At 46.8% G+C, this 56,322-nt stretch carries 65 protein-coding genes and 3 pseudogenes (1 of these 68 only partly in view); 12 read left to right on the forward strand and 56 right to left on the reverse strand.

From position 1 onward, the window contains the following. On the reverse strand, positions 1-1,143 hold a 1,143-nt coding region (locus GCA01S_RS10365), incomplete at its 3' end, for a transposase (protein ID WP_042409718.1). A 318-nt stretch (positions 1,144-1,461) separates the two neighbouring features. On the opposite strand from GCA01S_RS10365, the gene GCA01S_RS10370 reads away from it, so the two are divergent. Next, positions 1,462-1,647 carry a hypothetical protein gene (locus GCA01S_RS10370; RefSeq protein WP_017436716.1) on the forward strand — a complete coding sequence of 62 codons (186 nt, stop codon included), beginning with the start codon at positions 1,462-1,464 and terminating at the stop codon, positions 1,645-1,647. Continuing rightward, a complete protein-coding gene (locus tag GCA01S_RS10375) occupies positions 1,647-1,901 on the forward strand; it encodes a sigma-G-dependent sporulation-specific acid-soluble spore protein CsgA (RefSeq protein WP_017436715.1) in 255 nt (84 codons plus the stop codon). The genes GCA01S_RS10370 and GCA01S_RS10375 overlap by 1 nt, the downstream gene beginning before the upstream one ends. A gap of 241 nt (positions 1,902-2,142) precedes the next feature. On the opposite strand, the gene GCA01S_RS20965 is transcribed toward GCA01S_RS10375, so the two are convergent. Next, the gene (locus tag GCA01S_RS20965; protein WP_255212281.1) at positions 2,143-2,298 is read right to left on the reverse strand and encodes a hypothetical protein; all 156 of its coding nucleotides are present in this window, start codon (positions 2,296-2,298) and stop codon (positions 2,143-2,145) included. A 105-nt stretch (positions 2,299-2,403) separates the two neighbouring features. On the opposite strand from GCA01S_RS20965, the gene GCA01S_RS20970 reads away from it, so the two are divergent. The 3 genes and pseudogenes from GCA01S_RS20970 to GCA01S_RS20980 all read left to right on the forward strand — a co-directional run bounded on the left by GCA01S_RS20970 (position 2,404) and on the right by GCA01S_RS20980 (position 3,218). Beyond that, positions 2,404-2,835, forward strand: coding sequence for a transposase (locus GCA01S_RS20970; RefSeq protein WP_244380143.1), 432 nt, complete (start codon positions 2,404-2,406; stop codon positions 2,833-2,835). Positions 2,836-2,842: 7 nt separating this feature from the next. After that, on the forward strand, positions 2,843-2,968 hold the full coding sequence (locus GCA01S_RS20975; protein ID WP_255212282.1) for a hypothetical protein: 126 nt from the start codon (positions 2,843-2,845) through the stop codon (positions 2,966-2,968). Next, positions 2,965-3,218, forward strand: a pseudogene (locus GCA01S_RS20980) (zinc ribbon domain-containing protein). Before GCA01S_RS20975 ends, GCA01S_RS20980 begins: the two are co-directional and overlap by 4 nt. Before the next feature lie 223 nt (positions 3,219-3,441). Here GCA01S_RS20980 and GCA01S_RS10385 read toward each other — a convergent pair. Continuing rightward, entirely contained in the window at positions 3,442-3,789 is a 348-nt protein-coding gene (locus GCA01S_RS10385) for a YppG family protein (protein ID WP_017436714.1), read from the reverse strand. 165 nt (positions 3,790-3,954) lie between these two features. Here GCA01S_RS10385 and GCA01S_RS10390 point away from each other — a divergent pair, with 165 nt between their 5' ends. Next, positions 3,955-4,155: a YppF family protein gene (locus tag GCA01S_RS10390; protein ID WP_017436713.1), complete on the forward strand. Its 201-nt coding sequence runs from the start codon at positions 3,955-3,957 to the stop codon at positions 4,153-4,155. A 77-nt stretch (positions 4,156-4,232) separates the two neighbouring features. Then, entirely contained in the window at positions 4,233-4,403 is a 171-nt protein-coding gene (locus GCA01S_RS20565; RefSeq protein WP_017436712.1) for a hypothetical protein, read from the forward strand. A gap of 41 nt (positions 4,404-4,444) precedes the next feature. Here GCA01S_RS20565 and GCA01S_RS10395 read toward each other — a convergent pair whose 3' ends face one another. Next, positions 4,445-4,819 (reverse strand): YppE family protein, encoded by a 375-nt coding sequence (locus GCA01S_RS10395; RefSeq protein WP_042409720.1) that lies wholly within the window; start codon positions 4,817-4,819, stop codon positions 4,445-4,447. Positions 4,820-4,881: 62 nt separating this feature from the next. Further along, positions 4,882-5,130: a hypothetical protein gene (locus GCA01S_RS10400; RefSeq protein ID WP_042409721.1), complete on the reverse strand. Its 249-nt coding sequence runs from the start codon at positions 5,128-5,130 to the stop codon at positions 4,882-4,884. Between the two features lie 278 nt (positions 5,131-5,408). On the opposite strand from GCA01S_RS10400, the gene recU reads away from it, so the two are divergent. Both recU and GCA01S_RS10410 read left to right on the forward strand, forming a co-directional pair. Further along, positions 5,409-6,014, forward strand: coding sequence for a Holliday junction resolvase RecU (gene recU, locus GCA01S_RS10405; protein WP_017436709.1), 606 nt, complete (start codon positions 5,409-5,411; stop codon positions 6,012-6,014). Positions 6,015-6,053: 39 nt separating this feature from the next. After that, the gene (locus GCA01S_RS10410; RefSeq protein ID WP_042409722.1) at positions 6,054-8,846 is read left to right on the forward strand and encodes a PBP1A family penicillin-binding protein; all 2,793 of its coding nucleotides are present in this window, start codon (positions 6,054-6,056) and stop codon (positions 8,844-8,846) included. 25 nt (positions 8,847-8,871) lie between these two features. On the opposite strand, the gene GCA01S_RS10415 is transcribed toward GCA01S_RS10410, so the two are convergent. The 18 genes and pseudogenes from GCA01S_RS10415 to GCA01S_RS10495 form a co-directional block, all read right to left on the reverse strand. Continuing rightward, positions 8,872-9,384: a YpoC family protein gene (locus GCA01S_RS10415; protein WP_155835567.1), complete on the reverse strand. Its 513-nt coding sequence runs from the start codon at positions 9,382-9,384 to the stop codon at positions 8,872-8,874. After that, complete coding sequence (gene nth, locus GCA01S_RS10420; protein ID WP_017435835.1) at positions 9,359-10,030, reverse strand: endonuclease III; 672 nt, start codon at positions 10,028-10,030, stop codon at positions 9,359-9,361. Before nth ends, GCA01S_RS10415 begins: the two co-directional genes overlap by 26 nt. 50 nt (positions 10,031-10,080) lie before the next feature. Next, a complete protein-coding gene (locus GCA01S_RS10425) occupies positions 10,081-10,788 on the reverse strand; it encodes a DnaD domain-containing protein (RefSeq protein WP_042409728.1) in 708 nt (235 codons plus the stop codon). Positions 10,789-10,859: 71 nt separating this feature from the next. Then, positions 10,860-12,152, reverse strand: a complete 1,293-nt coding sequence (gene asnS / locus GCA01S_RS10430) for an asparagine--tRNA ligase (RefSeq protein ID WP_026078513.1) — start codon at positions 12,150-12,152, stop codon at positions 10,860-10,862. Between the two features lie 140 nt (positions 12,153-12,292). Next, positions 12,293-13,483: a pyridoxal phosphate-dependent aminotransferase gene (locus GCA01S_RS10435; protein ID WP_042409732.1), complete on the reverse strand. Its 1,191-nt coding sequence runs from the start codon at positions 13,481-13,483 to the stop codon at positions 12,293-12,295. A gap of 21 nt (positions 13,484-13,504) precedes the next feature. Further along, positions 13,505-13,981 (reverse strand): cell wall elongation regulator TseB-like domain-containing protein, encoded by a 477-nt coding sequence (locus tag GCA01S_RS10440; RefSeq protein WP_017435839.1) that lies wholly within the window; start codon positions 13,979-13,981, stop codon positions 13,505-13,507. 15 nt (positions 13,982-13,996) lie between these two features. Beyond that, positions 13,997-14,167: a YpmA family protein gene (locus GCA01S_RS19370; protein WP_017435840.1), complete on the reverse strand. Its 171-nt coding sequence runs from the start codon at positions 14,165-14,167 to the stop codon at positions 13,997-13,999. Positions 14,168-14,456: 289 nt separating this feature from the next. Next, positions 14,457-17,219: pseudogene (gene dinG / locus GCA01S_RS10445) on the reverse strand (ATP-dependent DNA helicase DinG). A gap of 82 nt (positions 17,220-17,301) precedes the next feature. Further along, the gene (panD, locus tag GCA01S_RS10450; protein ID WP_017435842.1) at positions 17,302-17,685 is read right to left on the reverse strand and encodes an aspartate 1-decarboxylase; all 384 of its coding nucleotides are present in this window, start codon (positions 17,683-17,685) and stop codon (positions 17,302-17,304) included. A 27-nt stretch (positions 17,686-17,712) separates the two neighbouring features. Further along, a complete protein-coding gene (gene panC, locus GCA01S_RS10455) occupies positions 17,713-18,561 on the reverse strand; it encodes a pantoate--beta-alanine ligase (protein WP_017435843.1) in 849 nt (282 codons plus the stop codon). Then, a complete protein-coding gene (panB, locus tag GCA01S_RS10460) occupies positions 18,558-19,397 on the reverse strand; it encodes a 3-methyl-2-oxobutanoate hydroxymethyltransferase (RefSeq protein ID WP_026078514.1) in 840 nt (279 codons plus the stop codon). Before panB ends, panC begins: the two co-directional genes overlap by 4 nt. 264 nt (positions 19,398-19,661) lie before the next feature. Next, complete coding sequence (locus tag GCA01S_RS10465) at positions 19,662-20,651, reverse strand: biotin--[acetyl-CoA-carboxylase] ligase (RefSeq protein WP_017435845.1); 990 nt, start codon at positions 20,649-20,651, stop codon at positions 19,662-19,664. Continuing rightward, positions 20,609-21,823, reverse strand: coding sequence for a CCA tRNA nucleotidyltransferase (locus tag GCA01S_RS10470; protein ID WP_017435846.1), 1,215 nt, complete (start codon positions 21,821-21,823; stop codon positions 20,609-20,611). Before GCA01S_RS10470 ends, GCA01S_RS10465 begins: the two co-directional genes overlap by 43 nt. Positions 21,824-21,827: 4 nt before the next feature. After that, positions 21,828-22,955 carry an N-acetyl-alpha-D-glucosaminyl L-malate synthase BshA gene (bshA, locus tag GCA01S_RS10475; protein ID WP_017435847.1) on the reverse strand — a complete coding sequence of 376 codons (1,128 nt, stop codon included), beginning with the start codon at positions 22,953-22,955 and terminating at the stop codon, positions 21,828-21,830. 2 nt (positions 22,956-22,957) lie between these two features. Beyond that, the gene (bshB1, locus tag GCA01S_RS10480) at positions 22,958-23,662 is read right to left on the reverse strand and encodes a bacillithiol biosynthesis deacetylase BshB1 (RefSeq protein ID WP_042409735.1); all 705 of its coding nucleotides are present in this window, start codon (positions 23,660-23,662) and stop codon (positions 22,958-22,960) included. Continuing rightward, positions 23,655-24,074: a methylglyoxal synthase gene (gene mgsA, locus GCA01S_RS10485; RefSeq protein WP_017435849.1), complete on the reverse strand. Its 420-nt coding sequence runs from the start codon at positions 24,072-24,074 to the stop codon at positions 23,655-23,657. The genes bshB1 and mgsA overlap by 8 nt, the downstream gene beginning before the upstream one ends. A gap of 54 nt (positions 24,075-24,128) precedes the next feature. Further along, complete coding sequence (gene dapB, locus GCA01S_RS10490; RefSeq protein ID WP_017435850.1) at positions 24,129-24,929, reverse strand: 4-hydroxy-tetrahydrodipicolinate reductase; 801 nt, start codon at positions 24,927-24,929, stop codon at positions 24,129-24,131. A 2-nt stretch (positions 24,930-24,931) separates the two neighbouring features. Then, positions 24,932-25,267, reverse strand: coding sequence for a nucleotide pyrophosphohydrolase (locus GCA01S_RS10495; protein ID WP_017435851.1), 336 nt, complete (start codon positions 25,265-25,267; stop codon positions 24,932-24,934). A gap of 142 nt (positions 25,268-25,409) precedes the next feature. Between GCA01S_RS10495 and GCA01S_RS10500 the strand changes: the two genes are divergently transcribed. Continuing rightward, positions 25,410-26,279, forward strand: a complete 870-nt coding sequence (locus GCA01S_RS10500; protein ID WP_017435852.1) for a YitT family protein — start codon at positions 25,410-25,412, stop codon at positions 26,277-26,279. A 20-nt stretch (positions 26,280-26,299) separates the two neighbouring features. Here GCA01S_RS10500 and ypjB read toward each other — a convergent pair whose 3' ends face one another. The 9 genes from ypjB to GCA01S_RS10545 all read right to left on the reverse strand — a co-directional run bounded on the left by ypjB (position 26,300) and on the right by GCA01S_RS10545 (position 33,278). After that, complete coding sequence (ypjB, locus tag GCA01S_RS10505) at positions 26,300-27,091, reverse strand: sporulation protein YpjB (protein ID WP_017435853.1); 792 nt, start codon at positions 27,089-27,091, stop codon at positions 26,300-26,302. Between the two features lie 58 nt (positions 27,092-27,149). Next, a complete protein-coding gene (lhaT, locus tag GCA01S_RS10510; RefSeq protein WP_042409737.1) occupies positions 27,150-27,743 on the reverse strand; it encodes a lipoprotein heptaprenylglyceryl N-acetyltransferase LhaT in 594 nt (197 codons plus the stop codon). A gap of 80 nt (positions 27,744-27,823) precedes the next feature. Next, the gene (locus GCA01S_RS10515) at positions 27,824-28,591 is read right to left on the reverse strand and encodes a menaquinol-cytochrome c reductase cytochrome b/c subunit (protein WP_017435855.1); all 768 of its coding nucleotides are present in this window, start codon (positions 28,589-28,591) and stop codon (positions 27,824-27,826) included. Between the two features lie 45 nt (positions 28,592-28,636). Continuing rightward, positions 28,637-29,311 (reverse strand): menaquinol-cytochrome c reductase cytochrome b subunit, encoded by a 675-nt coding sequence (gene qcrB / locus GCA01S_RS10520; RefSeq protein ID WP_017435856.1) that lies wholly within the window; start codon positions 29,309-29,311, stop codon positions 28,637-28,639. A 3-nt stretch (positions 29,312-29,314) separates the two neighbouring features. Further along, positions 29,315-29,821, reverse strand: coding sequence for a QcrA and Rieske domain-containing protein (locus GCA01S_RS10525; protein WP_042409740.1), 507 nt, complete (start codon positions 29,819-29,821; stop codon positions 29,315-29,317). 147 nt (positions 29,822-29,968) lie between these two features. After that, the gene (locus GCA01S_RS10530) at positions 29,969-30,424 is read right to left on the reverse strand and encodes a YpiF family protein (protein WP_042409742.1); all 456 of its coding nucleotides are present in this window, start codon (positions 30,422-30,424) and stop codon (positions 29,969-29,971) included. 87 nt (positions 30,425-30,511) lie between these two features. Then, entirely contained in the window at positions 30,512-31,048 is a 537-nt protein-coding gene (locus GCA01S_RS10535) for a ReoY family proteolytic degradation factor (protein ID WP_174407499.1), read from the reverse strand. Between the two features lie 54 nt (positions 31,049-31,102). Further along, entirely contained in the window at positions 31,103-32,359 is a 1,257-nt protein-coding gene (locus tag GCA01S_RS10540) for a tetratricopeptide repeat protein (protein ID WP_042409748.1), read from the reverse strand. A gap of 16 nt (positions 32,360-32,375) precedes the next feature. Continuing rightward, entirely contained in the window at positions 32,376-33,278 is a 903-nt protein-coding gene (locus GCA01S_RS10545; protein WP_042409751.1) for a hypothetical protein, read from the reverse strand. Positions 33,279-33,467: 189 nt separating this feature from the next. On the opposite strand from GCA01S_RS10545, the pseudogene GCA01S_RS19375 reads away from it, so the two are divergent. Together GCA01S_RS19375 and GCA01S_RS10550 are read left to right on the forward strand one after the other, a co-directional pair. Then, positions 33,468-33,545, forward strand: a pseudogene (locus GCA01S_RS19375) (IS200/IS605 family transposase); the annotation flags it as partial. A gap of 87 nt (positions 33,546-33,632) precedes the next feature. Next, the gene (locus tag GCA01S_RS10550; protein WP_052510035.1) at positions 33,633-34,532 is read left to right on the forward strand and encodes an RNA-guided endonuclease InsQ/TnpB family protein; all 900 of its coding nucleotides are present in this window, start codon (positions 33,633-33,635) and stop codon (positions 34,530-34,532) included. A 144-nt stretch (positions 34,533-34,676) separates the two neighbouring features. On the opposite strand, the gene aroA is transcribed toward GCA01S_RS10550, so the two are convergent. The 24 genes from aroA to GCA01S_RS10670 form a co-directional block, all read right to left on the reverse strand. Next, entirely contained in the window at positions 34,677-35,960 is a 1,284-nt protein-coding gene (aroA, locus tag GCA01S_RS10555) for a 3-phosphoshikimate 1-carboxyvinyltransferase (RefSeq protein ID WP_042409754.1), read from the reverse strand. A gap of 15 nt (positions 35,961-35,975) precedes the next feature. After that, complete coding sequence (locus tag GCA01S_RS10560; RefSeq protein ID WP_042409757.1) at positions 35,976-37,079, reverse strand: prephenate dehydrogenase; 1,104 nt, start codon at positions 37,077-37,079, stop codon at positions 35,976-35,978. A 259-nt stretch (positions 37,080-37,338) separates the two neighbouring features. Further along, positions 37,339-38,436, reverse strand: coding sequence for a histidinol-phosphate transaminase (hisC, locus tag GCA01S_RS10565; RefSeq protein ID WP_042409761.1), 1,098 nt, complete (start codon positions 38,434-38,436; stop codon positions 37,339-37,341). Positions 38,437-38,460: 24 nt separating this feature from the next. Next, positions 38,461-39,279: a tryptophan synthase subunit alpha gene (trpA, locus tag GCA01S_RS10570; protein ID WP_042409764.1), complete on the reverse strand. Its 819-nt coding sequence runs from the start codon at positions 39,277-39,279 to the stop codon at positions 38,461-38,463. Next, on the reverse strand, positions 39,248-40,468 hold the full coding sequence (trpB, locus tag GCA01S_RS10575) for a tryptophan synthase subunit beta (protein ID WP_042409767.1): 1,221 nt from the start codon (positions 40,466-40,468) through the stop codon (positions 39,248-39,250). Before trpB ends, trpA begins: the two co-directional genes overlap by 32 nt. Beyond that, on the reverse strand, positions 40,461-41,102 hold the full coding sequence (locus GCA01S_RS10580) for a phosphoribosylanthranilate isomerase (protein WP_042409769.1): 642 nt from the start codon (positions 41,100-41,102) through the stop codon (positions 40,461-40,463). Before GCA01S_RS10580 ends, trpB begins: the two co-directional genes overlap by 8 nt. After that, positions 41,086-41,865, reverse strand: a complete 780-nt coding sequence (trpC, locus tag GCA01S_RS10585; protein ID WP_042409773.1) for an indole-3-glycerol phosphate synthase TrpC — start codon at positions 41,863-41,865, stop codon at positions 41,086-41,088. The genes GCA01S_RS10580 and trpC overlap by 17 nt, the downstream gene beginning before the upstream one ends. Then, entirely contained in the window at positions 41,858-42,877 is a 1,020-nt protein-coding gene (gene trpD, locus GCA01S_RS10590) for an anthranilate phosphoribosyltransferase (RefSeq protein ID WP_042409775.1), read from the reverse strand. Before trpD ends, trpC begins: the two co-directional genes overlap by 8 nt. Further along, positions 42,855-44,396 carry an anthranilate synthase component I gene (gene trpE, locus GCA01S_RS10595; RefSeq protein WP_042409778.1) on the reverse strand — a complete coding sequence of 514 codons (1,542 nt, stop codon included), beginning with the start codon at positions 44,394-44,396 and terminating at the stop codon, positions 42,855-42,857. The genes trpD and trpE overlap by 23 nt, the downstream gene beginning before the upstream one ends. A gap of 204 nt (positions 44,397-44,600) precedes the next feature. Beyond that, positions 44,601-44,981, reverse strand: coding sequence for a chorismate mutase (aroH, locus tag GCA01S_RS10600; RefSeq protein WP_042409780.1), 381 nt, complete (start codon positions 44,979-44,981; stop codon positions 44,601-44,603). 1 nt (position 44,982) lies between these two features. Further along, on the reverse strand, positions 44,983-46,077 hold the full coding sequence (aroB, locus tag GCA01S_RS10605; protein WP_042409783.1) for a 3-dehydroquinate synthase: 1,095 nt from the start codon (positions 46,075-46,077) through the stop codon (positions 44,983-44,985). Between the two features lie 2 nt (positions 46,078-46,079). Next, positions 46,080-47,246, reverse strand: coding sequence for a chorismate synthase (gene aroC / locus GCA01S_RS10610; RefSeq protein ID WP_042409785.1), 1,167 nt, complete (start codon positions 47,244-47,246; stop codon positions 46,080-46,082). 122 nt (positions 47,247-47,368) lie between these two features. Beyond that, complete coding sequence (locus GCA01S_RS10615) at positions 47,369-48,139, reverse strand: CheR family methyltransferase (RefSeq protein WP_042409788.1); 771 nt, start codon at positions 48,137-48,139, stop codon at positions 47,369-47,371. Positions 48,140-48,267: 128 nt separating this feature from the next. Then, complete coding sequence (ndk, locus tag GCA01S_RS10620; RefSeq protein ID WP_017436785.1) at positions 48,268-48,714, reverse strand: nucleoside-diphosphate kinase; 447 nt, start codon at positions 48,712-48,714, stop codon at positions 48,268-48,270. 102 nt (positions 48,715-48,816) lie between these two features. After that, a complete protein-coding gene (gene hepT / locus GCA01S_RS10625) occupies positions 48,817-49,785 on the reverse strand; it encodes a heptaprenyl diphosphate synthase component II (RefSeq protein ID WP_042409791.1) in 969 nt (322 codons plus the stop codon). A gap of 17 nt (positions 49,786-49,802) precedes the next feature. Then, positions 49,803-50,507, reverse strand: coding sequence for a demethylmenaquinone methyltransferase (gene menG, locus GCA01S_RS10630; RefSeq protein ID WP_042409793.1), 705 nt, complete (start codon positions 50,505-50,507; stop codon positions 49,803-49,805). Positions 50,508-50,511: 4 nt separating this feature from the next. Beyond that, entirely contained in the window at positions 50,512-51,318 is an 807-nt protein-coding gene (locus GCA01S_RS10635) for a heptaprenyl diphosphate synthase component 1 (RefSeq protein ID WP_174407498.1), read from the reverse strand. Positions 51,319-51,413: 95 nt separating this feature from the next. Beyond that, a complete protein-coding gene (mtrB, locus tag GCA01S_RS10640; RefSeq protein ID WP_017436781.1) occupies positions 51,414-51,638 on the reverse strand; it encodes a trp RNA-binding attenuation protein MtrB in 225 nt (74 codons plus the stop codon). 35 nt (positions 51,639-51,673) lie between these two features. Then, complete coding sequence (folE, locus tag GCA01S_RS10645) at positions 51,674-52,240, reverse strand: GTP cyclohydrolase I FolE (RefSeq protein WP_042409798.1); 567 nt, start codon at positions 52,238-52,240, stop codon at positions 51,674-51,676. A 126-nt stretch (positions 52,241-52,366) separates the two neighbouring features. Beyond that, positions 52,367-52,639 carry an HU family DNA-binding protein gene (locus GCA01S_RS10650; RefSeq protein ID WP_017436779.1) on the reverse strand — a complete coding sequence of 91 codons (273 nt, stop codon included), beginning with the start codon at positions 52,637-52,639 and terminating at the stop codon, positions 52,367-52,369. Positions 52,640-53,146: 507 nt separating this feature from the next. Further along, a complete protein-coding gene (gene spoIVA / locus GCA01S_RS10655) occupies positions 53,147-54,625 on the reverse strand; it encodes a stage IV sporulation protein A (RefSeq protein ID WP_017436777.1) in 1,479 nt (492 codons plus the stop codon). A 162-nt stretch (positions 54,626-54,787) separates the two neighbouring features. Further along, entirely contained in the window at positions 54,788-55,510 is a 723-nt protein-coding gene (locus tag GCA01S_RS10660; protein WP_042409799.1) for a hypothetical protein, read from the reverse strand. A 27-nt stretch (positions 55,511-55,537) separates the two neighbouring features. Continuing rightward, complete coding sequence (locus GCA01S_RS10665) at positions 55,538-55,741, reverse strand: DUF2768 domain-containing protein (RefSeq protein ID WP_017436775.1); 204 nt, start codon at positions 55,739-55,741, stop codon at positions 55,538-55,540. Positions 55,742-55,970: 229 nt separating this feature from the next. Next, on the reverse strand, positions 55,971-56,322 hold the 3' end of the coding sequence (locus tag GCA01S_RS10670; RefSeq protein WP_042409801.1) for an NAD(P)H-dependent glycerol-3-phosphate dehydrogenase. It continues 686 nt past the right edge of the window; the window shows 352 of its 1,038 coding nt (coding positions 687-1,038); its start codon lies beyond the right edge, outside the window — the gene reads right to left on this strand; it ends in the stop codon at positions 55,971-55,973.

A 56,322-nucleotide genomic window follows, 5' to 3' on the forward strand; every position in this document is an offset into this window, starting at 1 on the left:
AAAATGATGGGTGAAGCGATTGAATCGTTTGTCCGTGTCGTGCCGCTGTCTTAGTTGAATGTTTTCGATGACGACGACACCGACATTTTCTTGCATCAGCCAGTCATACACGTCTCGTACGGTTTCACCAACGATGTTGTTTCGTTTATTCGCCCGCACATATTCGAGTTCATGGCAGTAAAACACCTTTGATTGAAGAAAGTTTCCCTGTTTCGAAACAATGCTTACGGCAATACGGTCAATGTTGATGTCAATACCAGCGATTCGTTCCGCTTGAATCGGTTCATCGTAGGTAAGTTCCCTGCCATATACCTCTTCTTCATAGACGAGATGGACATAATATTCCCCGTTTTTGCGTTTGATTTCGACAGTGTATGGTTGATATTCCATGATCGGCTTGCCTTTTGCATTCACTCCGACTTGTTCTCCCATGACGAGATCGATGATTTCCTCTTCATATTTTTCAGGAACGGACACAGGGAATCGTAAACGGGGAGCGTGCTTCCCTTCTTGTTGTCCAAGTGGATTCGCAATTTCCACATAACATTCATCAGTGTGATCGTCATACACTAGGCGAATATTTAAATTTCCTTTTTTGCTTTTATCGCCTCTGGCATACAACTGATTCGAGCGCACATCTTTCCATTCTTCGTTCGTGATTTTTCCTTTCAAGCGCTTATAAAAGTTCTGTTTCCCGCCAAAAATCACACGTGGAATCGTTCCTTGGCCGAGATGGTGCTTTAGCTCGGCTTCTTTCGCTTTGAGCTTTTCTAACCGTTGGTGCAATCCACCTAGACATGTTGGAAGATCGACTTTTTTCGGTGTTTTTCTTCCATGTTGATACTCATCGATTTTCTTTTCAGTTTTTTCGATTTTCACCTGCACATCCTCTAGGCGCATTGGAAGCAGCTCACGTTGAGAGGAAATCAGCGATTGAACAAGCAGGACCGCATCTTCGGCAAACCTTTTGTTGAGCCGAAATTGGTGTGGAAGGTGCTTGATGATGTCTTTTGCGTTCCATCCCTCCAGCAAACGGTTGAACGCGTATCGCTTCGCGGAACAAAAGACGCGCATCAGCTCATCTAATGAGCGAAGCTGTGATTCATCATGAGAAACGATTTTCATCACCCGAACCGTTTTCATCCCCTTGCCTTCCCCCTATGTTTGAATCCTTCAGAACATATATTCGCCAATTCTTCTTCATTTCCTTTTTACATGAGGAAGGGAGAGATGATTTTTTATCCTAAGACAGAAGACGATGGAAAAGATGGAGAACATCCACCTCTCCACGTCCAATAACAGGAGATATTTACATGATTTCATATTTATAGATGTTTATCTAACTGCTTATACCTCCGGTTCCTTGTTAGCTTATGCCGTTTTCTGCTTTATTAACCGCTTCTTACGCTATACATACTTTTGTTTCGCTTAATCCACTCTACTTATAGGAGGTGCCGAATCATGAAAAATCTGCCCGATTTTAGGCAATTAACAGACCGGCTTATTAATGAGCCGTCTGACGAACCAATGTTAGTGATTAAAACGAATTTGGATCCGAAACAAGCGACAGAAGAAAATCCTTATGCGCAAGGGAAGAAAAACGTTAGCAAAACGTTCGAAGCGTTTTTTAAAGGGGAGGAAGCATAATGGAGAAGACGCTGGCGTATTTAAGGGAAATTTTATCCAACTATCTGGAATATCACGATGACACCCCTCGACGCATTTATAAAAAGCTGCTAAGCAAGCCGTATAAAAGCGAAGGGGAATTTGTACGTGACCTGTCACAAGAAGAAACCGCATTTTTAGACCGCATTTTGCCTCATGAAATTCGCTATGCGATGGATGAGCGAGATTTTGAACGGGTATATCAGCTAAATGAAGTGTATGAACTGCTAATTTAACGTTTTTCCCGAGAAGTCTCCTTCCTCTAAACGAGAGTGAAGGAGGGAGATGAATCGGGAAGTTTTTGATTCTCAAAAAACGAACATATGTGCTATAATTAAACCATCCATCAAACAAAGAAAAAAGGAAATGCTCATGCTTCGTGGCCAAAAAGTGTTCTTCCGGGCATCAAAAGCGGATTTAGATCGATTGTACGCCTGCAATCGCGAATCTGCCCGTGTTTGGAATGAATGCCTCCGCTTAGCCAAAGAGCACTTCCTCCAACATGGATGATGGATCACCAAAAACGAACTGCAAAAACAAACGAAAAGAAAGTTCCATCTCCACAGCTAAACGATTCAAGCAGTCTGCCACAAATATCTCTTCGCAAGACAAGCTGCACACCAAGCGATCCAACAAGGACATCCTGCTCGTTATCCCTACAAGAAAAAGAAGTACTTCCCAACGAAATGGGCGAAAGACGGTTTCAAGGTTTACGAAAACGGAAAAATCGAACTGTCGATGGGCATTCATCACGGAAAACGGGAAAAGCCGATCGTCGTGTATGCGTCGCATATGCCAAAGGGAACGATCAAAGAAATCGAATGCTGCTGGGATCAAGGTCTTTATTTGGCTGTGACGTATGAAGATGGGCAAAAAGCAACAGCGTACAAACCGGGTTCCTCCATCGGAGTTGATCTTGGAGAAATACATACCATCGGCGCGTTTTGCGAAAACGGACAAGCCCTCCTCATCACGGGAAGAAAAATACGCTCCCTTCACCGGCTGCGGAATAAAAAACTGGCGGATATCCAGCGGCGTCAATCCAAATGTCAAAAAGGATCCCGTCAATGGAAAAAGTATGAGCGGGCGACACAATACGTGTTATCCAAATCCGAAAGACAGCTGGGGGATGCGCTCCATAAAATGACCAAACAATTTGTCGACTGGTGACTGGTGTTTGAAGCAATCCGCCTCCGATGTGTATATCGAAAACGTTGAAGGGGTGCAGCGCAACACGAGAAAGAAAAGCGGACAAGCCGCAAACAAGCGCAAAGACTCTCGAATTGGTCATTCGGGAAAGTGAAGAAGTATCTTAATTATAAGCTGGCCCAACACGGCATTCGCTTGCATGAAATCGAGGAATCGTATACAAGCAGACATGTCCTGTCTGCCAAAAGAGAAAAAAAGCATCTTCCCGCCTGTTTGTGTGCCGGTGTGGGTATGAGGAGCATCGTGACGTTCACGGCGTGAGAAATATCTTAAACAAAGCGCTGCACGGCGCCTTCAAACACTGGAACGTACAAATGAATCTGACGTATCTACGGATTGCGTAAGCAAGAAGTAGTAGAAGGGTTGGACCGCCCCATCGGTGTGATGCCGATGTTTTACTTGACCCATCCAGAAGACTTCCGATGAATTCATCGAGTAGAAGGAAACCGCCTTCTTCTGCGCAGAAGCTTCTTCGATGGAAATGGTAAGAAACTCCCACCTCTTCATGGGATGAAGGTGGGAGAGGTTCATAAAGCAAACTCCTTTGGGCTGGTGCGGAGGAGTTGATTATTTTTTAAAGGCGCTAATTAATCCTTTCAGCATTCCGTTCACTTGGTTGACGGTGTTGATCATTTGTCCCATCGTGTTCATCATTTTATTGATATCGTACGTGCCGTCTGAATTTTTAAACTGTGCCATTAATGATTGAATACCAGGCGCCGGCCCTGTCAACACCGGGCGGGGTTTTGGGTATGGCGTTGGATACGAAGTGGCAGCGGGATGCCCTTGGTGCACGCCAGGCCAATGAGTTGGCAGCATTGAAGCATAAGAATATGGATGATACGGATGCCATACATGTGGATACGGCATAGGAGCAGAAAACGGTGCAGAAAACGGACGCGGATACCGATACATATGCTTCCCCTCCCAATTTCTAGGCTGTCATCAGTATATGTACAAAAGCGGAAAAACGTGAGCAGGGACATGTCAGCAATTGTCGGAAGTTTTAATTTTCCGAATTTATAGTTCTTCTATATTTTTCATGGTACTATTAATAAAAAGGTGAAGGGGGAAAGCAGGATGAACATGGCGGAATTAAAAAACAAATTTATTGCTGTAAAAAACTACGAACCGGCGGATGTGAATGAATTGCTTGATTTCGCCCGCCACATGTATTTACGCGGGGAAATCACCATCGCCGAATACCGCGACCTTTCCCGCGAACTAGAACTTGCCGGTGCTTATAAACCGGACTATAAAAACGAGTATGCAGGCTTATAATAGAGGGCACTTTTCCCCTCTTTTTTTGCATATTTCGCCGTTGCTTACCCCAAAGTAATACCAAGGGGGTGTTTGTCATGGGTCGAGGCGTGCATTTTCAACATAAGTTAAAAGGCCATGACCACGAAAAACCGAAGCATGGAAACAATGTTCCACCGAAACATACGGAACGCGTCGAATACGAAATTAACACCGTTGCCACGGAAAACAACGGTCCTGTTTCCGTAAAAGTGGAAAAAGACTTATGACAATAAAAGCTGTCTTCTTTAGGAGACAGCTTTTTCACTCATTATTGCCCATTGCAGAGCTCTTGTTCCAAACGCTCCAATACGAGCGACAGCGTATATTCAACCGACCGGCAAAACTGCTTGATGCGCCGCTCAGAAACGGATGGGTAAAATGCTTCCACACTTATTTTTTCGATATTTTCCCCCACCGTTTCGATTTGAATCTCATGAATATGCTTCGGCTGCGCTTTTTTCACCCATGAGATGGCTATTTGTTTCCATTCATCCAACAATTGTTTTACTTGATCGGCAAACGGCTTCACCTCTGCAAAAAAGTCAGGCTCCCGTTTCCGCTCATGAGCCTGCCGGGAAATTGCTAGTATTTTTTGATTATAATCCAACAACTGTTCTGTCAACACTTTTAATTGTCTTTCCACGTCCATCTCCTCCAAACGCATACTTTCACTATACCATACCATTTGCGCCTGTAGGAAACAAATTACACAAAGTACAATTTCGAGGAAAGCGGAAGTCCCGGTTCCCGCTCCACATCAGCACGATGCAGCTGGCGCTCGACATTGGTCAGCTGTTCCTGCAGTTGGTCAAGCTGTATTTTATTTTGTTCGTAGCGTTCCTCAAGCACTTCGGCAATCACTTTTTCCATTTTCTCATCTACCTGCTGGATCAATTGAAAAATTTCCTGCAGCTCTCTTTCCACTTCCTCTTTTTTGACGAACCGCTTGCTCATTTCTTGTCTCCCCCATTCTTCATGCATGATGATAATCAATTCGCGATGGAACGCTGGCTCCCTGCCTATGTGACAAAACTAGAATTATTTCGGCAAAGAAAGTAGCAAACATCATAACTTCGAACAAATTCGACATATCCGTATTGCAGTATACGGTCAAGAAAAACAATGATTTGCGTAATCTTGTATGTAGTGAGATAATTTCAATATTTCTTGAATCCCCCCTTTTTTCGCTCTCCTGTGGTATAATAAAAAACATTCAAAGGAGATGAGGGTGGATGGCATTCAAATATCCCGGCGGAAGGATATACAGGACAAACGAAACCAATCAATCCGTCCGTCCATTTCAAGCCCATTACGGAAATCGGGGGATGACTCTCGAAGAAGATTTGAACGCGACGAATGAATATTACCGTGAACAAGGGATCGCTGTCATTCATAAAAAGCCGACACCAATACAAATCGTCCGTGTCGACTATCCAAAACGAAGCGCCGCCGTGATCAAAGAAGCATATTTTAAACAAGCTTCCACCACCGACTACAACGGCGTTTACCGCGGCAAATATATTGACTTTGAAGCAAAAGAAACGAAAAATAAAACATCATTTCCATTAAAAAATTTTCATGAACACCAAATTCACCACATGGAGCAAGTGATGCGGCATGGCGGAATTTGCTTTGTTATTTTGCGGTTTACCACACTGAATGAAGTGTATCTTCTCGATGCACATCATTTAATTGCTTACTGGCAAAAACAGCAGGCGGGCGGAAGAAAATCGATTCCGAAACGAGACATCGAACAGCACGGTCACTACATTGCACTTGGCTACCAACCGAGAATTGATTATATTAGTGTAGTAGAAAAAGTTTACTTTTCTCATTGATGAACCGATGCAAAATTCTAAGAAAGGCAGGATTCGCTTATGTCTGGTGAATATCGTTCTCGTGTGGAACGAAAACAAGCTGCAAAGCAGACTAAACAAAAGAAAGCGAAAAAGAAAAAGGGCTTTTCGCTTTTTAAAAAATTAGTTATTGCTGTTTTGCTGTTGATGGTGATCGGAATGGCAGGCGGAATTGCTACATTCGCTTATTTTATTAAAGATGCGCCGCCGCTTGATGAAGCAAAAATTAAAGATCCGCTTTCGTCCATTGTTTACGACATGGATGGCCATAAAGTGGCTGAACTCGGCCTTGACGGCTCTAAGCGCACATATATTTCTTATAAAGACATTCCAAAAGTGTTAGAGGATGCTGTATTGGCCACAGAAGATGCGCGCTTTTACGAGCATCACGGCGTCGACTTGATCCGGCTTGCCGGAGCGGTTGTCGCCAACATCAAAGATGGGTTTGGTTCGGAAGGCGGAAGCACCATTACTCAGCAGGTTGTAAAAATGACTTTTCTTTCTCCAGAAAAAACGTTAAAACGGAAAGCACAAGAAGCATGGCTTGCGCTACGTTTGGAGCAAAAATACTCGAAGCATGAAATTTTAGAAATGTATTTAAACAAAATTTATTATTCCGACAACATTTATGGTGTCGCTAGAGCGGCAGAATATTATTTTGGGAAAACAAATTTAAAAGATTTGACGCTGCCGGAAGCAGCGCTGCTCGCCGGGATGCCGCAGAGTCCAAACAACTACAACCCATATGATCACCCGGAAGCAGCGAAAAAACGCCGCGATGTCGTGCTGTCGCTTATGGCACAACATGGCTTTATCACAAAAGAAGAGGCAGAAAAAGCAAAACAGGTTCCGATTAAATCGATGCTGGTTGAACGGAAAAAGCATCAAAATTCCATTCCGTACGACGCATTTATCGATGAGGTGATCAAGGAAGTCACCGATCAAGCAAACGTCAACGTCTTTGAAGACGGACTAAAAATTTATACAACATTAGATCAGGATGCGCAACAATATGTAGAAGATCTATTAAATTCAGATACGCTATTTACCGATAAAAAAGATTTGCAGTCTGCTATTGCCCTAATAGATACAAAGACAGGTGAAATTCGCGCGCTCGGCGGCGGACGCCACCGGGAAAACGTGAAGTTTGGATTCAACTATGCAATCCAGCCTGTCGGCCAGCCTGGCTCGTCGATTAAACCTATTCTAGATTACGGTCCAGCCATTGAATATTTAAAATGGTCGACCGCTCATCAAATTGTCGACGAACCATACACTTACTCAAACGGAAAACCGATCCGCAACGCCGACAGAAGATACTTAGGACCGATTACAATGCGCTATGCGCTGGCAACATCGCGCAACATCCCGGCATTAAAAACGCTCCAAGCCGTTGGAAAAGAACGCGCCAAAGAATTCGCCAACCGGCTCGGCATGGGCTTTGACCAAGTCGAAGAAGCGTATGCTATCGGCGGTATCGCCAACCGCGTTTCTCCGCTGCAAATGGCTGGAGCATACAGCGCTTTTGGCAATAACGGTGTCTACATTAAACCGCATGCCGTCACAAAAATTGTCTTTCCGGACGGCACAGAGATGGACTTAAAACCGAAACCGAAAAAAGTGATGAAAGACTATACAGCGTACATGATTACCGATATGCTAAAATCGGTCGTCCAATATGGTACAGGAACGGCGGCTAACGTTCCGGGACTCCATATTGCCGGCAAAACGGGAACGACCAACTATCCAGCTGAAGTCGCAAGACAATACGGCCTGTCCGAACGCGCCGTGCCGGACAGCTGGTTTGTCGGCTACACGCCAAACTATACGGCCGCTGTATGGACCGGCTTTAGCAAACGAAGCAGCACCGCCGATTTATCAAAATGGGAACAACGCATTTCGAAACTGCTGTTTAAACAAGTTATTTCCCATGTGGACGACGGCGGCAGCGATTTTAAAATGCCGGATAGCGTGGTAAAACTGCCAATTAAAAAAGGAACAAACCCGCCAAAATTGGCAAGCAAATACACTCCGGAAAGCGAAATTATGTATGAATGCTTTGTCCGCGGTACGGAGCCGACCGAAACGGCGAAAGATGAACCAGAAACGCTGCCGTCCGTGACGGATTTGCAGGCGTCATATGACCAAGGAACAAATACCATTTCCGTTTCGTGGAAATATAGTGATAAACATGACAACACCATTTTTGAAGTACACATTAAAACCGACAAAGGGGCAGGTAATGTCGTAACGACGAAAGATGAAACGATTGCGATCAGCAACCCAACTCCAGGCGCTGTGTATACGATTGCTGTCTACGCCAAAGAAGACGAACTTACAAGCAAACCGGCGCTAACAAGCGTGCGGATTCCAGGGGGAGAAGAAAACGAAACTCCTTCTATCGATCAACCAAATGAAAATGGAAACAACCAGCAGCAGCCAGGCCAAAATAATAACGGCACCGACGAAAATCAAAACAATCATAACAACGGCAATGTCAATAATGGCGGCAATAATGGCAGCAACAATGGCGGCAACAATGGTGGCAACAATGGCGGCAACAACGGCGGCAACAATGGCGGCAATAATGGCGGCAACAATGGCGGCAACAATGGCGGCAACAATGGCGACAACAATGGCGACAACAACGGCCACAACAACGGCGGCAACAATGGCGGCAACAACAGCGGCAACAACGGTGGCACTGCGCCAACTACACCGCCGCCAATAAACAATAATGGGGCAATCAATGGAAATAACCAAGTCAAAAATGCATTCGGAACCAATGCGCAGCGCTCTGGTGCGGAAAATTAACGTAAACAACAAAAGGATGGCTCGCCTACCGAGCCATCCTTTTGTTTATCGCTATTTGCTTATATGCCAACTTCTCCGTCTCTCCAAACAGTTCACACAGTTGAATAAATGAATGATATACATCGCAGCGGTCAAAAATAAACTGCAGCCGTTCTAGACAGTTTACCGGCTTAACCGGCAAGGCGCGGATTTCTTCTTGCCAATGCCGCACATTGCTTACTCTCTTGCCGTTGAGCCAAAACAAACAAGAAAGCAAATAGGAAAGCCCGCGGATCATCGGCTGACGGGCGGCGCGGCGGTCGCGTTTGGCAAAGCAGTGTTCCAATATCGCTTTTTCCTCGTTCCATAATTGCTGTACCGCCGGAATCGATTGCTCGATATGCTCCCACGGAAACGGCTCACGCTCCGTCATATCATAATAAAAGGGCACGTTTTTCATCATCTGCGGAAAAGCTAGTTCATTTTTGACTTCGAACACTTCTCCCCCACGAAAAAACAGTGGGTGGGCAAATTCATTTGGCACCTGCACTGTTTTCATCCCTCTTTCGCATTCTCTTTTTTCCTTCCCGGCATAAATCAAGAAGTGGACAAACGTGACATTGCGGCGACTGTGCTTTGCAATGATAACGGCCGAAGAAAATCATGCGATGATGAGTAATAGACCATTCTTCTTTCGGGATTTTTTTCATTAACGTTTTTTCAACCTCTAAAACAGAATCGCTCCACCGGCAAAAACCGAGGCGCTTGCTGACGCGCTCAACATGCGTATCGACGGCGATAGCCGGGATGCCAAAAGCAACCGAAACGACTACATTTGCCGTTTTGCGGCCTACTCCCGGCAGTTTCATCAGTTCATCGCGGTCTTTCGGCACCTCGCCGTTATATTTCTCGATTAGCATCGCGCATAATTTTTGAATATTTTTCGCTTTGTTGCGGTACAAACCGATCGAGCGAATATCTTGCTGCAGTTCCTCGAGCGGCACGGCGACATAGTCTTCAGGAGTCTTATACTTCTCAAATAAACGCTTTGTCACTTTATTGACCAAGGCATCGGTGCATTGCGCGGATAAAACAACAGCGATTAACAATTCAAACGGATTGCGGTGCACGAGCTCGCAATGCGCGTTCGGAAACATTTCCCCCATTTTATCTAAACAGTAGCGAATTTGCTGTTTCGTAAGCACGGTCATTCTCCTTTCTATTTGCAAAGAAAAGCGAGAGACAATGCCTCTCGCTAAGATTCCAGCCAGTTAAAAAAAGGAATGGTTTGTTTATATTCGCTCGGTGCTGTCTTCGTTGATCGTGCGGACTGCTGATGTTTACGGAATTTTTTGCCGTAATGTTGCGCCTGCTCGATCGTACGTATTCCATTCTTTTTCCACTCAAATAAAATGCGGTCGATGTAGCGGAAATTCAATTTTCCCGACAGCACCGCTTCGCGAAGCGCCGCTTTAATAATCTGCGGGCTATGTCCGTCTTGGTCAATCCACATTGATAATGTTTCACATTCAAACGGTGAAAGCGGCCGGCCAAACTCTTGTTCAAACATGGTATATAAGCTTTCCTCTTCCTCTTGCTGATCCTGTCTTTCTTCTTTTGCCCACTCGGTGTATAAATATTGAACAAGCTTTTCCCAAAGCGGCTGCAGCGAATACTTTTCACTGCGGATTCCCTTTTCATCCGTATGCTCCTCAATGACAATAAATCCTTTTTGCAGCAGTCGACGGAGCATTTCCATGCATTCAGAAGGGGCAGCGGTCATTTTTTCGGCCAGCTCGGCCGGAGTAGGAAATAAAACACCGTCTTCGATAAAGGAATGCATATGTAATAATAACACGAACTCCCCTTCCGACAAACCGAGATACTTATAATGATTCAACAATAATTTGGGAACGGCGACGCTTCCTTGCGCCAGCCATTCGGCTATTTTCTTTTTATCCATGCGGATGCACCTCAACTATAGTATAACATTAACCGGATAAAAAAACCCCCTTTTTCTCGGGGGTTTTTCTCTTATGGATAAAGGCGGTTAAGCAAACGCGGAAACGGAATCGTTTCGCGAACGTGGTCGACGCCGCAAATCCAAGCGACCGTGCGTTCAAGTCCAAGACCAAATCCGGAATGCGGCACAGAACCGTATTGCCGCAACTCTAAATACCATTTGTACGCATCCAGCGGCAAATGATGCTCTTCGAGACGCTGCTTTAACAATTCATAATCATGAATCCGCTCGGAACCGCCGATAATTTCCCCGTATCCTTCCGGGGCAATTAAATCCGCGCATAATACCACTTCCGGACGGTTTGGATCCGGCTGCATATAAAACGGCTTTAAGCTCGTCGGATAATGGGTAATAAATACAGGCTTATCGAAACTTTCGGCAATTGCTGTTTCATGAGGCGCACCAAAATCATCACCCCACTGGATGTCGTTAAATCCTTTTTCATGCAACAACTGAATCGCTTCATCATACGTGATGCGCGGGAACGGCGGCTTGATGAGCTCCAGTTTCGTCGTGTCACGCTCTAGCCGTTTTAACTCCAGCTCGCAATGTTTCAACACAGATTGAACAAGATATGATACATATTCCTCTTGCAGTTTGAGATTATCTTCAAATTCATAAAACGCCATTTCCGGTTCAACCATCCAAAACTCAATTAAATGGCGGCGCGTTTTTGACTTTTCGGCACGGAACGTCGGACCGAAGGAAAATACTTTGCCGAGCGCCATCGCCGCCGCTTCCATATACAGCTGGCCGCTTTGCGACAAATACGCATCTTCATCAAAATATTTCGTATGGAACAGCTCCGTTGTTCCTTCCGGCGCGCTGCCGGTTAAAATCGGCGGGTCGATTTTCACAAAACCGCGGTCATTAAAAAATTCATACGTAGCGCGAATCACTTCATTGCGGATTTTCATAATCGCATGCTGGCGGCGCGAACGCAGCCAAAGATGGCGATGATCCATTAAAAACTCAATGCCATGCTCTTTTGGAGTAATCGGATAATCAACAGCCTCATGAATAATTTCTAAATTGGTCACCGAAAGCTCATATCCAAACGGAGAACGTTCGTCGACACGCACTGTTCCCGTTACGTATAGCGATGTTTCTTGGGTGATCGATTTGGCGATTTTAAAAACCTCTTCCGTTACCTTTGATTTTTCGACAACGCCTTGGATAAAGCCTGTCCCATCGCGCAGCTGCAAAAAGGCGATTTTGCCGCTTGAGCGCTTGTTGGCCAGCCAGGCACCGATCGTTACTTCTTGTCCAACGTAATTTTTTACTTCTGCAATCGTTGTTTTCACGTACATTTTCCCTCCAACATCTGTTCGAACACAATGTATGTACAATCATTCAATATTATACATTTCGACAAAAACAGAGGCAATAGAAAAGGCACTTGTCCATTAGGAAAGCGGCCTTGCTGGAAGCAAAGCCGCTTTGTTTATGCACGTTGCAGTTTGTTTTCCATAAATTGTTTGATGCGTTCGACTGCTTTTTCCAATACATCGAGCGAAGTGGCATATGACAAGCGGACATTGTCTGGAGCGCCAAATCCGGATCCTGGAACAAGCGCTACGTTTGCCTCTTCTAACAGTGCGGCAACAAATCCGTCTACCGTATCATATCCGGCCATTCGCGCCGCCTCGCGCACATTCGGAAATAAATAAAACGCTCCTTGCGGTTTCACGCAAGTAAATCCTGGAATTTGCACGAGTTTTTCATAAATAATGTTCAGCCGCTCTTCAAACGCTTGGCGCATTTCTTCAACCGGCTCTTGCGGACCGCTGTACGCGGCAATCGCTGCGTATTGGGCAATCGATGTCGGATTGGAAGTGCTGTGGCTGGCAAGATCGGTCATTGCCTTAATAATTTCTTTATTTCCAGCAGCATAGCCAATCCGCCATCCCGTCATCGAATGCGATTTGGACAAGCCGTTGATAATGATCGTTTGCGCTTTTAATTCCGGCGACAATTGCGCAATGGATACGTGTTTGGCGTTTCCGTACACCAATTTCTCATAAATTTCATCAGAAACGATCAAAATGTCATGCTCTAAGCAAACTTCGCCGAGCGCTTTTAGCTCCTCTTCCGTATAAATCATTCCCGTCGGATTGCTTGGCGAGTTGATGATCACCGCTTTTGTCCGCTCCGTAATGGCCGCTTTTAGCTGTTCCGGCGTGATTTTAAACTCGTTTTTCTCCAAGCCCTCGACATAAACAGGAACACCGCCGGCAAGCTTGACTTGCTCCGGATAGCTGACCCAATACGGCGTCGGAATGATAACCTCGTCTCCTTCATCTAAAATTACTTGGAACAGCGTATATAACGCATGTTTGGCACCGACGCAAACAATAATTTCCGAAGGTTCATACTGAAGCTGCTGATCTTTGGCAAATTTTTTGATGATTTCCGTTTTTAACGCCGGCAGACCGCCCGATGGCGTGTATTTCGTATGTCCTTCATTCATCGCCTTTACCGCTGCATCGATAATATGCTGCGGCGTATTAAAGTCCGGCTCGCCCGCGCCAAGGCCAATGACATCATAGCCAGCCGCCTTTAGTTCTTTCGCTTTGGCGGTAATGGCCAATGTCGTCGATGGTGTGAGTGAAGCAACACGTTTTGCCAGTTTCATCGTCTCTTCCCCCTAATTGTGTCATTGTTGAAAACTGTACCTCTTGAGAAATGTTCCATCTGTAAAACTTACATAATAAAACGAATAGCGGTCGTATTGATCAATATATGTTAACTCCCAAAGAGGCACTCCCTTTTCCATGCCGAGTCTGGCGGAAATAATTTTTTTCGGATGGCGCTCCGCCTTTAATGCGGCGATCGCTTCTGCTTCTGTAATGCCGCTTTCCGCCCGTTTGATGACAATCTTTCCCTTTTTCTCCGGAACCCAGACGACATATTTTTTCCCTTTTTTCGTCTTGCCGACAAAAACGATATACGCCTCTTCTCCATGGTATGTATAAATACGGTCAATCTGTGCGAAGGCGACTTTTTCTTTAGCACGCTCGAGCGCTTTCGCTTCCATGGACTGCTTTGGCCAAAGCGCGTCCTGATAAACGGAAACTGCCTGCCAAATGGCAAGACACAAAAAAATAAAAAGCAAAATTGTCCATTTTCTCATTGCTATCACATCTCACTACGTTCGATAGATCGTAAAAACCGCCTTGCTTTTATCGTTTTCATCTAAAGCAAGTCCAAACATAAGATTATTGCGCTTTAACGTCCGGTTTAAGCAATCGACGATTTTGTACAAATCATCGGAATGCTGAATTTTGACGGTCGCGAGCACTTCGATTTTACTTTCCATTTACATCGTTTCCTCCTGCGTGACACAAATTTTGTTACTTATACAGGCCGTCGTGAACGGCAACAATACAAATACAACAAACACAATACATGTTGTGCTTCTTCACTATTATAACAAGTTTGCCTGTTTATTTCATAAAAAATTTGCCCGCCTACACCACCAAAATCCATTTCACAAGCGCCTTGCTGCTGTATATGCGGCAAGGCGCTTTTTTTGATTCGTTTTTCCTCTTCCGAACCACTGCACATTGGCCAATCTAGCTATAGATTACGTTATTTTTTGATATTTATCAAAGCCATGTTTCGAGTTTTTGCAGCAGCCGATCCAGCGAATCTTCGCAAATCCCCAGGGATGGCAGCGAGTTTAGGAAGTATTTTCCGTACGACGCGGTCGTGAGACGGCGGTCAAAGACAAAGACCGCCCCTTTATCCTTTTCCGTGCGGATAAGCCTGCCGAATCCTTGTTTAAAACGAAGAATCGCTTCCGGGAGAGATAATTCATAAAAAGGATCTCCGCCTACGGCGCGAATGTGCTCGCTTTTTGCCTCCATCACCGGATCGTCCGGAGGCGCAAACGGCAGGCGAACGATCACCACGATCGTCAGCTCGTCGCCCGGCAAGTCGACTCCTTCCCAGAAATTGCTTGTCCCAAATAAAATCGCATGATCGAACTGTTGAAACGTTCTTGTCAGCTTTGCTGCGCTCCCGCTTTGCACCCCTTGGGCAATGAGAACAAAATCTTCATTCCTTTCCTCCATCTTCATCGCCGCTGCCGTTAATTTCAGCAATTCATAAGAGTTGAAAAGCACAAGCATTTTTCCTTTTATTTTCCTTGCAATTCTTCCTACCCCGTCCGCAACGGCTTCGGCATACTTTTCCAAGGCGGTGGAAGAAATGGCCGGCAAATCGGTCGGAATCATTAAAACCGCCTGTTCTTTATACGAGAAAGGAGACGGAATCGCGCGGCAAAGCGGATAAAAATCGCTGAGGCCAAGCCGCGATACCATATAGGCAAAACTGCCGTCGACCGTTAACGTTGCAGACGTAAGCACAACGCTTTTTTTCACCATAAACAGGCGCTCGGCAAAAAATTCATCCAACTGAATAGGCTACGAATACAGGGCAGTGGCGTTTGCCGCCCCCTTTTCTTCCGCTTCGATCCAGCGCACCACCATCGGATCGTCGCTTTCAAGCAAATCGAACAATGTGTCAATCCGTTGCTGCAAAGCGGAAACATCAGAAAAATACGAATAGGAGCTGGCTGGTTTGGGCGATGGCGTTTGTACATTGCATATCGACTGCAATCGCTTCGTTTTCTCCGCCAATTCCGCCATATGGCCGCGAATGCGCCAGCATAATTCTTTCACCGCGCTCCACTGCCGTCCGCCTTCCTTTTCCGGCGCAAAACGGTAACGACAGCGCCCCGATCTCGCTGTTTTTCTTTCTAGAGCATAACGGCGCAGCAGGCGGAACAATTCATCGCATTCAAACTGCATCTCCTGCAAAAGATGCTCGCAGCGCAAAAACGCATCTTCTGCATGCCAATGCTGCTCTGCAAACAGCTTCATTAATTTGGCCAATGAACCATTTTCACCCGCTTTTCCAATTTTCGTCAACAACAGCCGGATGGAAACATAGTCGACCTGCTGTCCGAAATAATGCGACGCCACTTCCTCTAAATGATGCGCTTCATCAATGATCATATGGTCATGCGCCGGAAGAAGCGGAGTGGAAGAAATGAGATCATGCAATAAAAACGCATGATTGGTGATCACGATATGAGCTTCTTCCGCACGCTGTTTTGCCCGCAAAAAGAAATTATATTTACTGGCGCTGTCCTCGTCATCGATGCATAAAGACGGCCAAAACAAGCGCGCGCCGGATGAGATATTCAGTTCATCTATATCCCCTGTCTCTGTTTGCATCAACCAAACAAGCAGCTGACATTTCAATAACACCATATCATACGTTGGATGAGGTTCGCGCAAAAAGGCAATAAACTTATCGACGGAAAGGTAGTTGCGCTTTCCCTTCAGCACCGCGACGCGCAGCGGAAAGGGAACGATCTTGTTCAAAAGCGGAATATCCCGCTCCAAAAGCTGCTGCTGCAGCTGCAGCGTATGGGTGCTAATAACGACCCGCTTTTGCTGCTCGTAGGCAAAAAAAGCGCTCGGAATTAAATAAGCGAGCGATTTGCCAATTCCGGTGCCCGCTTCAATTAAAGCGTGCTGGGGGGCATCCAGCGCTTCATAAACAAGCTTCATCATCTCCCATTGCCCGTCCCGCTTTTCATAATGATCGAGCGGGAGCCATTGCGGACCGGCATAAAACGCGGTAAAAGACGCCGGCGGATGGGAATCTTTGTCTTTTTCCGGCATGGGCTCAGGTTTTTTTAGCGCAATGCCGCGGTAAAATATATGTGGCGGTTCGTTTGCTAACGTTGTCATCTTTTCCATAATGATACCATCGAGCAACGAATGCAAATCGCTTTTCAAATAAGGGGACAAGCGCTTTAGCTGCTGCAGCGTCATGAGCGGAAGCTGGTGCAGACGATCGAACAGCTTTAGCAGCAGCTTTGCTGTTACTTCGGCATCGCTGTCCGCTTGATGGGGATGATCATGAGTAATATCGAGCAGTTTGGCCAAATCGCCTAATTTATAGCTCTCTGCTGTCGGCAGCACAATGCGGGCCAATTCCACCGTATCAATGGTTGGACCGGTAAAGAGCGGCAAGCCCGCCATTTGCAGCTCTTCTTGTAAAAAAGGCAAATCAAAAGAAACGTTATGGGCAACAAAATAAGACTGCTGCAGCATATCGACTATTTCCGCCGCTTTTTCGGCAAAGCTTGGCGCGTTTTCCACCATTTGTTCGTTAATATTTGTTAATTGTTGAACAAATGGAGGGATTGTCCGGTCGGGATTAAAAAAGCTAGAGAAACGGTTGACAATTTTTCCGTTTTCGACCACAACCATCCCAAGCTGAATAATGCGGTCTCCTTTTTTGGGGACATTCCCAGTTGTTTCTAAATCAATAACAACAAAACGTGCATTCATGTTATGTGGTCACCTCAAAATCAACGGCCTAACGAAAGGGGCTTTTCCGTATTTCGAAATAGCCCCTTTCCCTTGCTTTATTTTATAAAACCGTATGCGCCGGCTCTTCGACAATAAGCTGCTGGATACGGTTATTCTCGTCCATAATGGCGATTTTCGGACGGTGCTGGGCGATTTTCTCCTCCGGAATCATGACATAAGAAATGACAATAATGATGTCCCCCTTTTGCACGAGGCGCGCGGCTGCCCCGTTCAAACAAAATACCCCGCTGCCCCGCTCGCCGGGAATAATATACGTTTCAAAACGCGCACCATTATTATTGTTGACGATTTGCACTTTTTCATTAGCAACCATGCCGACGGCGTCTAAAATATCGGCGTCGATCGTAATGCTGCCAACATAATTTAAATTGGCTTCTGTCACACGGGCACGATGAATTTTCGCGTTCATTAATGTGCGGAACATAAACAATCCCTCCTTAGAAACCGGCTGTTACGCTATATCTAAGATAATGTTGTCGATCAGACGTGCATTTGCAAAACGGACCGCCACCGCAATGATCACTTTTCCAGCGAGCGTTTCGAGCGGTTTTAAGTCCGGATAAGAATAAATTTCCGCATAATCAATTTCACCGTGAGTATGGGTTTGAATATATTGTTTTACTAGCGCACAAACTGCCTCTGCGTTTCTTTCCCCGTTTTCGACAGCCGCTTTTGCCTGCAGCAGCGCTTTGTATAATGCTGGCGCCTCTTTTCGCTCCTCCGGCGATAAATAAACATTGCGGGAACTTTTGGCAAGACCGTCTTCCTCGCGAACGGTCGGCACCGCCACTAATTGAATCGGAAAATGAAAATCGCGAATCAACCCGTCCACCACCGCCACTTGCTGGGCATCTTTCAAACCAAAATAAGCGCGGTCCGGCATCACAATGTGAAACAGCTTGGTTAACACGGTAGCCACTCCGTCAAAATGGCCTGGCCGCGATTTGCCGCAAAGGACATCGACACGCTCTTTGACGACTACTTGCACGCTTAACGGGTGCGGATACATTTCCTTGACATCTGGAGAAAAGAAAACATCGACGCCATGTTCTTTGGCAATGCGCTGATCGCGTTCGAGATCGCGCGGATAGCGCTCAAAATCTTCATTTGGTCCAAACTGCAATGGATTGACAAACACGCTTAAAGCAACGATGTCATTTTCCTCACGCGCTTTTTTGATTAAAGCGACATGGCCTTCGTGCAAATAGCCCATCGTCGGGACAAAGCCGATCGTTTTTCCTTCGCGTCGGTATTGCTGCATGGCTGTTTGCATATCTTTTATCTTCGTTATCACCATCATGATTGTTTTCCTCCATAAAGCGCAGTCCACTCTTCTTCTTTCATCATAAACATATGGCTCGGCTCCGGAAACTGGCGCAGTTTGACGTCAGCGACGTAATTGGCAAGCGCGTGGGTAATCGCTTCTTGAATATTGGCGTATTTTTTCACAAATTTCGGAACCCGATCCACTCCATAACCGAGAATATCATGATAGACGAGCACTTGGCCATCGACTTCATCGCCGGCGCCGATGCCAATGACTGGTATTTCCAGCTCTTTCGTAACGGCGGCGGCGATTTGCTTTGGCACACATTCCAATACGAGCGCAATCGCGCCAGCCTGTTCGCAAAGCTTGGCATCATCGATTAATTTTTTCGCGCTTTCCGCATCTTTTCCTTGCACTTTATAACCGCCGAGAACCCCAACAGACTGCGGCGTCAGACCAAGATGGGCGACGACCGGAACTCCCGCCTGTGTCAAGGCGCGAATCACCTGAACGACATCGTCCGCACCTTCGACCTTCACGGCGTTCGCCCCGGATTGCTGCATAATCCGCTGTGCGTTGCGGAGCGCTTCTTCTTTTGATAAATGGTAGGACATAAACGGCATATCGGTGACAATAAACGTATTCGGCGCGCCGCGGCGGACCGCTTTCGTATGGTGAATCATATCTTCGACGGTAACTGGAATCGTCGAATCATATCCTAAAACGACCATGCCGAGCGAATCGCCAACCAAAATCATATCCACCCCCGCCGCTTCCGCCAGTTTCGCCGACGGAAAATCATAGGCGGTTACCATGACAATCGGCTCATTCGTTTTTTTCATTTTCAGAAAGTCCGTTTTCGTTTTCACCACTTATTCCCTCCTCTTTTTTTTGCAGAGGAGATGAATCGACCGAACAAAAAAGCCTTCTTTCTCTACCTTGAGAAAGAAGGACGTTCTTGACCATCATCGGCTGAGTTCACCCCTCTGTCCCAGTCCTTCTAAGGATCAAGGCAGATCGCATTTTTTGTTGTTTCCCTTGATGCACGGTGCAGTTCTTTCGCGAAAGATACTGCCCTTTTCCTTGTTCGTTTGTATTTTAACAAAATTGTCACAAGTTTTCTAGACGGTATTTTATAATTGAATATCCGCTGAATGAATATAATGAATATGTTTGTCCTCATCCTCAAGCATCAACAGCCCCTCGTCGGTGATGCCAAGAGCGGTTCCTTTTATGGAGCCGTTTAACGTGTGCGCCGTAATTTTTTTACCAATGCTGACGGCATACCCTTCCCATAACAGCTTAATCGGACGGAATCCATGCTGCAAATATTGGTGGTACAGCCGCTCCAGCTGCAGCAAAATTTCCTGCACGAGATGCGCGCGCTTGATCCGTTCGCCCTTTTCCATGGCAAGCGATGTCGCGACGGTGCGAATGTCTTCCGGAAACTGCTCGATCGTTTGGTTGACGTTCACGCCGATGCCGATAATGACGGAATGAACGCGGTCCGGATCAGCCTGCAGCTCCGTTAAAATGCCGACACACTTTTTTCCGTTCAATAAAATATCGTTCGGCCATTTAATATCGGGCACGAGACCGGTTACTTGCTGAATCGCCTGGCAGACCGCCACCGCTGTTAACAACGTCAGCTGCGGCGCCTTTTGCGGCGGAATTGGCGGGCGCAAAATGAGGCTCATCCAGATGCCCGTCCCTTTTGGCGAAAACCATTTGCGGTCCATGCGGCCGCGCCCTGCTGTCTGCTGCTCAGCAATGACGAGCGTTCCTTCTTTCGCCCCATCATAGGCAAGCCTCAAGGCGATTTTTTGCGTGGAATCGACTTCTTCCACAAAATGAACGAAATGACCAAACGTTTTCGTCTTGAGGCCGAGCTGAATTTCATTGGCGGTCACTTTATCGGGAGTGCTGACGATCCGGTAGCCGAGACGGCGCACCGCCTCGAGTTCAAACCCTTCTTTGCGCAGCTCTTCAATATGCTTCCACACAGCGGCGCGCGAACAGCCAAGTATTTCGCTGATTTTTTGCCCGGAAATAAAATCGCCGTTCGCTTCCGCAAATAGCTCTAACAATTTTTTTCTTGTATCCGATTGCGATCCATGAGCCATTCGTAAATCCGCTCCTTATGATTATCTACTTCTCCATGAATCACGGCGTGCTCAATTGCGGCGAGCATTTCTTTTACCCAAGGGCCGCCCGGTTTTTCGAACCATTCCATCAAATCCTTTCCGCTTACAGCCAGCTCATTTTTTGTTTTAATCGGAAGGGCAGCAAACATCTCGTTTAATATTTGGCGATGCTTTTCGACCGGTTCTCCGCTTATCACCGAACGAACCGTTTCCGCGGAAATGGCGTGTTCCAATCCAAAAACAAATAACCGCTCTTTCGTCCAGTCGCCAAATGAACGGATCGTCTGCAAAATCAAGAGCACTGCCTTCACTTCTTTAATCAGCCGATTCGGCAATTTCCAGGCACGCAAAAAGGCATCGGCATCGCCGATATGAAGCGCTTGGCACAACAGCCCCCAGCGCTGTCCGCGCGAGTCAAGCAGGTTCCAGTCGTAGCCGGCCGCTTCCTTTAGTTCACGCTCCTTATCGTGAAGCTGAGGCAAGTAGGAAAACAGACCCGTTTCCACCAGCAGGGATAAGCCGCGGCTGGCAAACGGCCCCTCGAGCAGCTTTTCAAATTCCATCGTCATCCGCTCTACCGAAATATGAGAAAGCAGTGAGGCGTTTTCGACAATCGCCCGCCTTGTTTCTTCGGCAAGAGAAAAGCCGAGCTGGCTGACAAAGCGGATCGCCCGCATCATTCGTAAAGCGTCTTCGGAAAAGCGCTGCTTTGCTTCACCAACGGTGCAAATGACCTGCTTTTTTATGGCATCTTGCCCGCCGAACGGATCGATCAGCTTTTCTTCTTCGTCCATGGCGATCGCATTCATCGTAAAATCACGGCGCTTTAAATCTTCATAAAGAGAACGGACGAATGTCACTGATTCCGGCCGGCGGTGGTCTTCATAGTCGCCGTCCGTGCGGAACGTAGTCACTTCATACGGAGTCCCTCCGCAAATAACGACGACGGTGCCATGCTGCGAACCGATATCAATCGTTTTCGGAAACAATTTCATGACTTCATGCGGCAGCGCGCTTGTCGCGATATCGATATCGCCAATTTTCCGCCCGAGCAAAAGGTCGCGCACCGCCCCACCGACAAAATACGCTTCATACCCGTGCTGTTTTAGCTGGCGAATGATGCCAAGCGCTTTTTGAAAAGGTTCTTTCATGGACTCACCTCTTTGCGAGCGAAACATAAATATCTTCATACTGTTCGACAATTTCTCTGGAATGAAACTTTTTATATACGGTTTGGACTGCCTGTTTAGCCATATACATATGAAGATGTGGATCGGTTAAAATCCGCATTGCTTTCTCTGCTATTTCTTCGACATTGCCAAGTTCGCATAAAAATCCTGTTTCCCCGTCTTCAATCACTTCCGGAATGCCGCCAATCGTTGTGCCGATGCACGGCACGCCGCAAGCCATTGCCTCGAGAAGGACGAGACCAAAACTTTCTTTTTCCGACAATAGCAACATGACATCGCTGATCGAATACAGTTCATCAAGCTTGTCCTGCTTTCCTAAAAAGTGCACGTCTTCCTGAAGCCCAAGCTCCCTGACTAAGCGGCAAACGACCGGCATTTCCGGGCCATCGCCAACAAGCAAAAGCTTTGCCGGCAACTGTTTGCGAATAAGCGAGAACGCACGCACGACATCAGGGACCCGCTTCACTTTGCGAAAGTTGGATACATGAATGATCACTTTTTCATTTTCGCCAATTCCGTATTCCTTTTTTAAGTAGCTGACATCTTTGCGGCAATATACCCGTTCATCGACAAAATTATAGACGGTTTGGATCGGCTTTTGCACGTCAAGCAGCTCATACGTCTGCCGAACGAGCGCGTTAGAAACGGCGGTAACGACATCGGATTGTTCAATGCCGAATTTAATCATATCGCTCAGCGAAGGATCGTATCCTAAAATGGTAATATCCGTCCCATGCAATGTCGTGACAATCTTTAATTTCCCCCCGACCATCTGCCGCGCGAGCACGGCGCAAACGGCGTGCGGGACGGCATAATGGGCATGCAGCACATCCAGCTGCTCGCGTTTCGCCACTGCAGCAATTTTGTTGGCAAGCGCTAAATCGTACGGCGGATATTGAAAAACGGAATATTGGTTGACGCTCACTTCATGATAATAAATATTGCCGTATATTTTATTTAGGCGAAACGGCATGCTTGAAGAAATAAAGTGAATTTCATGGCCTTTTTCCGCCAGCAGTTTTCCCAACTCTGTGGCGACAACGCCCGAACCCCCTACAGACGGGTAACAAACGATGCCTATTTTTAGCTTCATCGTCACACTCCTAGCAAATCATGAATATGAATTGGCTTTTTGGTGAAAAAGCCTTCAGCGAACATAACGCCGACTTCTTTCCCGAACAGGCGTTCGCGGCTTTCGATGGTTTCAATATAACCGTTTGTAAGCGGCGTATCAACCGAACCCGCTGTCTTTGTAAATTGGCTTTCATAAGCGCGCAAGCTGGCGATTTTTTTCTCGATCGTATCGCTAATGTCGATGACAAAATGCGGACGGTCCCAGGCGTTAATCATGTAATAATAGACAGAAGACACACGATGAGCCAGCAAACCCGGTTCCGCTTGGTAACGGCGGATGCCGGCGGAAAAAACTGCTTCTTCGACAAGCCGGGCGCAATGTCCGTGGTCCGGGTGGCGATCCACCCAGTAAGGCGCAAACACTACAAGTGGACGATAGCGCCGGATGACAGTAACAATGTTTTTAATTGCTTCCTCGGTCGGATATAAACCACGGTCGGGGAGTCCAAGGTTGATTCTCGTGGCAACGCCTAAAATACGCGCGGCATTGTTCGCTTCCTGTTGCCGCCGTTCGACCGTGCCGTTGGACGACAATTCGGCAAGCGTTAAATCGCAAATGCCGATGCGGTAGCCTTTCTCCGCGTACTTCGCAATCGTTCCGCCCATGCCGATTTCGACATCATCGGGATGGGCGCCAAACGCCAGTATATGCAGCTCCTCATTCATCGTCTTCACCTTTTCTGCCGCGGACAATATTGCGCCACGCAAAATCGCCGCGTTCTAATCCTTTGATTAAAATTTCCGCCGTCCCCATATTCGTTGCCAGCGGTACAGAGTACACGTCGCATAAACGAATCAAGGCGCTCACATCCGGTTCGTGCGGCTGCGCCGTAAGCGGGTCGCGCAGAAAAATAACCATATCTATTTCATTGCGGGCAATCATTGCGCCGATTTCCTGGTCTCCTCCGTACGGACCAGATTGAAAGCGATGGATGTGCAGCCCGGTTGCTTCTTGAATGCGAAGGCCGGTTGTGCCGGTCGCATATAATTCATGCTGCGCCAAAATCGGCTGATAGGCGGTTACGAATGCAATCATATCCTCTTTCTTTTTATCATGCGCGATTAATGCGATTTTCACGATAGCACCCCCGCTCGTTTTTGCTTATTGTTTCTCGCTAGGCCTGCAGCAGCGCTACTCGATAATATGTTCTAACCCGTATACAAGCGTATGTAACTTCATCACCGTTTCGACAGACAACTTTACGCCTGACATAAACGAACCTCGGTGAAAAGAATCGTGGCGAATCGTTAACGATTGGCCGTTGCCGCCGAAAATCACTTCCTGATGGGCGACCAATCCAGGCAGCCGGACGCTGTGGATCGGAATGCCATCATATGTTGCGCCGCGCGCCCCGGCAAGCGTTTCTTTTTCATCGGGGTGCCCTTGTTTTTTCGATGGACGCACCGTGGAAATGAGCTGCGCTGTTTTCAATGCTGTTCCCGATGGAGCGTCTAATTTTTGATCGTGATGCAATTCAATGATTTCGACATCAGGAAAATATTTGGCTGCCATTTGCGCAAATTTCATCATTAGCACCGCGCCGACCGCAAAGTTAGGAGCAATGATCGCGCCAATTTCTTTTTCTTCCGCCAATGCAGTCAGCCGTTTAATATCTTCATCCGTAAAGCCGGTCGTGCCGACAACCGGACGGACTCCGTAGTGAAGCGCGATTTCCGCATGTTTTTTTCCTGCTTCCGGTGTCGTTAAATCGATGAGCACATCCGGTCTGACTTCCTCAAAACATCGGGCCGCATCGGTGTAAATCGGAGCGTGGATGCCGAAAAACCCTTCGATGTCCGCTAAGTCTCCGCCGTCATTTTTCCGGTCAATGACGCCGACAAGTTGAAAATGCTCGGTCTTTTGTACAAGCAAAACGGCTTCACGCCCCATGCGGCCGCGCGGGCCAGCAATGGCAATGCGAATCGTTTCCATGACTATTTCTCCTCCTCTTTTCGTGTCCAACGGTCTTTATCACGGGTGCGGAACTTTTTCATCACCATATCATGCGCCTCTTCTAAATCAATGTTTAAAGAGTTGGCAAAACAAATGAGCACAAATAACAAATCGCCGAGTTCTTCCGCCACCGTTTTTTCTTTTTCCGTCTGTTTTTTCGGCTTTTCCCCATAATAATGGTTGACTTCCCGCGCCAGTTCGCCAAGCTCTTCCGTCAGCCGTGCCAGCATTGCCAGCGGGCTGAAATACCCTTCTTTAAATTGGCTAATATATTCGTCGACTTCTTGTTGCAGTTGCTTGATTGTTTTTTCCTGCATCCATGTCACCTCTCATGTTTTCATGTTAGCGAAAAGCGGCGTTTTTGACAAATATTTTCGCACGCCGCCTGTCCGCGTTGCCTGAATGGACAACTTCATCTATAATTAAGGACGCCGACTACTCTGAATATGGAGGGAATGTATGATTTTCGGGCTAAAAATAAAAAACATCCTTTTCATTTTGCTTGGCGCTGCGATTTTTGCGTTTGGGCTTGTCCATTTTAACATGCAAAATAATTTAGCAGAAGGCGGCTTTACCGGAATCACGCTGCTGCTTTACTTTTTGTTTGACATTGATCCGTCCTATACAAACTTGGCATTAAATATTCCGCTCTTTTTTATTGGTTGGAAATTGCTTGGCCGCCAAACTTTTTTATACACGATTATCGGAACCATTAGCGTTTCTCTCTTTCTTTGGATTTTTCAACGCTACACCATTCATATGCCCCTGAAACACGATATGACGTTGGCCGCATTGTTTGCCGGCGTCTTTATCGGCGTCGGCCTTGGCATTATTTTCCGCTACGGCGGAACGACCGGCGGCGTCGACATTATCGCCAGACTCGTCTATAAATATAAAGGAATCAGCATGGGAAAAACGATGTTTACGTTTGATGTGGTCGTCATCACCCTTTCCTTGCTGTATCTTTCATATCGTGAGGCGATGTATACGCTTGTGGCGGTGTTCATCGCGGCCCGCGTCATTGATTTTATGCAGGAAGGCGGCTATGCGGCAAAAGGAGCGACGATTATTTCGGAAAAGAGCGAGGAAATCGCCAACCGGATTTTAACAGAAATGGACCGCGGTGTCACGATATTAAAGGGGCAAGGTTCCTACACGAAACGCGACCGCGATGTGCTGTACTGCGTGGTAGCAAAAAATGAACTGCCGCGTCTGAAAAGTGTCATTACTTCCGTCGATCCCCATGCGTTTGTGGCGGTCACAGACGTTCATGATGTGCTCGGCGAAGGCTTTACGCTTGATGAGCGAAAACAGCCTATTGAACAATAAAAAGGGGCACAATGCCCCTTTTACTCTTCTTTTTGGCGGGTACGGTTTTTTTCCTTCTCGCCTTGATATTTTCTCCAGCCTACGTAAGATAGCGTCAATATAATAATTCCTCCTGTCGAAACCATCACCCATATTAAAGACGGATCAGCTTCATCTTTTCGAACATCGTCAAACAACGCCTGCAAATCTTCGCGCATCTGTTTTAAATGTTCGTGCTTCTCCTTGAGGCTTAGTTGCCCAAAAGCGGGAGCTTGTAACATTTCTATGTCTTTATCTATTTTTTTCGCTTCCTCAACCGGCACATCGATTTTGACGCTCGGCTCAATTAGTTCATAACGATTTAAAAAGTTGTGGAGGGAAGCGGCAAACGATTCATCCCTTTCTTGATCTACCGCCTTCTCAAGCTGGTCAAATGTTTCCATCACCGTTGATTCCATCTCTGACCAAAGCGGCTGATGAGCCGAATGAATGGCATCAACAACAAGACGAAACTGCGTGATTTTATCGATTTTTTCTTCCGCCGGCAATGAAGAGGCGGCAACCGTTTTCAGGGCGTTTTCATGAGTGATCGTAACAGCGCGGAGTTCGTCGGCTGATTTCAGCCGGTCGCGCGCATTCGTTGCAAAAAACTGCTCGGAAAAATAGAGCAATACTTCTTTTGCTTCTTCAAATTGTCCATTTTTCGCCAATCGCAGCGCTTGATCCGAAATTTGATCTAGTTTTTTCCAGCCATCATCCTGTTCCGCGGCATCGTTTAGCGATGGAAATAAAAAGACGAATACCATCAAAGCAAGCAGCCATATTCGCTTCATCCTTGTCCCTCCTCCATTAACTACTACAATGTATGAAGGAGTGGACAAGAGTAGACCATTAATTTAGCGGGAGGACAAAACGGTTTTTTCGTACACATAATAAATAGCTAATCGCAATCGAAACAATGCTGAGCCAAAACGTAAAATAGCCGATTTGGGCAGCATACTGCTGCAGCACGCTATAGTGGGGCATCATTCCAAATACATAATCGATGATGTCATTGTGCAGCGCCCAAACCGCAGCAATCGCTAGGTGCATGCCGCGAAAGCGATAAAACGGCGCGTAGAGCATTCCTTCTATCGCCATCGCGCCGTGCGAAACGATTAACATCCAGCCCGCCACATCGAGCTCTCCTGTCACTTTCCATACCAATAAGTTCATCACTACCGCCCAAATCCCATACTTTACTAACGTGACAAGCGCTAATGCTTCTAATAAAGGAAAATGGCGGCGGCACAAAAACGCGAGCAAAACAAACACAAAAAAGAGACTTGCCGTCGGGCTATCAGGCACAAACGGCAAAAAAATGGGCGGTGTTTCCGCCAATTGATAACGGTACCATATATACCCGTAAATCGTTCCAAGGATATTTATGATGAATAAAAGCCATAAAAATGGCCGATATGCTAATATCGGATACAGCCATTTCACTCCTATGCACCTGCTCTCTATGCTTGTCGTGAATGAAAAAAGCTGACTAACCATAGCCAGCTTTTTTCTCGATGAATCGTTTATTTCTCTTTTAATCCCGCAATGAACTCAGAAAGCTTTTTCAGCTCTTCATCCGTACCTTTGAAAACGCCTTTAGGCATGTTGCCTTTACCATTTTTCGCAATGTTTGCGATTTCTTCCGGCTTCAAGCCTGTACCGATAAGCGATGGTGCAGCCGCGCCGCCGGATAAGTTTTCGCCGTGGCAGGACGTACATGTGTTAGCTTGGGCAATTTTATACCCTTCGGCGTTTTTGTCAATTTCCACTTCCGCACGGATTTTCCCTTGTTCCGCAGCTTTTTTCCAGTCATGCGTCACAACTGCTTCCCAAGTTAAATATATCATTGCCGCAAGCGTTAGAAGCATCATCCCGGTAGCGACTGGACGCTTCCATGGACGGCGTTCCGGACCGCGATCCAAAAATGGCGCCAATAATAACGCACCGAATGCCAAACCTGGTATGACAATGGCTCCAATGACGGTATAAGGACCTGACGCATACGAATATTTGAGCAATTGATACAGGAACAAGAAATACCAGTCTGGCAGCGGAACATATGCCGTATCCGTCGGGTCAGCAATACGTTCTAACGGAGACGGATGGGCGACCGTCAAACATAAAAAGCCAATCAAAAAGACAGAACCGACCATCCATTCTTTTAATAGAAAGTTTGGCCAAAACGCTTCCGTTTTCCCAGGATATTCCGAATAATCTTTTGGAATATTCGGCTTTCTCACGGCGGGAACGCGGGAATCGCCGACGAATTTCATTCCTTTACCGCGATGCATTCATATTTCCCTCCTTTTTTCTATCAATCAGCAACGTTCATCGCATCATAGTGGACCGGAAATACCTTGTCTGCGAATCATTAAAAAGTGCGCTGCCATTAAGCCGAGCAGTGCGGCAGGCAAGAAGAAAACGTGAATCGCAAAGAATCTTGTCAATGTTTGTGCCCCGACAATTTCCGGATCCCCTGCGAGCAATGTTTTGATCGCCGGACCGATCACCGGTGTTGCCTCCGCGATTTGCAAACCTACTTTTGTCGCAAACAGCGCTTTCATATCCCATGGCAACAGGTAGCCAGTAAAGCCGAGCCCCATCATGACCATAAAAATAAGCACGCCAACGATCCAGTTTAATTCCCGCGGCTTTTTGTATGCACCTTGGAAAAAGACGCGCAATGTATGTAAAAACATCATGACAATAACAAGGCTTGCACCCCAGTGATGCATACCGCGCACGATTTGACCGAACGCCACTTCGTTTTGCAAGTAATAAACAGATTCCCAAGCGTTTTTAATATCCGGAACGTAATACATCGTTAAAAACATTCCGGACAAAATTTGAATGACCGTAACAAAGAACGTTAACCCGCCAAAGCAGTAAACGAATGCGGAAAAGTGGTGGGCCGGGTTCACATGTTCCGGAACTTCATGGTCAGCGATATCCCGCCACAAAGGCGTAATATCCAAACGTTCGTCAACCCAGTCATACAGTTTGTTTAACATGTATTACGCCTCCCCTCGTGGTTTCGCTTTTCCTAAGTATAATTTTCCGTCTTTCACTTTGTACTCATAACGATCTAGTGGAGCTTGTGGCGGCGTTCCCGGAACGTTCGTGCCGTCTTTCGTGTAGCGCCCGTAATGGCAAGGACAGAAAAATTGGTTCGGATGCTCTTTATCCGTATTCCAGTCTACCGTACAGCCAAGGTGCTTACAAATCGGAGATAATGCAATGATTTCTCCCTTTTCATTTTTATACACCCATGCCGATCTCGGCTCTTCCGACTCATACCAAGCGTCTTTTACTTTTACTTTGAAGTCAAAACGCTTTGGCTCGGTCGTAATGTCTTTTACATCCGCTACCGCTACCATCTCCGTTCCCGCTTCATCCTTTAAAATCGGATCAAAGGCAAAACGGAGCATCGGCATTAAAGTTCCAGCAGCCATAAAGCCGCCTACGCCAGTTAGCGTATAGTTCAAAAATTGGCGTCTCGTTACGCGATGTTTGTCACTCATCGTCTTCCCCCCTCTATACAAAATGAAGTCCATCCGGACAGTATCGTATAACACAATAGAAAACTAGGACATTCTAATGATAGCTCAATCAGCGGACAAGGTCAATATTGTCATCGCTTTAACCTGCCAACTTTCTGCCTCGCTTCATCATGACCATTGTGAAATAAAAAAGCGAAGCAGTCCGGATGTTTGGTCACGGATCAGCTCGTACTTATACGATTCGTCCATATTTTCTAACGGAACGGCCGGAACAAGCCACAACCTGTCCGAAATCGCTGTTTCTTTCCCTTTCCATTCGCGGTCGCATGTTACATAAAACACATATTTCATTCCTTGTTCCATTAGCAGGCTTGTCCAATCCGTCAGCCTTTCTACAAGCGATTGTCTCGATTCGCTGAGGAAATAGGAAAACGGTGGAAATAAAAACACTCTGCCTTTTAATTGCCGCTCCAATTCCCCGGCAACAAGCTGCACAAACTCTCCCCCGGAAGCAGCCGTTTTGGCGCCATCGTCCATCGTAATAGGAATAAGAGGAATAAGCGCCGTGTCAATATAATCTTTTTCTTTTTGATACAGTTCCACATCCGCTGCTGTCCACTTCATATGTACTCCCCTTTTTTTGAAAGTTCATTTCCCCTATCACCATACCATATTTTTCTGCAAAAGAAAAACCTTGCGTACAGCAAGGTTTCATAACTTTTTCAACTCTTCGGTAAGACGGCGGAATGCTTCTTTATCTTGGCGGTCTAACGCCTCATCAATCAGCTTCATTAACCGTTCCCGCTGAAATTCATACAGCGATTTTTCCAAAAATTGCTCGGCCAAACGCTGTTCATTTTCGCTGACATGCACTTGTTTTGGCGCATACGGGTTTTCTTCGAGTACGGCAACATATTGCGGCGAATGAAAAGAAGCGCGGAAATTCAGCTGGATATAAATATCCTCATCACGGTTTAGACGGATGTCATGGAACGATTTTTCCGCATCGGTCGTCATCACATTGCCTTTGTAAAAACGGAACGGAACATCATCGACACAATGGGTTGACATAATGATGCCGCGCGGACAATATTGGGCGTTTTCCACAAAATGAACCTTTTGCATCAGCTGGTCATGGCTCATTAAATAGTTTAAAATCCAGACACATTCGCGGCGCTTCAACTGGTAGTTGCTTAAAAACCAACGAATAAACTCTTTTTTTTCATTTACAGATACGTGCGTCATTATGCGCTTCCCCCTCTATCATTTTCCAAGAAAGAGGTAATATGGACCGCGGCTCTCCTACTCCTCTAACTGCAGCAGCATGTCGGCTGCCTCCATGTGCCCAGGATCAAGACGTACAATTTGCTGAAATATTTCTTTGGCTCTCTCTCTGTCGCCTTCTTCGATGAGAAAATAGCCGTACTCCTCAAGGAAATCAATGTTGTTCTTAAAGAAAGTATATGCCTCTTGGTAATGGTTTAATGCATCGGAATACATTTCAAGCTTATGTTTCGCACGTGCTAAATCCCATTCAAACTGTGGGTCATACTCTCCTTGTGCCAGCGCTTCTTCTAGGCAGGAAACAACGTCTTCGTACCGCTCCTCGTGCAAGAGCAGCGCACATAACGTCGTCAGCGCTTCAATATAGCCTTGGTCAATTTCGATTGCTTTTTTCAGCCATGATTCCGCCTCGTCCGGCTTTCCCAGCTTTAGCGCCATTTTTCCGGCATAGAGCAGCAATTCTTTGTTCCACTCATCGACATGGATGCCTTCCTTGGCAATGTCATAGCTTTTTTTCAGCTTTCCTTCATGCTCATACGCTTTCGCTAAGTACAAGTAAAGCGGAACGTATTCCGGATCGAGTTCTTTTAACTCGCTTAGCTTTTCAATGGCGGTTTGATAATATTCCGCTTGGAATGCCGTAACCCCATAGCCGAATAACGTCCGGCTGTCGACTTTTGTTTTTAGCGCTTCATCATAATACGGCAGCGCTTGCTCAAACTCCCCGCATAGGCTGAGCGCCTCGGCAAGCCGCTCAGCAATGAGGGTGCCGGCCATTTCCTTTGTTTTTTCCCGCACTTTTTCGTAAAATGGAATGCTTTTTGTATATTGTCCCATCGAAAAATATAGCTCCGCTAAGGCAAATTGAATAATCGGTTCATCCGGCATTTTTTCATATGCCTGCTTTAACTTTCGTTCGCTGACTTCCTCAAGCCCTTGCATTTGATACAGATCGGCGGCAATCAGACAGGCGCGTGCAAACAACGGATCGTCTTCCTCAATTCGCCCTAAAATCTCGAGCGCCTTGTCCTCTTCGTCGAGCTCTGTATATACTTCCGCCAAAAACAAACGGATTTCCCCTTCGTCCGGATAGCGAAGGGACAACTCTTCAAGCAGTTCTTTCGCTTCCTCTAGCATTCCCCATGAATATAAATAATCGGCAAGTTCATATTTTTCTTCATCACTTCCGTTTTTCTTCACTTCAGGCACCAAAGATAACGCTTTATTCACTTCTCCATTTTCAACCAAACGGACAATTTCTTCGACGCGTGTCATAGACATGAACCCTTCCTTACGAAAAATGTGCAACAAACATCCCAGCTGCACGAATGATCCGCTCCGTGCCAAATCCGGGATAAAAATAAAGTTGATTTTCCACCTTCAGCAACCTTCCTTTATGAACCGTAATAACCGGAACATGATTATCATAATCGACAATAAGCGTTTCGGCAACTAAACGGCTCATCGCTTCCTTCCTATATAGATTATAATCTACTTCGCCGCCAATCCGCAGATCTCCTTTTTGCGGGTAAATGCCAATTTTTTTTAACACATTAAGCCCTAGCGGCGTTCGCTCCCGCAGCGGAAACGGAATAAATGGAATATGGTGCGCAGCAAGCAAGTTTCGCCATGCCGCTTCCTGCTTTTTCATTCGCTTTTCGTTCGGCCAATATGGCACAAAAGCAAGCGGGGCTGTTTTTAGGATGTCGGCAATCCAATACCATGGTACAGAATGCAAAACATCGCTCTCCTTAATTTCGACGAAAATGATTCGTATTTTCCATCTCCTGCAGGCAAGCACAAAGGACGGGGTCAGCATACGGGCGGGTACTTTTACGCCGATGAAATAATCGATGGGGCTGTTTAACAAATGTTGTCGCAGCTTACGCAGTGCGGGAGCGAGCTCCTGTTCCGAAGGGACATCACAAACAGCTAGCAGCGTGGTGCAGCCGTTTTTGATGAGATATTGCTGAACATATTGTTTAAATTGGGCAAATGTCCGCGGCTGTTGAAAAGAAAAATCAACCATCACGTGCCCGGGTGTGACGATCATTTCTCCTATTTCCATGCGCATCCATGTATAGTGCTTCGCTTGCTCACCTATGTAGTCAATGCGATTATGATCCACCACGAGCGCACAGTGTTGTAGCCGTTCTTGACGAATGACATATGCGCTTTCAATAATATATGGCATGTCTTCATTCCCCCTTACGACAGGATATGAGGGAATGAGGCAACATATGATTGACCTTAACTCCTTCTTCCTCACTTACAGAAGAGAAGATGTGAAAGCCCACTTCTTTAAAGGTGGGATGAAACGTCTTTATTTTTTCAATCATTCATTTTTGTTGGATTTTGTTGGGACAACTGATACAATCAACGTATAAGACAAGAATACAGACGTACAAAAACCACCGTTTCTCTCATCCACTACCACTTTGTTTTTTGTCCGCGCTATCGATGAAAGATATGAACAGGTCAAGTAGAAATTCGGTTTAAAGAACTTGCTGAGAAAGAAGGTTCTTTCCCGAAAGTAACGACAAAAGATGTGGACGCCCATCTTCCTTCGGCTGTTCTGAATCAAGCGATTCGTGATGCGAAAAGTGTATCAAAGAAGATGAAAAAAGAAGGGAAGCGCCCCATCCTCAAAAAACCGGTATATTTCGTAAATAATCAAAACTACACCATTGGCGAGCAAATGATCGCATTTCCAATTATGTTGAATGGAAAAACGAGAAAAACAAGGTTTCGGGCGATGGTGACAGAGCGGGATAAAAACCTGATCCAACGTGCCAAACTTGGACTGATGCGCATTGTGGAAAAGGCAGGAAAGTGGTATGCGCAAGTTTCGTTAAGCATCCCTGTGACCAAAAAGACAAATGAAAAGGTCATGGGGGTGGATCTCGGACTAAAAGTTCCCGCGGTAGCGGTGACTTCGAATGGAAAAACTCGTTTCTTCGGAAATGGAAGGCAAAACAAACATATTCGCCGTAAATATCAACAAAGAAGAAGAAAGTTAGGGAAACTCAAGAAGTTGTCCGCTATTCGCAAGATGAACAATAAAGAGCAGCGCATCATGAAAGACATCAACCACAAAATCAGCCGCCAGATTGTCAACATGGCCATCAAGGAAGAGGTTTCCGTTATGAAACTGGAAAAGCTGACGAACATTCGTCAGACGGCAAGAACAAGCCGTAAAAACGAAAAACACTTGCATACATGGAGTTTTTATCAGCTTTCAAGGTTTATTGAATACAAAGCTGCGTTAGCTGGAATCTCGGTCGTGTATGTGGAACCGAAATACACCTCTCAACATTGTCCGCAGTGCGGAACAAAAAATAAAGTTAGAGACCGCAAGTATGTATGTGGGTGTGGGTACGTCTCGCATCGGGATCGAGTGGGTGCGTGGAATATTTTGAAAGCACCTGTGGCAGATGGAGTAGCGTAAGCGAAAGTCTGCCAGCCTACGGAGCTATAGGCTCTGCCGTAGGACGGGGTGATGGCACACCCCTGAACTTGGGGGAACTACGGATACCAGAAATGGACTTCCGACTACCACCCAAGAATCCCACGGCTTTAGTCGTGCGGAGTGTCAAATTAAAGAATGAAGATGGTCAAAAAACGCCGGATACGAAACAGCGACCGCTTCTGGACGTTTTAAATGGACGGCCCCTTTCGTAATGCAGGCGGCAATCGCCAACATCATGCCGATGCGATGATCGCCATGACTGTCGACAACAGCTTTCTCTGCTTTTAAAGCTGATTTGCCATGGATGATCATGCCGTCTTCCGTCGCCTCAATCTCGGCACCGAGCTTTCTTAATTCAGTCACGACTGTATCAATTCGGTTCGTTTCCTTCACTTTTAGTTCGCTTGCATCTTTAATCACCGTCGTTCCTTCCGCCTGGGTGGCAAGGAGGGCGATGATTGGAATCTCATCGATTAACCGCGGAATTAATTCGCCGCTAATTTCCGTTGCCGCCAACCGCGAAGTGCGGACGGTAATATCGCCAAACGGCTCGGTTTGTTCATTGCGAACGTTCGCAATCGTTATATCGGCCCCCATTTTTTGCAGTACATCGATAATTCCGGTTCTTGTCGGATTTAATCCGACGTTTTTTAATGTAATTTCGCTGTTTGGGACAACAGCGCCCGCTACTAAGAAAAAGGCGGCCGAAGAAATATCTCCAGGAACGTATATACTGGTCCCTGCCAGCTGCTGCGGCCCTGTAACCGCCACCGTAAGGCCGTCTACCGCCACATTGCCGCCAAACAGCCGGATCATGCGCTCCGTATGATCGCGGGAACGGTTTGGCTCTGTTACTGCTGTCGTGCCATCCGTTGCTAAGCCCGCCAATAAAATGGCCGATTTTACTTGCGCGCTCGCAACAGGAGATTCATAATGAATCGGCTGAAGTTCACCGCCGCGGATCGATATCGGGGTATAGTTTCCATGTTCGCGCCCGTCAATGCGCGCTCCCATCATTTTCAGCGGCTTCGTCACTCTTCCCATCGGCCGTTTGGCGATCGATTCGTCGCCGATGAGGCAGGCGTGAAACGGACATCCGGCTAGAATGCCGAGCAACAGCCGCGCCGTTGTTCCCGAATTGCCAACATGTAAAATGTCAGACGGCTCCTGTAGTCCGCCCTGCCCTTTTCCCTCGACAACGACATGGCTTCCATCCTGCTTGATCACTACCCCCATTTTCCGGAAACAATCAATCGTGCTTAAACAATCTTCCCCCGGCAAAAAATTTTCGATCGTCGTCGTACCGTGCGCTATCGCTCCCAACATCACCGCGCGGTGGGAAATCGATTTGTCTCCGGGTACATGGATGATTCCTTGCAATGATGAAACATTTGTTCTTAACTGCACGTCATCCCCTCCATTTTATACTTCATACGTTTCATAATTCGTATGTTGTTGTATGCATGCTTTCGCCTTCGCTCGGTCTTCTTCGCTTTGAAAGCTAAGCCGCAATACCCCGTATATTTCTTCCCTTGTTTCAATAATACGGATATTGGTGATGCTGATGTTCTCTTTGGCTAGATAGCCAGTGACTTCGGAAATAACTCCGGGGTAATCGGGCACATCGACATATAAATCGTAAAACGATGGAATCGCCCCTTTTGTCCGCGCCGGCAGACCGTCGCGAAATTGTTTTGCCTCTAGGAAATAATGATAAATCGCTGCGCTGTTTTCTTCTTCCACGATGGAACGGAGCTTTTTCATCTCCGCGATCCAGCGGTCAAACAACGTTAAAAGTTCGTGTTTATTATGTATAAAAATATCACGCCACATTTCCGGGTTGCTGGAGGCGATGCGCGTAATATCGCGAAAGCCTCCTGCGGCAAGGCGGCTGACAAGCGGATTTTCTTTTTCATACTGTTGGGCCTGATGTACAAGGCTTGCAGCGATAATGTGCGGGAAATGGCTGATCACGCCGGTAATGCGGTCGTGTTCTTCTGGCGACAGCACGACAAACTGCGCTTTCGTCCCTTTCAGCCACTCTTTGAGACGTTCGATTTTCTCCACAGCCACCCCGTTTGTCGGCGTCAATACGTAAAAGGCGTTCTCAAACAAATGCGCCCGCGCTGCAGCGACGCCGCTTTTATGCGAGCCCGCCATCGGATGGCCGCCGATAAACGTAATTCCTTGCTTTCCCAATCGCCGCGCATGATGGACAATCCGCTGTTTGGTGCTTCCTACATCGGTGACAATCACGTTTTCTTTTAGTAGATGGACGGGCATTTGCGCCAAAATTTTTTCCGTCTGCATGACAGGCGTCGCTAAAATAATCAAGTCCGCTTGCTCCATTCCCTGCTCAAGTGACGAAGCAGCTTCATCAATCACTTTTAAGGAGCGGGCAAGTTTCAGCTCCTGTTCGTTGACGTCATATCCAATGATGACAGCGTCCGGGTGTGCTTTTTTCACCGCCAGCGCGATCGACCCGCCAATTAAACCAAGGCCAACGACAAAGATGTTTCCTTCCAATCGCTTCACCTCTTCATCTGAACCTCCACACCACTAAAGTCGGTGGGTTCTGGCGTACGAAAGAGTTTTTCCTACATCTGCGTGCAAGCACTTACTCTTGTTCCGCCAAACTTTCATGGATAAACATGTTTAGCATCCTATCGGCTCGATTCAAAATCGTGTGCCGCTTCATCCCAAGACCTCAGTCACGGGATGAAGCGGTATATACATTTGTAAAAATGCGTCCGCTGCCTGGGGAAGCAACGGGACGGTTCATCCGCTATACAAGTTGTTTTTCCCGGATCATTTGCGCCAACGCGCTAATCACCCGTTCGTTCTGCTCTTTCGAACCAACGGTAATACGCACGGACGTCGGAAAGCCGAGCGCATTGCCGGAGCGGACGATAATGCCGCGCTCGAGCAAATATTGAAAGACTTCATTTCCTTCGATCGCAAAATCAATCAAAATGAAATTCGTCTGCGAAGGATAGTAGCGCAAGCCGTTTTCCTCGCAAAAACGGTAAAACATCTCGAGCCCTTCTCTGGTTTTGTCCGAACAGGTACGGATAAACGCTTGGTCATCTAGTGCTGCGATCGCCGCTGCCTGTGCGACGCTTGATGTATTAAATGGTTCGCGCGCCGGCTCCATCCCTTGAATAAGCGCTTCGCTGGCAATGCCATATCCGACCCGGAGCGCCGCTAGTCCATATGCTTTGGAAAACGTCCGCAAAATCATCATATTATCATATTGCGCAAGAAGCGGAACGGTTTGCGGATAATCGTCCGCCCTCACGTATTCATAATATGCCTCGTCCAGCACGACCAGGACATGTTTAGGAACGCGCTCCAAAAACGACCGCAGCTCCTGTTCCGTGACATACGTGCCAGTTGGGTTATTCGGGTTGCAAATCCAAACGACACGCGTATTTTCATCAATAGCCGCAAGCATCGCCTCCAAATCATGGCGTCCGTTAACAAGCGGGACTTCGCGAATTTCCGCTCCTTCGATGACCGCATTATGACGATATTGCGGAAATGTCGGCACAGCCATGACCGTGTTCGTGCCGGCTGATAAAAACGCACGCGAAATAATTTGTATGACTTCATCCGACCCGTTGCCAAAAATAAGCTGCGTTTCTTTTACACCTAAATGTGCCGCCACTTTTTCCCGCAACAGGCGCGCATATCCGTCTGGATAAACGGCCAGACGGTCTAATTCACGGATGATCGCCTCTTTTACAGCAGGTGAACATCCGTATGGATTTTCATTGGATGCTAGTTTAATAATATCGGAAAGTCCGTATTGCCGCTTCACTTCTTCAATCGATTTTCCCGGCTGATAAGGGGACAACCCCCTTAACTGTGCTTTGATTTCCATAACGACACTCCTTATTTCGAACTTTCATTGCGATGAACACGCATGCTTCAGCGGTGCCACAAGCGAATGGGCGTAACATTGGAACTCAGCAAGCGCCTCTTCTTTGTTTGCTGGTGTTTGCAACTGTTCATTCAGCTGCTCTATTTTTTGCACGAGCGCACTGCCAATTACTACACCATCGCAATAGTCTTTTAGCATCTTCACTTGTTCGCTAGTAGAGATGCCAAATCCGACAACCACAGGGACGCGGCTATGCCGCTTTACTTCCGTTAAAAAGTCGTTTAATGTTTCCGGCAACGTGTCGCGCACCCCGGTTACCCCAAGCGATGAAACGCAGTATAAAAACCCTTGCGCATGGGAAGCGATGGTTTCAATCCGCTTTTTCGATGTCGGCGCCACTAGCGAAATAAGCGGGATGCCTGTTTTTTCACCAAGCCGGCGGATCGGGCCGCTTTCTTCAAACGGAAGATCCGGAATTAGCACCCCATCCACTCCGTTTTGTTGCGCTAAAGCAAAAAAGGATTCTTCTCCTAATTGTAACACAGGATTGTAATACGTAAAGATAATAATCGGAATTTTTATGCCTTTTTTTCGCATTTCCGGAACTAATTCGACCGCTTTTTGCAGCGTCATCTGTCCGGAGAGCGCCCGTGCGGCTGCCCGCTGAATAATCGGGCCATCCGCAAGCGGATCGGAATACGGCACGCCAAGCTCTAGCATATCGGCGCCTGCTTCTTGAAGCGCAAACGCTAGTTCCACCGTAATATCTGGGGTTGGATCCCCGGCGACAATAAACGGAATAAACATCGGTTTAGTCACGGTACACAGCGGCAACGTCGTCATCCTCCTTTACGTTGACATAGCGCATCATCGTTTGCACGTCCTTATCCCCGCGGCCCGACAGGCAGACGAGCACCGTTTGGCTGCTGTCCATCGTTTTCGCCAGCTCCACTGCTTTGGCCAATGCGTGTGCCGACTCAATCGCCGGAATAATTCCCTCTTCCCGCGACAACAATTGAAACGCGGCGATCGCTTCCTCGTCAGTCACACTTTCATAGCGAACGCGGCCGATGCTCGCCAAATAAGCATGTTCCGGGCCGACGCCTGGATAGTCGAGACCGGCGGAAACGGAATATGGTTCGATAATTTGCCCATATTCATCTTGCAGCAAGTATGTTAAAGAGCCGTGGATAACGCCTTTCGTGCCTTTGGTGATGGTCGCGGCGTGATACAGGGTATCGACTCCTTTCCCCGCCGCTTCTACGCCGACAAGCTTGACGTCATCCTCCAAAAACGGATAAAACATGCCAATCGCATTGCTTCCGCCGCCCACACATGCGACAATGACGTCCGGCAGCCTTCCTTCGCGTTCAAGAAATTGCCGCTTCGCTTCATCTCCGATGATGCGCTGAAATTCGCGCACCATTTTTGGATACGGATGCGGCCCAACGACAGAGCCAATCATATAAAAATGATCATCGCAATGCTGCACCCAATAACGAATCGCTTCGTTCGTCGCATCTTTTAGGGTCCGGTTGCCGCTGTATACCGGAACAACCTCAGCGCCCAGCAATTTCATGCGAAAAACGTTTAATTCCTGCCGCTTAATATCTTCCTCGCCCATAAAGACGATGCAATCCATGCCGAAATGCGCCGCTACGGTGGCAGCGGCGACTCCGTGCTGCCCCGCACCCGTTTCGGCAATAATTTTTTTCTTGCCCATCCGCTTCGCCAAAAGCGCCTGTCCAATGGCATTATTAATTTTATGAGCGCCGGTATGGTTTAAATCTTCGCGCTTTAAATAAATTTTAGCACCGTTTAACAGTTTCGTTAAATTCGGCGCAAACGTAAGCGGAGTCGGGCGCCCGGAGTATTGCTGCAAAATGCGGATATACTCCGCTTTAAACGTCTCATCGGCCAGCGCCTTCGCTAGTTCTTCTTCTATTTCCTCAAGCGGAAGCATTAATGTTTCCGGCACAAATCTTCCGCCGAAATCTCCAAATCTGCCATTCTCGTTTGGAACGTTATACATAGTTCGCCACCTTCTTTTCGATTTCTCTCATTTTTTCCACGCTTTTTTCGCCGTTTTCTTCAATCCCGCTGCTAATGTCAATGCCGTACGGCCGATAGGCTAAAAGCCGCTCGACATTTTCCGGCGTAATCCCCCCGGCAATAAAGCAAGGGACGGCTTGCCGAGCCGCTTCTTCTAAATAAAGCGGAACATTGCTCCAGTCAAAGGCCACTCCCGTTCCTCCCCATGCCCCGCTTACCCGGCTATCAACGACATAACCGTCGGCGACGCCAGCGTATTGTTGCATCTTTCTAACGGCATCTTCATCATGATGAATCGCCTTCCAAACGACAAGTCCTGTCGCTTCTTTGATCGCTGCGACATGCGCCGCTGTTTCATGACCGTGGCATTGAATGACCGCAAGCGGCAGCTGCGAGACTACGTTGACAACCAGCTCCGTCGGCGCATTGACAAACACGCCGACAAGCTGCTTATTGCCAAGCTCGATCGTTTGCAGCCATTGCTTCACTGCTTCCACTTCTACTTTCCGCTTGCTGTCGGCAAAAATCAGCCCGATGTAATCCGCTTTGCTTTGCAGCGATTTTTGCAAATCAGACGCGGAACGGTTGCCGCAATATTTAAGACGGACGGGCAAGCGAATCAACCTCCCCGAACAATTCATATACCGCCGCCTGCACATCGGCTTTGCGCATCAGCGCTTCGCCGACAAGCATGGCATTGGCCCCGTACGTTTGTACTTTCTTGACATCGTCGAAAGTGGCGATGCCGCTTTCACTGACGATGATGCTCGAAGCCGGAATCAACGGAGCTACTTTTTCGGTTGTTTCCAAAGCCGTCACAAACGTATGCAAATCGCGGTTATTAATCCCAATTATTTCTGGAGTAAACAAGTCAAGAATTCGCTCCAGCGTTTCGCGCGCATGCACTTCGACTAAACATTCCAGCCCTTTGTCATACGCCTCTTGATACAGTTCGTATAACGATTTTGGCGGCAGCGCTTCGCCGATTAATAAAATCGCATCGGCGCCAATGCGCACGCTCTCCTCGATCTGCAAGCGATCGATAATAAAATCTTTGCGTAAAACCGGAACGCCTACCGTCTCCTTCACCTCGCGCAAATAACGGCGGTGTCCCTGGAAATAACGTTCATCCGTCAATACGCTGATCGCATCGGCACCTGCTTTTTCATACGCTTTAGCAATATCGACTGGATGGAAATCCGGGCGGATGACCCCCTTGGACGGAGAAGCCTTTTTCACCTCAGCGATTAAACCAAGCGAGCGGTTAGGCTGCTCGAGCGCCGCCCGCAGCGAACGCTGCGCTCTCATTGGCATCGGCTCCGGCAAGGTCAATGTTTTCATTTCTTCGCGTTTCGTGGCAATAATTTGTTCAAGCATATTTTTCCACCTCTTTCAGGCGCAAGCGCTCAAATTGTTCATGCGCTTTCTTTGTCATCAGCGCTTCTTTCGCCATTTCCACCCCTTCGTGAATCGTGTCCGCTTTCCCCGCCGCATATAAAGCGACGCCGGCATTTAAAATGACAACATTGGTCGCACTTTCATTCGCCTTTCCTTCCATGACCGCTTTTAACAATTCGGCGCTCTGCTTAACGGTGTGCACTTGAATATGTTCCAATTTTCCGCGCGCAAGCCCGTATTGTTCCGGCGTGATGACAAAGCGGCGGATTTCTCCGTGTTTCAGTTCAACCACATCCGTTTCTGCGGCGATGCTGCATTCATCAAGTCCATCTTTTCCCGTTACGAATAAAACATGCTCAGAGCCAAGGCGGCGCAGCGTTTCCGCAAGTTTTTCCGCATACTGCGTCGAATAAACCCCAATGACTTGCCGCTTGCAGCGCGCCGGATTGGCGAGCGGCCCGATGAGATTAAATACGGTGCGAAAGCCGATCTCTTTCCGAGGCAGTGCAGCATGTTTCATCGCCGAATGATACAGCGGCGCAAATAAAAACGCTAATCCTTTCGTTTTTAATGCTTGTTTCGCTTCCTCTGGAGTTGTTTGAATGTCAATGTGAAGCGCTTCTAGCACGTCCGCGCTTCCGCTTTTGGAGGAAACGGCGCGATTGCCGTGCTTCGCCACTTTGACGCCGAGCGAGGAAACGACGATCGCTGCTGCTGTGGAAATATTAAACGTCGATGCCCCATCTCCTCCGGTTCCGCACGTATCGATGACTTCTTCTTCATAATCGAGGGTCATCATGCGTCTGCGCATTGCCCTCACTAATCCTGTCAATTCATCGACCGTTTCCCCGCGCAAGCGCAAAATCGATAGAAAACTAGCAATTTGGCTCGCTGTCGCTGTCCCGGACATAATCGCCATCATCGCTTCATACGCTTCTTCCTCCGTCAGCACATATCCGTCAATACATTTATAAAGAAGTTGTTTCAACATATAGGTTCTCCCCTCTCATAAATAATTGTTCTGCACGCTCGATTGCCTTCATTAAGGCGCTCGCCTTATTGCGTGTTTCTTTCCATTCAAGTTCAGGAACCGAATCGGCGACAATCCCCGCGCCGGCCTGCACATACGCGCAACCGTCTTTGACGATCGCCGTGCGAATCGCAATGCATGAATCAATATTGCCGTCAAAGCCGATGTAGGCAATCGTGCCGGCGTACAAATTGCGCGCCGTCGGTTCTAGCTCCTGTAAAATTTGCATCGCTCTTACCTTTGGCGCGCCGCTTACCGTCCCGGCCGGAAATGCGGCAAGCAAGGCGTCGATCGGATGCACCTCTTCCTTTAATTCGCCTGTTACTTTCGAAATCAAATGCATGACATGCGAAAACTTGCCGATTTCCATTAATACAGGCGTCCGAACCGTTCCGTATTTGGCCACTTTTCCGATATCGTTGCGGGCTAAATCGACGAGCATATAATGTTCGGCTCGTTCTTTTGGGTCATGGCAAAGCTCGTCGGCAAGCCGCTCATCCTCTTCTGTCGACCGCCCTCGTCTTCTCGTTCCGGCGATCGGATGAATTTCTATATGGCGGTTGTACACTTGAATGAGCTTTTCCGGGGAGCTGCCGACAATCTCAAGATCGTCGAGACAAAAATAAAACATATACGGCGATGGATTAATGTGGCGCAGCATCCGGTATACTTGAAATCCGCTGACGCGAACCGGGACGGCAAATCGCTGCGATAAAACCGCCTGAAACACATCCCCGCTGGCAATATAGCGTTTAATCGTTTCTACATCTTGTAAAAATCTTGCTTTGTCATAATTGGAGATAACCCCTTGAAAGGAAACGCCCGCTTCTTCGTCTGCGCGATCAAGCAATAACAACCGCTCTTCTCTTCCGCTTGCTGCTTTTTTCATTAATGCGGCGATCCGTTTAAGCCCTTGTTCATACTTGTTTTTCTTCGTTTCTTCCGTATCTTGCTCCGTTAAACGGACGTAATGGATAAAGACAAGCTCACGTTTATGATGATCCAATACGATCAACGATTCGCAAAAAGTAAAGTAGCCGATCTTCATGGAAAGGTCACGGTTCAGATGAGTGGGAACTTTTTCGATGGCGGAAATAAAGTCATATCCTAAAAAACCGACTGCGCCGCCGGTAAACGGAACCGCTTCGTTCAGCTGCTTGACGCAAAGCTTCTGCTCGATGAAGCAAAACGCTTCTTTCAGCGAAGAAGTTTTTGCTATTTCTTCACCGCGCTCATTGATGACGGAAAACGTGTGGCCAGTTTTGCTTTCCAGCGTCAAAAATGGTGACAAGCCGATGAAAGAATAGCGAGCCCACGGCGACTGGTCATCTTTGCTTTCTAGCAAAAACACCGCATCCTCGCGCAAATTTTCAAAGATTTTTAGCGGCTCAAACACATCGGCTAAAAAACGGCGCACAATTGGAATCGTGCGGAAGTGGCGCGCATCTTCCAAAAATGCGGCAAGCGTGTAGTTGGACATGATTCTCCTCCTCCGTTTTATTCGGATGGAGAATGAGGGTTTGTGAGGCGAAATCGGGGAATTAAAAAAACCCAAAGACAGAGATGTCTTTGGGTAGACTTTGCATTCATTCAACAAACACTCACCTCAACTAAACTCGCTCATTCTCATCTACCCTAAACTCTGCTCTCACTCTGCTTATGGATAACTTTGCTTTCTATCATATTACATTTCGGTTTTTTTTGTCAACGATAAATCCGGCCGCAGGACGACTGCATCCCGCAAATAAACATGAGAGATTTCTTCTTGCTTTTTCGTTGTATGAACGGTCATCATCACCCGGATGCAGCGCGGCAGGGAATTTGGCACCGGAATTTCCCGCATGCACATAACCGGAACGTACGTCCACCCTTCCAAGCGGCGGAGCGCTTGCGCCGGAAAGGTCGCGGTAATATCTTCCGTCACCGAAATAAGCACAAATGATACATCGCTTGCTGCGACGTCGTTGGCCCGAATCATTTCCCTCAGCAACGTTTCGGTGGCGTCGACAATCTCGTTCGCTTCATTACGTTCCACTGTAATCGCTCCACGAATGCCGCGGATCATGCTATCCCACCTCCCGTTGGGCAAATTCACAAAGCAGTGCGGATAAGGTATCGTCGTCGAGCGTTTCGATGTCTACTTCGCCAATATCTTTTAATAGCACCATGCGCACCGTTCCCGCCTTTGCTTTTTTATCGCCTTTCATTTTTTTGAGAAGGCGCTCGAGTTTTAGCGATGCCGGGATGGAAACAGGGAATCCGTATGTACGAAACCATGCGGAAAACTGATGGTCGGCAAACGAGCGCTTATATACACTCTCGCTGGCAAAAATGGCAAACAGCATCCCGAGCGCTACGGCATCGCCGTGGGTGATTGCTCCGTAGCCAAGTTCGCTTTCCAACGCATGCCCAAGCGTATGGCCGAAATTTAAATGGGCGCGGACTCCCGTTTCTTTCTCATCTTCACGCACAACGCTTGCTTTGATTTCAATTCCTTTTTGAATGCAATATTGAAGCCGCTCTCCCGTTAAGTCGGCAAGCGTATGGATTTCCTGACGCAGCCATTCGTAAAAGCGGCGGTCGCGGATCAGCGCATGCTTAATAACTTCTGCAAAACCGGAGCGCAGTTCTTTTTCCGGCAGAGAGCGCAAAAAGGCGATGTCATAAACAACCGCTTCCGGCTGATGAAACGCCCCAATCATGTTTTTTCCGAGCGGATGGTTGATCGCCACTTTGCCGCCGACGGCGCTGTCATGCGCAAGCAACGTGGTTGGGATTTGTATATAGCGAATGCCGCGCATATAAGTGGCTGCGACAAATCCAGCCAGGTCGCCGACCACGCCGCCGCCAAAGGCAAGAATAAGGGAATGGCGGTCGAGGCCGTATTCGAGTGCGGCAGTTTGACAGGCATAATATTGCTCGAACGATTTTGCCCCTTCCCCGCTCGGAATGACATGCGTGTACACTTCGTAGTCATCGGCCAGCATTGCACGAAGCTCCGCCAAATACAACGGTTCCAGCGTTTGATCGGTGATAATCAGCAGTTTCGTTCCTCTAGGGAAAGATAAAGAACGGAGAATTTCCGGCAGGGAATGTATAATCCCTTCCCCGAGAAAGAGCGGATACTGTTTTGTTTTCGTTTCAATAAGCAGCTGTTTCATGATTAAAACTCCCTTGCATAACGGCGCATTTTTTCAACGTTTTCCTTGATGAGGTCCATGCGATCCTGTCCGAATTGGTCGACGATCGCAGCAGCCACTTCCCAGGCCACCACCGCTTCGGCAACGACGCTGGCCGCCGGTACGGCGCAGCTGTCCGAGCGCTCAATGCTGGCCGCAAACGGCTCCTTCGTTTCAATGTCTACGCTTTGCAACGGCTTGTACAGCGTCGGAATTGGCTTCATCACTCCGCGCACGACAATCGGCATGCCGGTTGTCATTCCGCCTTCAAAGCCGCCGGCGCGGTTCGTCCGGCGCGTAAATCCTTTTTCTTTGCTCCAAATAATCTCATCGTGCACTTCGCTTCCCGGGAGACGCGCCGCTTCAAAGCCGATGCCAAACTCCACCCCTTTGAAGGCGTTAATGCTGACGACCGCTGCGGCAATTTTAGCATCAAGCTTGCGGTCATAATGAACATGGCTGCCTACCCCTGCCGGCACTCCTTCGACAATCACCTCCACGATGCCGCCGATCGAATCGCCGTTTTTCTTGGCGTTGTCGATCGCTTCCATCATTTTAACGGCTGCTTCTTCATCAAAACAGCGCACCGGTGAGGCCTCTGTCACTTCCTGCAGCTCCTCGAGTGATTGATAATCAAGCCGCTTGGCACGGACGCCGCCGATTTCCAACACATGTCCGGCCACGCGGATGCCAAGCTCCTCTAAAATCCGCTTCGCCACTGCTCCGGCCGCGACCCGCACCGTTGTCTCACGCGCTGATGAACGTTCCAACACATTGCGCATATCGCGATGCCCGTATTTTAACGCGCCGTTTAAATCGGCATGCCCCGGACGCGGACGCGTCACTTTTCGCTTCACTTCTTCCGCATTATCGATCGGTTCAATAGCCATGATGTTTTGCCAATGTTTCCAGTCGCGGTTTTCGACGACAAGCGTAATCGGCGAACCAAGCGTTTTTCCATGGCGGACGCCGCTTAAAATTTTCACTTCGTCTTTTTCGATTTGCATCCGCCGCCCGCGCCCGTATCCTTTTTGCCGTCTTGCCAGCTCTTTATTAATATGCTCAGCAAGCAGCGGCAATCCCGCTGGCACTCCTTCCAAAATCGCTGTCAACTGCGGGCCATGTGATTCCCCTGCTGTTAAATAGCGCATGTTTTTCTCTCCCTTCAACTCTTTAACGCGGTTAAGTAAAAATATATCATAAATTTAAAAAATGAAAATAGTTTTGGATAAAAAAAGAATTCATCTTGGCGATGAACTCTTTGGCGAATGTTTCACTTTTTGCGATAAAAAAACGTATCTTCTATTTCGAAACCGTACAAAACCGGATTAAAAATTTGCTCCGTGCTTCCGACAAATAAAATCCCGCCTGGCCGCAGCGCTTCGTTAAATTGATGATAAAGCTTTTGTTTTGCCTCTTCCGTAAAGTAAATAAGCACGTTGCGGCACACAATCAAATCAAAGAAACGACCAAACGGGTCGGCAAGCAAATTATGTTTTTTAAATTTCACCGCTTTTTTTATCTTTTCGTCTATCTTATAATACATTCCTTCTTTTGTAAAAAACTTTTTTTTCATTTCTTCCGGAATTTCCTGCAAGGAGCGCTCTGTATACAGCCCGATTTGCGCGCGGGCGATCGCGTTTTCATCGATATCGGTAGCGAGAATCGAGATATCAGCCAGCGGCACAAATTTGGATAATATCATGGCTAGCGTATACGGTTCTTCCCCGGTGGAGCAGGCAGCGCTCCATATTTTTAAACGGCGGTTTTGCGCAAGCAGTTTCGGCAGTATTTTCCTTTCTAGCACTTCCCACCGTTTCGCATTTCGATAAAACTCGGATACGTTAATCGTAATCCGGTCCAAAAACTCATGAAACAGCGCTTCATCCTTTTCCATCGCTGCGAAAAATTGCTGAAAATTTTTCAGCCCTTTTTTTTCATAAAGCGATGTCAGCCGTCTTTTCATTTGCGCTTCTTTATACAAAGACAAGTCAATGCCCGTTTTCCGCTTGATATTTGCGATAAATTGCTGATAGTCGTTCATCCCTGTTTTTCCCCGCTTTTCTCCCTTTTCCCAGAGATAGCTGTCTATGCCATAAGTATATCGCAATGCTGATAGGGAAGAAAGAAAAAATCGCAACACAAAAACCGGTCATATTGCTGACCGGCTTTTCAGTATACCCACTGATTGATTAATTTCGAATAATTGACAAGTTCTTCTTCTTTGAAAAAGAGATTGATTTCGCGTTCTGCGCTTTGCGGTGAATCGGAGCCGTGAATCACATTTTTGCCAACTGTTAGCCCGTAGTCGCCGCGGATCGTGCCAGGCGCCGCTTCTTGTGGATTCGTTTTTCCCATCATTTGCCGTGCGGTCGCAATGACATTTTCTCCTTCCCAAACCATGGCAAACACCGGGCCGGATGTAATGAAATCGACTAATTCCCCAAAAAACGGGCGTTCTTTATGCTCCGCATAGTGCTGTTCTGCTAATTCGCGCGATACTTGCATTAATTTTGCTCCGACAAGCTGGAAGCCTTTTTTCTCGAAGCGGGAAACGATCTCGCCGATTAAATTGCGCTGAACCCCGTCAGGCTTGACCATGATAAATGTTCTTTCCATCACGTATACTCCACCCCTACTGTAATATGTACTAGGAAACCGGGTTCCCCACCAAAATAGTACCATTGTTTTCAGCCAATAGCAATAATATCCTTGAAAACGCTAATAATCCCTTTTTCCAATATACTTCGCTATATCATATAATGTCGAACGCGCTTTATTGTTCGGCAGCGTTTCTAATACACGCAACGCCTTGTGTAAATAGCGGTCGCTCAGCTCATACGATTTTTCAATCGCATCCGTTTGTTTAATTAGTGCAATAATTTCCTTCATTTCTTCCGGCGTGGTTTCCGGACGCACCACTGTTGTAATTTTAGCTTTGAGCTGCTCATTATTTTCCATGGCAAACAAAACAGGCAGCGTTACATTTCCTTGCAATAAATCGCTCCCTGCCGGTTTGCCGAGCTGCGCTTCCGTCCCGGTAAAATCAAGAATATCATCGGTGATTTGAAACGCCATGCCAACGTAATATCCAAATAAATAGAGGCGCTCCGCCACGTCTTTCGGCGCGTCGGCCACAATCGCCCCAAGCTGGCAGCTGGCGGCAATCAACAGCGCGGTTTTTCGTTTAATACGCCGCAAATAGCAGCGTAAATTTTGCTCAAAGCGATATTTATCTTTAATTTGTTCAATTTCTCCCCGGCATACTTCCACGATCGTATTCGCTAACACTTGATGGGCAAGCGGATGATCGAGGCGTGTCATCCTCTCAAGAGAGCGGGCAAACATATAGTCGCCGGTATACATGGCAAAACGATTGCTCCATTTCGCTTTAATCGTCTGTCTGCCCCGGCGCAGCTCGGCATCGTCAATCACATCATCATGCACAAGGGAAGCCATGTGAATGAGCTCTAACGCCACCGCTACATGCTTAATGCGCTCGATATCATAATCGCCGAATTTGGCGGCAAGCAATACAAAAACGGGACGGATCCGTTTTCCGCCCGCCTGCAATAAATGCAGCGCCGCCTCGCTAAGCTGCGCATAATCGGACTGGATTGTTTCTTCCAACTCTTTTTCCACTTCACGTAAATCCGTATTCAAAAACGAATACATCGCCTTTAGCTTCATGATGTTCACCTTAACTATCATCGTTTATAACCTAAGTGCATCGCCGCAACGCCAAACGTGTACGGCTTCACTTCGATATCGACAAAACCGGCTTCGCGAAACATTTGCGCCAGCTCATCTCTGCCCGGAAAATCGCGCGCCGATTCCTGAAGCCATGAGTATTCTTCATAACTTTTCGCCAATAATTTCCCGAATAAAGGCATAATAAAGCGAAAGTAAAAATAATATAACTGACGAAAACCGATTAACGTCGGCTGAGATGTTTCGAGACAAACAACCTTTCCCCCCGGCTTTGTGACACGGTGCATTTCTTTTAGCACCGTCATATAATCAGGCACATTGCGCAACCCAAAACCGATCGTCACATAGTCAAACATGTTATCGGGAAACGGCAAATTCATCGCATTGCCGTGAATAAGCTTGACGTTCGTCAGCTGCCGCTCTTTTACTTTTTGTTCTCCTACTTTTAACATGTTTTGGCTGAAGTCAAGCCCGTATACTTCGCCGCTTGGCCCGACCGCTTCGGCGAGCGCAATCGCCCAATCAGCCGTGCCGCAGCAAACATCGAGCGCTTTTTTTCCTTTTTGTACATTCATCCGCTTCATCGTATCTTCCCGCCATTTGAGATGGCGCCGGAAGCTAATGATCGAATTCATGCGGTCATAATGTTGATAAATTTTTTCAAACACATGGTGAACCCGTTCTTCTTTCGATTGATGCATACTTCTACCCTTCTTCCACCGTCTTTTTCGCGATGGTTGAAAAACCGCCAGTTAGCTCAGAAATGCGGATTTGCAACATCTCATTGACTTGTAATTTCGCGTTTAGCAACGCTTCTTTGCAATGATCGATATATCGATTGCAAATATGAAGCAAATATTGCTTCTGCTCTTTCGTTACCGTTTTGGATTTTGGAAAGAGAATATTTCCCATTAGTTCAAACAAAGCGGAAGAACCGGAGCGGACGAACGTTTCCTTTTCTGTGATTAACCGCCTTAACAGCAAATAATAATAGGAAAACTTCCCCCATACAGGTGCGGAAAAATGGGCGGCCATTTTGCAAATTAATGCGGATTCAATCGTTCCGACGCTGTCAAACAACGTTTCGATCCGCTCAATGTCTTTTTGATACAATCGGACTTTATGCTCGTTGATGTCGCGAATCGCCTCTGCAAAGAGACGAATGAGCGGTATTTCATTCAACTTCGCTAAATAATCGTAATATAAACCGCTATATAGATCACCGGCAAGGACAACTAATTGCCGCGTTTTCAAATCATCCTGTTCAGTAACAGAATTCGTTACTTCATCGTGGGTATCAAGGGCGATTTGTACAAGCATCATCGGAATAATATAGTGATCGACTTTTTCTGGATCAATGGATGCATCTTCCAATACGGATAAGGATAACAAAATGCGGTCTTCATCGATTTGTCTCGCTGGTATATGCTCGAACAAATACGAATGATGGAGAAAGCGTTCAATTTGCTCTTTTAATAGCGCAATTTTTTTCATGATGTGTTTCAAAATCATCACCCTTGTCCCCTAAAAATTTGCATACAATATAACGGAGTAATTATACCATAATTTTTTTGCAAACGCTCTAGTTTCGTAGAAAATAGTACAAATTACTTTTTCCCTTCCGACTCAATTTCACCGTGTCTTGTTTGAATATACGCCTTTCCTCTCACTTTAATCGCCGATGTATGCTCCGTAAATTGGGCAATTAACACTTCGCCCTTATCAAGCTTTTCCGAATGATGGAAACGTGTATCCGCCCCTCTTGTTAATCCGATGACATTCACTCCGTCCTCTAGCGCTTTAATGACCACATAATCGCTGTTTACGTACATCATTCTCTCCTCCTTTTTTTAATGATTTGCATTTTTTATGCTTTTATGAGAGACAGCACTTCAGCCCGGGCGTTTTGATCGGTTTCAAACACGCCGCGCACCGCCGTTGTCACTGTTTTCGCTCCCGGTTTTTTTACGCCGCGCATCGTCATGCACATATGTTCCGCCTCGACAACAACCATAACCCCGTGGGGGTCGAGCGCTTCCACAATCGAATCAGCCACTGTCGCGGTAATGCGTTCTTGCAGTTGCGGACGGCGTGCCACCGCCTCGACTGCCCGCGCCAGCTTGCTTAACCCTGTCACTTTCCCTTCACGAGGAATGTAGGCGATATGGGCAACGCCGAAAAACGGGACTAAATGATGCTCACACATCGAATAAAACGGAATATCTTTCACCAGCACAAGCTCTTCATGGTTTTCGTTAAACACCGTTTGAAAATGTTCTTTCGGATCTTCGTGCAATCCCGCAAATACTTCGGCATACATTCTCGCGACCCGCTTCGGCGTGTCGATCAGTCCTTCACGATTTGGATCTTCGCCAATCGCTTCTAAAATTAAACGAACGGCATATTCGATTTGTTCATAATTCACGTGTGACATACAAGCAACATCCTCCTGCGTTATAAAAGCTGAATGTAATCCGATTCTAGCATAACTAGCAAAAAAAAAGCAAAAAGAAGGGCAGCGCGTCGCTTACCCTTCCTCCTAAGCTCCTTTTATGTAAGCTTATTTTACAGCATCTTTAAGAGCTTTGCCTGGTTTGAATGCAGGAACTTTGCTCGCAGGGATTTCCATTTCCTCTCCTGTTTGCGGATTGCGCCCTTTACGAGCCGCGCGCTCGCGCACCTCAAAGTTCCCGAAGCCGATTAATTGGACCTTATCGCCTTTTCTTAGGGCTTCTGTAATAGATTCAAATACAGCGTCTACCGCTTTCGTTGCATCTTTTTTGGAAAGACCGCTAGTTTCGGCAACTGCGTTAATTAATTCTGTCTTGTTCATACCATTCACCTCCTCCCAAGAGGATTGTCAAAATTAATTGCTTAATACCATTTCTTCACACTTTCTCGCATTTCTATACGTATAAAATGCGGTGACATGCCTAATATTAACCAATTTATCGTTATAATTCAACATATTTTTCCGCGAATCGATAAAATTTAGGTATATTTCATCAAAAAACTGAACCCCTGCACGATGGAAATCGGCACACTCTATCATACAAAAAGGGTTTTCTGCACCTATAAGTCGACGCTCATTCTTGTTCCGCTAGACTTTCCTGGCAACCCTTTTGTTCGTGCTTTGCATCCTGCGGCTCGGTTCAAAAGCGGTTCCGTTTCATCCCGATGACTTCCGGCACAGGCTTTCGTTGCCAATGAATGCAGCTTTTTCTGATAAAAGATTACCATATGCGTTATAGGTTATCAAGACAAAATCCTTGTTTTTAAGGGTTTCTATTCATTTGTACCAGCTGCCAACAAAAAAAGACTCCAAACATGGAGTCCTTCTTTATAAAATAATGGCGATTAACCCGCCGGAGCCTTCGTTAATGATGCGCTCTAGCGTTTCTTTTAGTTTATAACGGGCATTTTCCGGCATCATCGCTAGTTTTGCCTGAATTCCTTCGCGGACAATCGAGCTGAGCGAACGTCCAAAAATATCGGAATTCCAAATCGAGAGAGGGTCATCTTCAAAATCTTGCATTAAATAACGGACGAGTTCTTCGCTTTGTTTTTCCGTGCCGATGATTGGAGCAAACTCCGATTCGACGTCTACTTTAATCATATGAATCGACGGAGCGACCGCTTTTAAACGGACGCCGAAACGGGAGCCCTGGCGAATGATTTCCGGCTCGTCTAAGCTCATATCGGAAAGCGCCGGCGCTGCAATGCCATAGCCAGTTTGCTTCACCATTTTTAATGCATCGGCAATTTGATCATATTCCGCTTTTGCATGGGCAAAGTCCTGCATAAGCTGTAATAAATGATCTTTTCCGCGAATTTCCACGCCGACAATTTCTTTTAAAATTTGATCATACAATTCATCCGGCGCGTATAAATCGATTTCGGCTATTCCTTGCCCCATTTCAATGCCGGCCAGGCTTGCTCTTTCAATAAAATCATATTCGCTAAATTGCTGCACCACTCTGTCAACATCGCGCAGCCGTTTAATGTCTTTTACCGTATCGCGCACGGCTTCTTGATAGCTTTCGCGAAGCCAATGATCTTCGCGAAGCACCATGACCCAGCTCGGTAAGTTCACATTCACCTCTAATACCGGAAATTCATATAATGCTTCACGAAGCACGTTATATACATCGGCTTCTCTCATGCTTTCGACGCTGATGGCTAACACCGGAATATCGTATTTTTCTGCAAGCTCGCGGCGCAGCGCTTCCGTTTCCGGATGGTGCGGACGTACGGTGTTAATAATCATAATAAACGGTTTGCCGACTTCTTTTAACTCGTTAATGACGCGCTCTTCGGCTTCGATATAATGTTGGCGCGGAATCTCGCCGATCGTGCCGTCCGTCGTAATAACCACACCAATCGTTGAATGTTCTTGAATGACTTTTCTGGTGCCGATTTCCGCCGCCTCCTGAAACGGAATCGGTTCCTCATACCATGGCGTATGAATCATGCGCGGACCGTTTTCGTCTTCATATCCTTTTGCACCAGGGACGGCATAGCCAACGCAGTCAACAAGGCGGATATTTACCTCCAATCCTTCGTCGACTTTTACAGTTACCGCTTGATTTGGCACAAATTTCGGCTCGGTGGTCATAATCGTTTTCCCTGCGGCGCTTTGCGGCAATTCATCTTGCGCACGCGCTTTATCTGCTTCATTTTTAATATTCGGGATGACGACAAGCTCCATAAACCTTTTTATGAAAGTCGATTTGCCGGTTCGGACCGCACCGACTACTCCTAAATAAATATCGCCACCTGTCCGTTCGGCGATATCTTTAAAAATATCGACTTTTTCCAAATGACTCCCCTCCAGTCTTTGGGTCGTTATCATAAACAACCAAATTTTTTGCTAGTATTGTAGGACACTATATGCATATGATGTTGTCCTATTCATTTATGACTAAAAATGTATAAAAAATCCCTTCTCTAGAATGTATTTTCCTAGAGAAGGGTTCATGACTCATTTTGTTAAAAAAATCGGTTCATTTGTTTTCGCATCAACGGTGTATGGAAGGGAGTAGGCGGGTACGAATAACGAATGCTTCACCAAAATGTCGCGAATATCATCGCCGGGACGGTAATGATGTTTCTCTTTTTTTAATGCGTTATATAAGTCGATGCGATAATCGATATAAATTTCCCCGCTCCCATTGATGACAAACGGCAAATTGTTGCCGGAAAACGGGCTGACCGCATACGGCGGCTCTTTATAACCGAGCTTTTTATAATCCAGAGTAAACACTCCCGGTGCGATCATTTTCTTAAACGGCGGATATCGATGATTGTCTTGGTACATTTGCAAACGCAGCTTTAAGTCGCGAATCCGTTCAGCCAGACGCAAGTCCAGCAATTTCACCGTTGGGTTCTTTTCCGCATCGACAATGACATATTGGAAAACACCGCCGCTTTCATATGCGTTTCCCGGTGGTTCCTGCATATAGCGGGGGATTAGCTTGTTGAAATCAATCGGATATTTCTGGTAAATTGGTGTTTTCATGTCACGCGTTTTAATCGGCAAAAGCCCCCCTGTTGCTTTACGGTACTGGTTTACTGCTGATTGTACCGCCGCCACTTGATCTTCATACGGAATTTGATTTTGTTTTAGGCGCTCTTTTGGGTATAAACAACCGGAAAGAGATAATATGATCAGACATGAGGCAATACAACGAATGATCCATCTCATTTACAATCCATCCTTTAACTGCGACTGTTATTCTGGTGTAGGGCCGCTAAAGACGACAAAAATAATAATAATTCCCGCTAAAATCATCAAAATATAGGCGATGAATGCCAAAATAAAGCGGATGATCTTGTTTTTTGCTTTATAGCGGCTAATGTAAATAGAAGCGACGGAAATAAACATAAATACCATCGATGCAATGGCAACCCACATTTTCGCTAAAGCTGGCGACATCCGTTTTTCCTCCTTTTTCGACACTTATTATAACAGCAAACGTGTTTCATTGCACCTAAGTCTGTTTTCTTCGCCATGCAAAAAAAAAAAAAAACTGAAGTAAAGCGGGGCTTTCTTTACTTCAGTTCAACTATAATACCCTTTCCGGAAGCTCAAGTCTATAATTGTTCGTAGTATTGTATGCAGTGCGTGAACAACTTGTATCATCGAACGCCTATTTTCTTCATTTTTACCGCTGCGGTTCCGTAAGAATATTCATTAAATCGTCCATCTCTTGCGTTTTCACGCGCGACATTAACGAATCGACCGCATCTTTTGGATCCTTTCCGGCGAACAATACTTCATAAAGCACTTCCGTAATCGGCATTTTTACTCCAAGCTTTTTCGCGAGCTGATAGGCCGCTTTCGTTGTTCTTACCCCTTCTACGACCATTCCCATGCTTTCAAGAACTTCATCAAGTTTTTTTCCTTTTCCTAACATATGACCAGCGCGCCAATTTCGTGAATGAACACTTGTGCATGTTACAATTAAATCACCAACCCCTGTTAAACCAGCAAAGGTCAGCGGATTGGCGCCAAGC

The sequence above is a fragment of the Parageobacillus caldoxylosilyticus NBRC 107762 genome (genome assembly GCF_000632715.1).
Lineage (GTDB): Bacteria > Bacillota > Bacilli > Bacillales > Anoxybacillaceae > Saccharococcus > Saccharococcus caldoxylosilyticus.

Bases quoted from the DNA above. Each gene is read 5' to 3' on its own strand.
- GCA01S_RS10440 (WP_017435839.1), bottom strand. From the start codon at position 13,981: ATGAGAAAATGGACAATTTTGCTTTTTATTTTTTTGTGTCTTGCCATT.
- GCA01S_RS10530 (WP_042409742.1), bottom strand. From the start codon at position 30,424: ATGAAGTGGACAGCAGCGGATGTGGAACTGTATCAAAAAGAAAAAGAT.
- folE (WP_042409798.1), bottom strand. From the start codon at position 52,240: ATGTCACACGTGAATTATGAACAAATCGAATATGCCGTTCGTTTAATT.
- GCA01S_RS10435 (WP_042409732.1), bottom strand. From the start codon at position 13,483: ATGAAACTGGCAAAACGTGTTGCTTCACTCACACCATCGACGACATTG.
- GCA01S_RS10650 (WP_017436779.1), bottom strand. From the start codon at position 52,639: ATGAACAAGACAGAATTAATTAACGCAGTTGCCGAAACTAGCGGTCTT.
- GCA01S_RS10390 (WP_017436713.1), top strand. From the start codon at position 3,955: ATGAACATGGCGGAATTAAAAAACAAATTTATTGCTGTAAAAAACTAC.
- hepT (WP_042409791.1), bottom strand. From the start codon at position 49,785: ATGAAGCTAAAGGCGATGTATTCGTTTTTGAATACGGATTTACGTGAA.
- GCA01S_RS10495 (WP_017435851.1), bottom strand. From the start codon at position 25,267: ATGCAGGAAAAAACAATCAAGCAACTGCAACAAGAAGTCGACGAATAT.
- GCA01S_RS10545 (WP_042409751.1), bottom strand. From the start codon at position 33,278: ATGCCATATATTATTGAAAGCGCATATGTCATTCGTCAAGAACGGCTA.
- GCA01S_RS10400 (WP_042409721.1), bottom strand. From the start codon at position 5,130: ATGAGCAAGCGGTTCGTCAAAAAAGAGGAAGTGGAAAGAGAGCTGCAG.
- GCA01S_RS10500 (WP_017435852.1), top strand. From the start codon at position 25,410: ATGATTTTCGGGCTAAAAATAAAAAACATCCTTTTCATTTTGCTTGGC.
- GCA01S_RS10425 (WP_042409728.1), bottom strand. From the start codon at position 10,788: ATGGATAAAAAGAAAATAGCCGAATGGCTGGCGCAAGGAAGCGTCGCC.
- trpA (WP_042409764.1), bottom strand. From the start codon at position 39,279: ATGACGACGTTGCCGCTGTGTACCGTGACTAAACCGATGTTTATTCCG.
- GCA01S_RS10635 (WP_174407498.1), bottom strand. From the start codon at position 51,318: ATGATTTTGAAACACATCATGAAAAAAATTGCGCTATTAAAAGAGCAA.
- GCA01S_RS19370 (WP_017435840.1), bottom strand. From the start codon at position 14,167: ATGGAAAGTAAAATCGAAGTGCTCGCGACCGTCAAAATTCAGCATTCC.
- GCA01S_RS20565 (WP_017436712.1), top strand. From the start codon at position 4,233: ATGGGTCGAGGCGTGCATTTTCAACATAAGTTAAAAGGCCATGACCAC.
- GCA01S_RS10385 (WP_017436714.1), bottom strand. From the start codon at position 3,789: ATGTATCGGTATCCGCGTCCGTTTTCTGCACCGTTTTCTGCTCCTATG.
- trpC (WP_042409773.1), bottom strand. From the start codon at position 41,865: ATGCTTGAACAAATTATTGCCACGAAACGCGAAGAAATGAAAACATTG.
- GCA01S_RS10415 (WP_155835567.1), bottom strand. From the start codon at position 9,384: ATGAAAACAGTGCAGGTGCCAAATGAATTTGCCCACCCACTGTTTTTT.
- GCA01S_RS10465 (WP_017435845.1), bottom strand. From the start codon at position 20,651: ATGGCTCATGGATCGCAATCGGATACAAGAAAAAAATTGTTAGAGCTA.
- menG (WP_042409793.1), bottom strand. From the start codon at position 50,507: ATGCATCAATCGAAAGAAGAACGGGTTCACCATGTGTTTGAAAAAATT.
- GCA01S_RS10470 (WP_017435846.1), bottom strand. From the start codon at position 21,823: ATGAAAGAACCTTTTCAAAAAGCGCTTGGCATCATTCGCCAGCTAAAA.
- recU (WP_017436709.1), top strand. From the start codon at position 5,409: ATGGCATTCAAATATCCCGGCGGAAGGATATACAGGACAAACGAAACC.
- GCA01S_RS10410 (WP_042409722.1), top strand. From the start codon at position 6,054: ATGTCTGGTGAATATCGTTCTCGTGTGGAACGAAAACAAGCTGCAAAG.
- GCA01S_RS10665 (WP_017436775.1), bottom strand. From the start codon at position 55,741: ATGTCGCCAGCTTTAGCGAAAATGTGGGTTGCCATTGCATCGATGGTA.
- qcrB (WP_017435856.1), bottom strand. From the start codon at position 29,311: ATGTTAAACAAACTGTATGACTGGGTTGACGAACGTTTGGATATTACG.
- hisC (WP_042409761.1), bottom strand. From the start codon at position 38,436: ATGGAAATCAAAGCACAGTTAAGGGGGTTGTCCCCTTATCAGCCGGGA.
- aroB (WP_042409783.1), bottom strand. From the start codon at position 46,077: ATGAAACAGCTGCTTATTGAAACGAAAACAAAACAGTATCCGCTCTTT.
- GCA01S_RS10515 (WP_017435855.1), bottom strand. From the start codon at position 28,591: ATGCATCGCGGTAAAGGAATGAAATTCGTCGGCGATTCCCGCGTTCCC.
- ndk (WP_017436785.1), bottom strand. From the start codon at position 48,714: ATGGAAAGAACATTTATCATGGTCAAGCCTGACGGGGTTCAGCGCAAT.
- GCA01S_RS20970 (WP_244380143.1), top strand. From the start codon at position 2,404: ATGGGCATTCATCACGGAAAACGGGAAAAGCCGATCGTCGTGTATGCG.
- trpD (WP_042409775.1), bottom strand. From the start codon at position 42,877: ATGTTGAAACAACTTCTTTATAAATGTATTGACGGATATGTGCTGACG.
- trpE (WP_042409778.1), bottom strand. From the start codon at position 44,396: ATGTCCAACTACACGCTTGCCGCATTTTTGGAAGATGCGCGCCACTTC.
- GCA01S_RS10615 (WP_042409788.1), bottom strand. From the start codon at position 48,139: ATGAACGACTATCAGCAATTTATCGCAAATATCAAGCGGAAAACGGGC.
- aroH (WP_042409780.1), bottom strand. From the start codon at position 44,981: ATGATCCGCGGCATTCGTGGAGCGATTACAGTGGAACGTAATGAAGCG.
- mtrB (WP_017436781.1), bottom strand. From the start codon at position 51,638: ATGTACGTAAACAGCGATTATGTGGTCATTAAAGCGCTAGAGGACGGA.
- GCA01S_RS10375 (WP_017436715.1), top strand. From the start codon at position 1,647: ATGGAGAAGACGCTGGCGTATTTAAGGGAAATTTTATCCAACTATCTG.
- dapB (WP_017435850.1), bottom strand. From the start codon at position 24,929: ATGGAAACGATTCGCATTGCCATTGCTGGCCCGCGCGGCCGCATGGGG.
- panC (WP_017435843.1), bottom strand. From the start codon at position 18,561: ATGATGGTGATAACGAAGATAAAAGATATGCAAACAGCCATGCAGCAA.
- GCA01S_RS10540 (WP_042409748.1), bottom strand. From the start codon at position 32,359: ATGACACGCGTCGAAGAAATTGTCCGTTTGGTTGAAAATGGAGAAGTG.
- GCA01S_RS10525 (WP_042409740.1), bottom strand. From the start codon at position 29,821: ATGAGTGACAAACATCGCGTAACGAGACGCCAATTTTTGAACTATACG.
- bshB1 (WP_042409735.1), bottom strand. From the start codon at position 23,662: ATGAATGAGGAGCTGCATATACTGGCGTTTGGCGCCCATCCCGATGAT.
- bshA (WP_017435847.1), bottom strand. From the start codon at position 22,955: ATGAAGCTAAAAATAGGCATCGTTTGTTACCCGTCTGTAGGGGGTTCG.
- ypjB (WP_017435853.1), bottom strand. From the start codon at position 27,091: ATGAAGCGAATATGGCTGCTTGCTTTGATGGTATTCGTCTTTTTATTT.
- trpB (WP_042409767.1), bottom strand. From the start codon at position 40,468: ATGTATAACGTTCCAAACGAGAATGGCAGATTTGGAGATTTCGGCGGA.
- GCA01S_RS10660 (WP_042409799.1), bottom strand. From the start codon at position 55,510: ATGAGATGGATCATTCGTTGTATTGCCTCATGTCTGATCATATTATCT.
- aroC (WP_042409785.1), bottom strand. From the start codon at position 47,246: ATGCGCTATTTAACAGCAGGGGAATCACATGGCCCGCAGTTGACAGCG.
- GCA01S_RS10370 (WP_017436716.1), top strand. From the start codon at position 1,462: ATGAAAAATCTGCCCGATTTTAGGCAATTAACAGACCGGCTTATTAAT.
- panD (WP_017435842.1), bottom strand. From the start codon at position 17,685: ATGTTCCGCACATTAATGAACGCGAAAATTCATCGTGCCCGTGTGACA.